Raw genomic sequence first — 57,671 nt, 5'->3', positions numbered from 1 at the left:
CGACCATCCCGCAGCCCATCACTTCTAGCCAACGCCCTTGCCACTGCACATCCACTTCCGCAGAAGGCTCAGTGAAGGGGAAATAACTCGTCCGGAAGCGAATTGGCAACTCTGCGCCGAACATCTCCTCCAAAAACACTTTAATCGTGCCCTTGAGGTCAGTGAAAGTCAGTCCTTCATCTACTGCCAAAATTTCGATCTGATGGAAGACTGCCGAATGGGTCGCATCGACGGTATCCCGACGGTAACAGCGTCCAGGTGCAACAATCCGAATCGGCGGCTCATTTTCTTCCATGTAGCGAATCTGCACCGAAGAAGTATGAGTCCGCAGCAGATTACCATCCGGCAGGTAAAAAGTATCCTGCATATCGCGGGCGGGGTGGTCGGCGGGAGTGTTCAGCGCCTCGAAGTTGTAGTAGTCTGTCTCCATTTCCGGGCCGTTGGCGACCGTGTAGCCGAGTCCGACGAAGATATCTACAACCCGGTCGATCGTGCTGTTGAGGGGGTGCTTACGACCGAGGGGACGGTAAACTCCTGGCATCGTGACATCCAGAGTTTCTGATTCTAGCTTTGCCTGGATTTGTGCTTCCTGTAAGTTTGTCCGCTTGCGATCCAAGTCTTGTTGTAGCGCTTCTTTGACTTCATTTGCTAAAGCACCAATGCGGGGGCGATCGCTTGCGTCTAATTTGCCTAAACCCCCTAGTACCTTCGAGAGCTGCCCTTTCTTGCCCAGATAGCCAACTCTGAGTTCCTCTAGGCGTTCCAGGGTATCGGCGGCAGCGATCGCTTGAGTTGCTTCCTGTTTGAGCGCGGCTAATTGAGCCTCAAGCTCGTTGAGCATCGTGGTCATTTTAGAGAGGGTCATTTTTAGTGGCAGTAAGCTTGAGTTTAGCGCGATTTTGACTCATCCATCTGCCACAAGCTGCTACAGACTGCGATGCAAATTCATCCACAATAGAGTGAACTCCTCGATAGCACCCCTTGATTGAATTGATGAAATTGCTAATCAGCAACGATGATGGCATCTTCGCTCTGGGCATTCGCACCCTCGCCAATGCTCTCGCAGAAGCCGGTCACGATGTCACCGTAGTTTGTCCCGACCGAGAACGGTCAGCCACTGGTCACGGTCTTACCCTCCACGACCCCATTCGCGCCGAAGTCGTTGACTCGATTTTTCATCCCACAGTTAAAGCTTGGTCTTGTTCGGGAACCCCCTCCGACTGCGTGAAACTGGCGCTAGGTGCTTTGCTCGATGCCCCTCCGGATTTTGTCCTTTCTGGCATTAACCACGGTTCTAATCTCGGCACCGATATTCTCTACTCCGGCACAGTTTCGGCGGCGATGGAAGGCGTGATTGAAGGAATTCCCAGCATTGCTTTTAGCCTGACCAGTTACACTTTAAGAGAATTTCAACCCGCTGCCCGGTTTGCCACAATTCTGCTTTCTCAGTTATCGAAGCAGCCGCTACCAGAGGCAATGTTGCTCAACGTCAATGTGCCGCCTGTGAAGTGGGAAGAGATTGCTGGTGTTGCTCTGACTCGCCAAGGAATTCGTCGCTATTTTGATATCTTTCAAAAGCGAGTAGATCCTCGTGGCAAAACTTATTATTGGTTAGCAGGTGAGGCTTTGGAGGAGGTAGAACAACCAGAAAATCCCCTGTTACCCAGTCATATAGAAACGGATGTTCAGGCGATTCGCAAAAATTACATCACCGTGACACCTTTGCAATACAACCTGACCTATGCCGCGGGGATTAATAGCTTGCAGGAGTGGGGATTAAATTTCCATTTATAGCCATTCTCTATTGAATAGAGTACGGTTTAACCCTATCCCTGCCCTCCCGTAAACACCACTAGGTTCAATATTCTCCCCTCTCCGTGAACGGAGAGGGGTTGGGGTGAGGTTCCGAGTGTATATATGAAGATTAAGGAATCCTCAATCTTCAACAAAAACCGAATTATGGCTGCACTACATTTTTCCGCTTTAACGCTCTAGCAGCGCCAGCAGCAACCAATCCTAAAGCTACTGCTGTACCAGGCTCAGGCACAGGCTTTGGTGGCTTAGGCTTGGGCTTGCCAGCTAGCTCGTAACTTCCATTCTGAGTTTGAAACTTGATGGGAAAAGAATCTAAAGTAGCAGCGTAATTTACGCCGAAATTTCCGGTAATGTTGACCTTAATCGTATCAGACTTACCGCCTGATTGCAGACCATCTTTAACATCGCCACCATTGCAACCATTTGCTGCGTAGATGCAAACATCAATGTCTTTAAAGCCCCCAGGAAACTGCTGATTACTAGAATTATCAGGCGGCTTACCAGACTTACCAGATTTATTGGCCTTAACAGTTTGAACCTCAGCCTTTTGAACCTCAGCATTGTCAAAAATGCTTCCTGGTTTAATCAATGACACAGAAGTTGCATCAGGAGTTACGCTAAACCCAGTACTGAGTATCGCTGCCTGGAAATTAGCAGAGGTTGTATTAGTGATTTTGACTTCCAAAGATAGCAAATTTTGAGTAAAATCAAGCACCTTAAAGATACCTGTGGCGCTTAAATCTACCGGAGTGCTTTTACCATCCGTGTTTTTAGTACCGCTGGCGAGGAACCAGTCAACTAAAAAGGAATTACCAATGTCATCTTTAGTAATACCCACATCGTATAGCTGTTGACCGGCTGGATTTCCCGCTGTACTATCGGCTCCCGTCTTTGTAGTGATTGTGAAGGCGCTAGCAGGGGAGAAGGTAGAAGATGCGGTGGCAATTCCTGCGGCAACTACAACCGAAGCGAAAATCGAAACAGAACGGCTACCAACAGCAGATAAAACAGGTAATCCGATATTTAGTTTTGAGAGGATTTTTGCCATTATATTGACTTCCTGTATTTTTGCCTGATTTATCTAACTAGCCGTAGACATTTTTATGGTGTGTAAATATATGTGTAAGTGATTTCGGTAGATAGTGTCTAGAGTACGGTAGTGGTTTTTACTGACTCTTTAAGAATATAGGGGCTTGCTTTATCAAAACTTCAAAAAGAAAATATGTAATTCTCCGCTAGAAAACAGAGCTAACGGAGAATTACGTAAGTTTTCACTTTTCGGAGAAGTTATTTTTAAGTGATTTACTCCTGTGCAACTGCATACTGAACCAGTTGACTCATGCGCTGACGCAAGGTTTCTAAGCCAAGGCGCTGACTCGCTGAAATAAACACCGCTTGCGGAAATTCTTCCTGTGCCAGAACCAACGTATCGCCATCAACTTCGTCGATTTTATTAAACACAACCAGCACTGGGCCGGGTGTTATAGGCATTTCCGACAAGATAGTCATCACAGAACGAATCTGACTTTGCCACGCCGGATGAGATAAATCCACGACATGAAGCAGCGCGTCAGCTTCCGTCACTTCTTCTAAAGTGGCGCGAAAGGCATCTACCAAAGAAGGCGGCAACTCGTGAATAAATCCCACCGTATCTGTCAGCACAATCTGCTGAGGTTCAGCCGTCACAGCGTCAGGAATCGTTAAGCGTCGCGTGGTGGGGTCGAGAGTCGCAAATAGTTGGTCAGCCGTGTAAACTTCGGCATTCGTCAGTACATTCAATAGGGTTGACTTCCCAGCATTCGTATACCCAACTAAAGCCAGAGAAGGAACTTCCTGATGTTGCCGCGAAAGTCGCAGCCGCGAACGGTGTGCTTGCAGCTGGTTCACTTCCTGTTGCAGTCGGGCAATGCGGCGCGCGATCGCACGGCGTTCGGTTTCCAATTTTGTTTCCCCTGGCCCTCTAGTGCCGATACCGCCGCCTAGTCGGGACATCGCTTGACCTCGACCTGTCAGGCGGGGCAGCATATATTCCAGCTGCGCCAGCTCTACTTGCAACTTACCAGCACCGGATTGGGCGCGTTGGGCAAAGATATCCAAAATCACCTCAGTGCGGTCTACCACTCGAATGCCTGTTTGGACTTCCAAGTTGCGAACCTGAGCGGGTGAAAGGTCGCGGTCAAAGACGATTAGGTTCACTCCGAGAGTCTGGGCGGTGAGGGCAATTTCCTGTACTTTTCCTTCACCCACGACTGTCTGAGGATGGGGACGGGGGCGCTTCTGCTGCATTGTCTCCAATACTTGTCCGCCAGCCGTATCCACTAACCGCGCTAATTCTTGCAACCCATCTTGGAATTGCTGGGGTGTCCTGTCACCCGTCATCAACCCAACCAGCAGCACCCGGTCGTGGTCGATGTCTACTTGCCGAGCAACAAATTCCCGTTGGAACTCGGCTTCTAGTCCATCGACCAGTTCCAGAAAATCCTGGTTCGCCAGCACATCTAGGCTCATCGGCGGCGACAGACTCCAGGGAGTTTCGGGGTGAGGAACTAGGTGAGCAATATAAGTTTCTTTAATATAACCTGTGGCTCCGCCGCCACGACGCTCAAAACCTGTCCCAGTAAGGGATATCACCACTAGCGCATCCAGACGTTGCATTGCCATTGCAGTTAAGGCAGCTTCATTGGGTGCTTCTGGTTTCAACTGGGTGGCGATGCAGCGAATGCCGCTAAGTCGTTCTGCACCGTAGCGAGGCAATTCTAGAGGGGGAATCTGCGTTTGCCTGGGGGTTCCCACTCCTACCCGAATCACCTGTCCCCGGCGATTGATGTAGGCGCACATTGGCTGATTAATTTCCGTGCTGATTGCTGCCAGCCTCTGGGCAAATTCTGGCGTAGTCAGACAATCGCCCGGTAGCCGCTGATGATACAGTCGCTGTAGCTGCTTCAGATGGCTGGACTTAAGACCTTGAAGATTGCCGTAGATAGTCTCGATAGGGGTTTTATGCCAGTAAACTGGCTCCTGAATTCGATAACTCTATTTTACCGACTTCATCCCTGATGAAAAGGAGCGGGCAAAGGGACTCTGGAAAGCGGCAATTACGAATGAACAATGACCCATTACCGATGACCCATTACCCATTTCTGAATGAGTTTTCGCCATCGTGGTGTTTTTGGGTTTCCCAAAGCTTTGTCGTAACTAGCGTAAGTTTCTTTATACCGTCCCAACCCATGCAATGCTGCACCTCGGAACGTCCAAGCTTCTTTATCTTCTGGTGCAATTTCTAGCGCCTTGTCGCAGCTAGAGAGAGCTTCTTCATAGCGGTTTAAGTGAATTAGCACAACGCCTCGAAATACCCAAGCAGCGTGGTCTGATGGTGCAAGTTCTACAGTTCGCTCGAAGCAGACCAGTGCTTCTTGATAGCGACCTAAGTTCGCTAGCGCTTCGCCTCGGTTGTACCAGATTTTGTGGTCGCTGGAGTCAACTCCCAGTGCTTGATCGATACTAGCGATCGCTTGCTCGTAGCGCCCTAATCTACGCATAGGTATTTTTACTCTAGAAACTTAGCTTCTGAATGAGTGAATCTATTGTACAAAAATGCGGTTAGTCGTCGAGGGGATGAATGGGAGCGATCGCTAGATCATTCTCTTAGCAACTTGCACAACTTCTCAGCAATTTGAGCCTGTATCTCTAATGACAATATACCTATCTCACGCTGAATCACTGATTTGCGAACAGTCATCAGATGAGCCAACCTAATAGTTGAGGCTTTACGCAACCCACTAGCGGCAAAGTCTGGATGACTTGTATCCAAGAGAATATCAGTTTCTAGCAAATCAGTTGGAATCTGACTGGTGATGAAAGCCAGGATAATGTGATAATATAGCCCGACAGGGTTAGTGAGGCAGACAGCAGGACGCACTTTGGTAGCCGATAAATCATCAAAAGGAAAAGGCACCAAAACTACTTTACCCTTAGTCATTGAATGGCTTGCCATCGGCTAATGTATAAATATCTTCTTCGGCATCTTTTAGGAAATCAAACGCTGGATTAATTGTTGCGGCTCTAAGCCATTCACGCTCGTCTATCTCTCCTTCTTCCCAATCACTTTCTTCCTGAATCAAAGTTTGAAACCGAGCATCTTCTCGAATGCTGCCAAAATCTGAATCACTTTTTGACATTTCCCGGTATTTGTCAGGACTCAGATTAAGGGCTTGTTGCAAGTTTTCGACTGCCTGCTCAACATTTCCCTGTAAAGCATAACAACAAGCCTTGTTATAATAAGCGTCGGCATAGTCAGGTTTGAATTCTAGAGCTTTATCAAAGTTAGCGATCGCTTCGTCTAAGCGTCGCAATTTTAACAGTATAATACCTCGGTATTGCCAAGCCAGGTAAAGGTTGGATTGAATATTCAAGGCTTGGTCATAGCTGGCAAGTGCTTCGTCTAAGTGTTCTAATTGCAGTAATGCATTGCCCCGGTTGTACCAGACTTCTTGAGCGTTAGATTTGATTTGTATAGCTTTGTCGTAACTAACAATTACCTCTTCATATCGACCTAAGCAATATAAAACACTACCCAAGTTATACCAAGCCTCAAACCTATCAGGCTGGATTTCTAGAGCTTTGTTGAAGCTGGCAATTGCTTCTTCATAGTTGTCTATTTTACTCAACGCCACACCTAGGCTATACCAAATCCAGTCATTGTCAGGTTGAATCTCTAGGGCTTTGTTGAAGCTGGCAATTGCTTCCTCATAGCTACCTAGGTTAGTCAAAGTAACGCCCAGGTTATACCAGCTCCAGTAATCCTTAGGGTTGAACTGGATGGCTTTGTTGAAACTGACAAAAGCATCTTCCAAACGTCCTAAGTCAAATAGGGCAATACCTCTGTGATACCAGGCTTCGCTAAAGTCTGGCTGAATTTCCAGAGCTTTGTCCCAACTGACAATCGCTTCGTCAATCCGTCCTAACTCACTTAGCGCAATTCCCCGGTTAAACCAGGCTTCATAGAAGTCTGGTTTAATTGCCAGAGCTTTGTCCCAACTGACAATTGCTTCATCAATGCGTCCTAACTTTACCAGCACAACACCCCGGTTGTACCAGGCGTCGTAGGCATCACGTTTAATTTCTAGAGATTTGTGGTAACTAGCAATCGCTTCTTCAAAACGCTCTTGTTTAAACAGCGCATTGCCCTGGTTATACTGAGTTTCGTCTTTGTCGGGCTTGATGTCTAGAAGTTTTTCAAGTTTAGTGACCACTTCTAAAGGGCGTTCTAAGAGGTTTGTTCTCATTTGGGTATATTTTCTATTCAATTTTTTATAAATTGGTCATATGAGAGTTGATGCACTCGCTCCTAGTTTACCCTCTCTTCTAATAACGTAGCACTCCGCCATTGATTGACGGCACTTTGCAACCTATCTGATAACCAATCATCATACTGAGGATAAACTGGCAAACGCGGCACTAATTCCCAACCCGCAGGTTCTAAAATTTCTTTTAATTGCTGATACTGAGGATGAGGATAATCAGGATTCACTTCATCTTTTGGGCCAATTCCGCCTAAATCTCTGGCACCAGCTTCTACACAGGCGAGTAACCAACTGGAATCTGTAACTAAATTGGGGGGGATTTGGATAGTAATATCTGGGGGGAGAATTTGACGGGCTTTGGCGATGACTTCGGGTAATTGATGGGGGTCAAACGGTGGGGCGTCGAAGGTTTGTTGAGTGCCGGGACTGTGGGGTTGGAGAATGACTTCTTGAATGTGATTATAGCGTTGGTGGAGAAGCGCGATCGCTTCCAGTGTTTCCCACCAATCTTGCTCGGTTTCTCCAATTCCTAAGAGCAATCCGGTTGTAAAGGGAATCCGCAATTCTCCTGCCCACTCTAACTGTTGCAAACGTAATTCTGGTACTTTACTCGGAGCGTGTTTATGAACAGTTTGTAAGAGCTGCGGTGTTAGCTGTTCTAACATTAGCCCCATCGAAACATTAACATCCTTCAGCTTTTGCATTTCCTCAAAACTCAATGGCCCTGCATTGGTATGGGGGAGAAATCCCATTGATAGCGCTAGTTCGCAAAGGTCATAAATCCGCTGGAACCATGCCTGACGGCGCGAGGAATGGGGATGCACTTCACCGCTAAGGATGAGGATTTCACAGACGTTTTGAGAGGCAAGCGATCGCAAGATTCTCTCAGCCTCTGATAGGGTGAGCCAAGGACTTTTACCAGGATCGGTGCGAAAGTTGCAGTAACTACAGCGATTAAAACACTCGTAGGTGGGCACAACTGTGTAAGCGGGGCTGTAAGTGACAATTCGGGAAGATGACATAAATTTAGATTTTTAACGCAAAGGTACGCAAAGGTAAGCGCAAAGGTACGCAAAGGAGAGACGCGATAAATGGGCATTTCGACAACTTTGTGAACTTCTATTGCTCTTTGCGTTGAGAAACATTACTACAATTCATGTGTTGGTACTGCTACTCCCAGCCATGACTCTGACTCAAGTTTGGGGCGCTCTCCTCATTTTTATTGTCTGTCCTCTCTTGGGCGGATTGCCTCTTATTGCTTGGATTGTTCGCGCCCTGACTGGGCGGCGACTGGCAAGACTCGGCACGGGCAATGTCTCCGTCTCTGCTGCTTTTTACCACGGGGGACGCCTTGCAGGTATTTTGGCGGTGCTGTCGGAAGCTTCTAAGGGGATTGCTGCCGTTTTATTAGCGCGGAGTTTCTTTCCGACGAACCCCGAATGGGAGTTAATCGCGCTGATTGCGCTGGTGCTGGGACGTTATTGGATGGGGCGGGGTGCTGGCACAACGAATGTTGTGTGGGGGATTGCGGTTCATGCTCCGCTGGTGGCAGTCTTAGTATTTGTAATTGGGGGAGTTAGTTTTACACTGGTGCGGGAGAGGAAACAGGGGCGCATTTTGGTTTTAATTTTGTTGCCCGTGTTTATGGCGCTATTGCCCCATCACTCAACAGCGCAAGTTGTCGCCGCGATCGCTCTCAGTGGGATCATCGCCTGGATTTATCAGAAAATCCCCGATGATTTAGACCTTCCATCCGAACAAGCTCAAACTGGGAATAAAGCTGTGTTTCGTTTTTTCCGAGGTGATAAAGCGATTGTTTCTCTCGATCAAGCGCTAGAAGTCAGCAAGGTCGGACAAAAAGCCGCAACGCTATCTCAGCTCAAACGCTGGGGTTATCCGGTGCCGATGGGCTGGGTGCTGACGCCTGGAGACGATCCAGGGGTGATGATTGAGTTTCTCCAAGTTTCCGAACAACAACCCCTCGCGGTGCGTTCTTCTGCGGTTGGGGAAGATTCGGAACAGTCTTCGGCGGCAGGACAATACGCAACGATTTTGAATGTTACAAGTGCAGAAGCGTTGGAGGAGGCGATTACTCGCGTTCTTGCTTCTTACGATAACCCGGCGGCAAAAACTTATCGGCGCGATCGCAACCTGCCAGAAGCTTCGATGTCAGTGTTGATTCAAACACAAGTCCGAGGCGTCTTTTCGGGTGTTGCTTTTAGCCGAGATCCGATTGCCCAACAAGGTAATGCAGTCGTGATTGAGGCATTGCCGGGAGACGCGGTGCGGATTGTATCTGGGCAAGTGACACCAGAGCAATATCGGGTGTTTGTGGACGATCTCCAGGCGCAGGATGTCGCATCTTTACCCGTGGAAGGCAGCGGCGATGTCCCTCCGGCGTTGATTCAGCAAGTCGCTTACTTAGCGCGGCAGTTGGAAAGTCAGTATCACGGCATTCCCCAAGATGTTGAATGGAGCTACGATGGGCAAACCCTGTGGTTGTTGCAATCGCGGACAATCACTACTCTGCAACCTATCTGGACGCGCAAGATTGCCGCTGAGGTGATTCCGGGGTTAATTCGTCCGCTGACGTGGTCGATTAATCGTCCTCTGACTTGCGGTGTTTGGGGAGAGATTTTTACTTTAGTTTTAGGCAAAGAAGCCGCTGGGTTAGATTTTAATGAAACGGCGACGCTACACGCTTCTCGCGCCTACTTTAATGCAACCTTGTTGGGACAAATTTTCCGTCGTATGGGTTTACCGCCGGAAAGTTTGGAGTTTTTAACTAGAGGTGCTAAGTTCTCAAAACCCCCTCTAGCTTCTACGCTGCAAAATGTGCCGGGGTTACTGCGATTATTGGGGCGTGAATTAAGTTTAGAAAAGGATTTTGCGCGGGATGATCGGCGTTTATTTACCCCAATTTTGGAACGGCGATCTGCTTATTTAGATGCGGGACTGGATGCTTCCACTCAAAAGTCAGACGCGATCGCCCTTGTCTCTACAAGTCAACCTGCGGCGCTGCTGGAACGGATAGATACTTTGCTAGAAGTGCTGAAACGGGCGACGTACTACAGTATTCTCGCTCCCTTGAGTTTTGCGTTGCGACAAGCGCTGTTGAAAGCCAAGGATTCACAATTAGATAACAGCCAAACTCCGGAAGTGGCTTCCTTGCGATCGCTCGAAGATATCGCACTGGATGCTCGTAATTTACTTCCTCATTCGCCATCATCACCTGAAAATTCATCCTCTTTCTTCACCCTGCTGGCTGAAATGCCAGATGGGCAAAGTATTCTAGAACAGTTCGAGCGATGGCTTGACCGTTATGGATACTTGAGCGATGTAGCAACAGATATTGCGGTTCCCACTTGGAAGGAAGATCCTCATGCGGTTCGAGAATTGCTGACGCAGTTTTTTGGGGAAATAGAACACTCCAAGCGCAGAGAACACAAAGAAAATCGGGGATGGAAAGTTGAGTTGGTGCAGCGACGGCTCAATTTGAAGGGTAAGGTTACAGATATCTATAGTCGCTTATTGGCGGAAGTGCGTTGGAATTTTGTAGCCTTAGAAAACATCTGGTTGCAGTCAGGTTTGCTATCTCAATCAGGAGATATTTTCTTCTTAGAATTTCATGAAATTAGGCAAATCATTCAACAATCTGACCAACAATTAATCGACCGAGTACCGCAGTTGGTGAAACAAAGGCGATCTCAACTGGAACAAGATAGTCAGATGGCGAGTGCGTCGCCTTTAGTCTACGGTAATGCGCCACCTTCTACATATTTCAACACCGCCAACCGGCAAATCAGTCAAAAGCAATTGCAAGGCATTGGTGCCAGTCCAGGGCAAGTAGAAGGGAAAGTCAAAGTTCTCCGCAGTTTACAAGCAATTCCAGATATTGACCGCGACACGATTTTAGTCGTGCCTTACACGGATTCTGGTTGGGCGGCGCTGCTGTCTCGCGTGGGTGGGTTAATTGCAGAAGTGGGAGGGCGTCTTTCTCACGGTGCGATTGTTGCCCGCGAGTATGGCATCCCAGCGGTGATGGACATCCACAATGCCACTCAGTTATTACAAGATGGTCAGCGAGTACGAATTGATGGTCAGCAGGGAACGGTGGAAATTTTGTAGATTATAAAAACAATAGTCATGAAAATTTATTGATGACAAAAATATAGCAATTCTAAATCATTTCTAAACTCTCTCTTTTTTTCTTTCCTTCGCGATCTTTGCGTCTTCGCGGTTCGTTAGAAAAGTTTTAATCGCCAATCAAATAGGACTACTATGGTTAACTTCGGTATCAACTCAGCCAGCATTCTTGGGATTGTACTGACACTGTTTGGCCTATTCCTTATATCTTTAGGAATATTGCTTCGCAGACCTTTTCGAGTTGAAAATCTAATTCAAGATAGTGTTCTGGCTTCAGTTTATTTACTGTGCGGGTTAATTCTGTTTTTTCAGGGATGGCGACTCGATCCAATTTTACAGTTTGGTCAAATTCTACTAACCGTTTCCAGTATGTATTTGATTGCCAAAGATATATTCCGCCGTTCTTTAACTTCTAGAGGGTAAATTCATCTTTTATGAACAATCGCGCCAAATTCACTCTAGCCATCGTCCTGGGTTTTTCGTTTTCTGGCATCCAAACATTGTGCTTAGACCAACACCGCTTTGCTAGCGCTCAAGCAAATGCAACAAACTGTCCTTCTTTTGCCGGAAAATGGTTAGTTAGGGTTAAAAATTCTAATCGAACTGTTCTGCAACGAATAACTAGAGAATACCCAAGTATCCAAGTTCGCTCTTGTTACTGGAGAGACACGAATAATCGAGTCGATGGCATCCAAGTTGGCCCATTTCCGACTCCGCAATCAGCAGGGTTATTTTACCAGAAGCTCACTGCTTCTAGAGTTCGTTCGACAGATGTAACCATTGTTCCTCCTAAACAAGTTCCAATCGTTAGACCGAGGAATCGGTAGATATAATTCTTTCAAAACAACACTTTCAAAAGAGACTTAGCTGGGTAGGTGGCAACTCAATCGCATTCCAGGGAAGGGGTGGAACGGGTGCGTTATGTTGTTCCAGCAACTGCTGAAAGTGACGGGCATTTCCGGGCGATCGCTCTTCTAAAGGACAATGCACAAAGAAGTAAATCTTTGTCCCCTGACGCAACCACCCATCTAGCAAACTCACCCACTCTTCCATAAAAGGCTGATTCACCGACTGCTCTGGATGGCTGATAAACCGGATTAAGCTAAAGGAAGCCGTGACAATCGGTTGCACAGGCACGTTGGGTTTTCGCGATTCTGGACACTCTTGAGGATTCGCCGATCCCGTGTAAACAGGGCGAGTATCCAGCAGTACCCGTCCCACACCCAACTGCTGCAAAAGCGCCGTCAGATGGCTGCTGTGGGGTTCTTTGAACCAGTCGGAATGACGAACTTCTAGCGCTAAAGGCGCTTCATTGCGAGGCCATGCTTCCAAAAAAGCGGTTAAGTCATCCAAATATGCCGGGGGATAGTTAGGCGGTAATTGGGCAAAAATGGGGCCAAGGCGACTCTCCTCAGGAGACGCTGCATTAACGCCTAAACCTTGCATCTGTTCTAAAAACTTTAATGCCTCTGGAATCGACGGTTGTAGCAAGCCATTGTGTGTCACATTCCGAGGTAGCTTCAGGCAAAATTTAAACCCTGCGGGTGTTTCTTGTGCCCAACGCGCTACGGTATCAGCGTCGGGAACCGCATAGAAAGTCGTATTTCCTTCAACGGTCGTGAAACGCTGACTGTATAAGCGCAGAAAATCTTTAGAACGACTTCCAGCCGGAAAAAGGTCGCCTATCCAGCCTTTATAACCCCAAACTGCACATCCCAGAAGAAAGCTCATATCTTTAAGTTTCTTTACAATACTAAGGTGTGCTTGTTTCTCCTCATGTGACGAATCCGTTAATTGAGAACAACCTATGTCATCTTCTAAGACTCAGTTCCCCGAATCGCTTGAAGTTTCTACTCCACCTCAGTCTTCTTCACCATCATGGCAAATAGAGTTGCTGTATGACGGTGAATGTCCCTTGTGCGTACGAGAAGTCAATTTTTTGAGGAGACGGGATGCCGGTCGAGGTTTGGTGGCGTTTGTGGACATCGCAGGCGATCGCTATACCCCGGAAGCGCATGGTGGTGTTGACTTTGAAACGGCAATGGGGCGAATTCATGCCGTGCTTCCTGATGGCACAGTCGTCAAGAATGTGGAAGTCTTCCGCCGCGTCTATGAAATCTTAGGGATGGGGTGGATCTATGCGGTGACTAAGTTGCCGATTATCGGTTCCATCGTGGATTTGCTGTATGAAATTTGGGCTGACTGGCGACTCGCCGTTACTGGACGACCCGATTTGGCGACAATTGTAAGCAATCGCCAGAAGCGCATTGAGTGCGAAACGCAGGGGCGCTGTCGGCTAAATGACAATAATCAACCTTAGTTAATCAGAATAACCCAACTAAAGGAAGTTAACTGCACAAAGAGGTCAAGCTAACCTAAAACTAGACTACTTTCGCTAGTAGGGAAAAAAATGCAAGACTCAGCATATACTCTCTTCATTATCTTTGGTTGTATTTGGATACTCATGGGAGTCGCAGCAGTGATTGCACTCCTAAAATCCGAGAATCAAGAGCTTCGATTTGGCAAATGGGGACTAATCGTGGCTCTCCCAATCGTTATCCCGTTTATCCTGGCTCTGCTCTATCAGGTAGCAAGGCCATTTATTCTGAAATACCTTTTTTGAAAATTTGGGCTAAATCCTAACATCAATACTTTTGTTAACTGGAAAAGTTGGGTGGAAATGAATAAGCGATCGCTTCTTCTTATGCCCAGTCGTCCTGTCATCGGATGGAGTGACACGTTAAGTCAATCGCACGGTGTGACAAGCATCAGTTGAGGTTGTTGCCGAAGTTTCCCAAATGTACGACAAGGTTTAGGGTTCGGCATTGTGGGAGTATTAAGTGTAACTTAATGGTTGCTTTGTTGTAACCACAGTTCAGATGTTTTTAAGATACTACAATCAAACTTCACACCTATTTCACCACTGGAAACACTCTCAACGGTCTTACCATCTATTTGGATTTCCAGTATTTCCGCTCTAGAGTATATTCCATCGTTACAAACGATAACCTTTGTGCCTTTACATAGAGAAACCTTATCAATTTTGATTATAGCAATTTTCCCTTTGTGATGAATTTCGAGAGGAGAACCAATTAAAAAAGCGTTTGATGGGCTAAACGTTACAAGTCCATATTGCAATAAAGCTCTTCTTGCATCCTCCGGTGTTACAAAACCTTCTTCAATAGCAAAGTAAAGCTTAAACAGCTCATATGTAGTCAACAAAGCTCTTTCATCCGATTGAGCATCAGCGATCTGGTGTTTGGTAAAAGGAGGATTTCTTCTATCTTTGGGTGGTAAATATCTTTGATGATTCACCAGATAGAGAGCAGAAACATCGAAACTTCCTCGCTCCTTCGACCTTCTGTATTTAATCTTGCTTATTTGTGAACACTCACTATCTTTAGAAGTACCACCAATGCCTTTAACCTCAACAATAAGCAAGCCCTTCTCTAGAGAAACTTGGATATCTTCCTCTTTAATGTCTGGAGCAGTCTCATCCATATTGACAACATTTGAAAAACCAAGCCAGTTGAGAAAGTATTCAACTGCTTTAACTAAGGCATCACCAGTTTCAGTTAACAAGTTATGTAAAAATTTATATTTGGCTTGATTATTATGAATTTCTTTATCTATCCCGGCTAAAGCTTTAATATAATCAGCCTCTAATTTTTCCTTCTTTCTCGAAAGAGTAACTTGGTTGGGAAGGAAATAATCATTTGATTTTAACCAGGAAAATTGTTCTGAATAAGGAAATATTACAGGAAGCATTTCCGGCAAAACATCATCAATTAGCTCAAGTAAAAATTCTTTCTTATTGCAGATCACTTGAGGAAATACTAATGTAATTGATGGGCTGTGTAAAAAATCAATAAATGACACTATTTCGCCATCTAAATTCAACAGTACAGGAATGAAATCATCCCTTTTAATACTTTTGTTATTAAGCCATTTGGTGGGATGATTAAATATGACTTCATAAATAAAATTTTTACTATATTTCTGAAGTAAATTTCCAATATTTCTTCCTGCCCCAGGTGCAATACTTATATTTTGACCTATTTTATTGTAAACTCCATTTAAACCAGGAAGCAAGTCATATAAATTATGCTCAAAGGATTCTCGTTCCTGATATCCATAACGAGTTATTGAGGCGCAATGATATTCAATTACTTCTCTGGGAGAAGAAAATACAATAATTAACGATTCTTTTTTATAGATACTCTGTAGCTGTTTCCCAAGAAAATTCGCCGAAAAAGGGCGTGGATCAAAAATTGTTTCAGGATAGCGGCTTACTAAAACAATTTGGTTGCTTCCCTTAAGTGATGAGGGCTGATGATTTGAAAGATTATATTCAATTGTATCTCCCTGTTGCATATCTACAAGCACAATGTCATACTCGTGAAGATTAGGAGGGAATAGACAATCTGGAATGCATTGATGTACTGCATGGATACTAGAATTTGGAACTTTAACCTGGGAACCTAATCGACCAGGGAAACAATGTAAACCTCTATTTCCTAGAGCATCGATGATTTCCCTATCGAGGTCAATCGCACAGATTTTTGGGGTTTCCTTTATCTGAATCTGTGAAGATTTATCAGTCATTTCTATGCCTTTAACCTTAATCCACACTCAAATTTTAGCCAATCCACATTTTTTGAGATACTAAACTTCTCATTCGCTGCCAAAATCTCTGAGCTTCTCTTGCAAGCGTTGATGAATAGGTTTATGAACTGTTCACGGATCGCGATCGCACCTTTAGCAAGCTTCGACACATTCACATAGAGTAGTTGGTTCGGGAATGGGTAAACCCTCTTCTCGCAAACCATCCAAGTGAAAGGTGATCGCTTCTTTTATCTGCTGTTCCATCTCTTCAAGAGTTGCACCTGTCGCCACACATCCTGGTAAATCTGGAACATAAGCTGAATAGTTCCTCTCTAGCTTTTCAATCACAATCGCATAGCGCATTACTCTTCTTCTCCTGTTTCCTTGTCTTCCTTAAGTTGAGCTTGCGTCATTATGCTGTTTAACGTGCCAGGTGCTAGATCGTCAGACGGTTTCCCTGCAATTGTGACTAACCCAGACTTGGTAGATGCTTGAACTGATGATGACTGCTTCTAGTTCTTGCCAGATACCAACCATCTTCTTCTATTAGCTTAATCACTGCCTGAACTTTCATGCTAAGCCTCTAGCACCATTGCACCCTGTCATACTGCCAAAATGCGATCGCGCCAATACCCTTGACGAAAGCAACAATCTGTGATTTGAAAATGGGGCGAAGGCGATTGCATCTTCCCAGTTAGACTCCACGAGAAAAGAGCGATCGCGTTGAATCTGCTGCCATCCTATACCATAGGCTCAAGTCGCTCAGCCTGTACCTAGAGATCCGTCTATAGTGATCTGCAAGAAAGATTTATGACTAAGTGTTTACAAAGTTTAATAAGATAATCACATACAGAAATAAGTATTTTTTCCTACTGCCATGATTGAGGATCAATTTCCTTGGCTTAGCGCGATTGTCCTGTTCCCACTCGTTGCTGCACTGCTGATCCCTTTTCTGCCGGATAAAGACGGCACGCGAGTGCGCTGGTATGCACTCGGCGTGGGGATCGCAGACTTTATATTGATGTGCTACGTCTTTTGGAAGCATTACGATCCAAGCAGCGCGACTTTTCAGCTTGTAGAGAAATATTCCTGGGTGCCTCATTTAGGCTTGAACTGGGCAGTTTCCATCGATGGAGTTTCAGCCCCGCTGGTGCTTCTGGCAGGATTAGTGACAACACTCTCCATGTTTGCGGCGTGGCAAGTCAATCTCAAACCCCACCTCTTCTATTTCCTGATGCTGGTGCTGTATTCCGCACAGGTAGGGGTATTCGTCGCTCAAGACGTGCTGCTGCTGTTCATTATGTGGGAAGTTGAACTAATTCCCGTCTACCTACTCGTCTCGATTTGGGGTGGGCAGAAGCGTCAGTACGCCGCGATGAAGTTCTTACTATATACCGCCGCCGCTTCCATCTTTATTCTGGTTGCTGGTTTGGCAATGGCATTTTACGGCGATAATCTGACCTTCGATATGGTCGAACTCGGCTTAAAAGATTACCCGCTTGCTTTAGAACTGCTGCTTTATGCAGGATTGCTTGTTGCCTTTGGTGTCAAATTAGCTGTTTTCCCCCTGCACACCTGGCTACCAGATGCACATGGCGAGGCATCTTCTCCCGTATCAATGGTACTCGCAGGCGTACTGCTGAAGATGGGTGGATACGGTTTGATTCGCCTCAACTTAGGACTTCTTCCTGATGCACACGTATACTTTGCACCTGTCTTAGCGATTCTGGGCGTTGTCAATATTATCTACGGTGCCTTTAACTCCTTTGCCCAGACGAATATGAAGCGTCGCCTCGCCTATTCGTCGGTTTCTCACATGGGATTTGTCCTATTGGGGATTGCGTCCTTCACCGACTTGGGAATCAACGGCGCAATGCTGCAAATGATTTCTCACGGTTTGATTGCATCATTACTATTCTTTTTAGCCGGGGTGACTTACGATCGCACTCACACGATGTCGATGAAAGAAATGGGCGGGATTGCTCAGGCAATGCCCACTGTGTTTGCCCTGTTTACAATGGGTGTGATGGCATCAGTGGCTCTACCGGGAATGAGCGGCTTTGCTAGCGAACTGTCGGTTTTCGTCGGTGTGACAACGAGCGATATCTACAGCTCAACTTTCCGCACCGTGACCGTCTTCCTAGCTGCCGTGGGTGTTATCCTGACGCCGATTTATCTGCTATCGATGCTGCGACAGGTGTTTTACAATTCTGGTGAAGTACCGACCTGCGACATTGCACCGACCTGCGACATTATGGATGCAGATTTGCAGAATCAGGGAAATCAGGAGCCGGTTTGCTTTGGTACAAACTGTAGCTTACCTATCGATGCAGCATTTATCGATGCCAGACCTCGTGAAGTGTTTATTGCTGCTTGCTTTCTGGTGCTGATTATCGGTCTTGGCGTATACCCGAATATGGGTATGCAAATGTACGATGTCAAAACTGTTGCAGTGAATGCTCAGGTTCGCCAATCTTATACCCAAATTGCAGCCATGAATCCCCAGATTTATGCGGGAGGATTTTTAGTTCCGAAGGTTGCAGAGTCGGAAGTAAAGCCTGTTTTGGGAATCGTGGAGCGCTATCCAAGGTAAGCGCCGCATGAATAATCCTTTGGTAGCCGATTGTAGGGGCGTTTTGCCTAACCGAGAGGGTTATCAGCTACCAAGGTGTTTTTTTTGGGTGCGCTTGTCGGCTCAAATGCGATCGCCTTTACCTCTGTAGTTCGTTAAAAGTGACACTAATTTGTTATTAGTGTCAAATAATGTGGCAATCGACAGCCACTGTCATTTAAAGTTTGATTTTGCCGTAATTTAAAGCCAGGTTTTGCCGCTCCATTCTCTCAAACCCTCTTAAACCCGTTGTATGAATATTCTAGCAAGATAGCCTTTTAAAGTCTGATATTGCCGAACTAGTATTTTTAAAGTTTGATATTGCCGAAATAGACGGGGCTTGTTACGATATTTTTATCGTAAACTTGAAGCGATTTTAGGGAGGATAGCCATGCTCTCCGATGGTGAATTTCAAGCATGGTGCGATCACCTGCAACTCTCACAACAACAAAGAGATTGGGTTAACCAAATTCGCACATCTCCTCCCGTCCGTAAGGTCAAAGGGAGTTCAAGAAATGTTCATGGCCCTTACGCTAGTAAAAAAATGGGCAGAACGATTCAATTTGAATCCCACACCGTTGAATTACCTGCGATCATTCAATTTTATGAAAATGATGACTCAGTTTTAGAATACTGGGATCAACCGATTAAATTCACTATCAAATGCTCACCTCAAGGAAAACAAGCTACTACTATTTCTCATTACCCTGATTTCTTTGTAATGAGAAAGAATCGATGTGGGTTTGAAGAATGGAAAACAGAGAAAAAGCTTGGCAAACTAAGCAAGGAACAGGCTTATCGTTACCAAAACTTGGAAGGAAAATGGGTAGATATCATTGTTCAAGAATATGTAGAAAACTTAGGATATTATTACAGTCTTCGCTCAGATAGTGAAATTGATTGGGTCAAATATCGGAATCAGAAGTATTTACAACCCTACAAGCAAGGATATTTAGATCAACAATACATCCTTGATGAACAGGTAGAATTTCATATTAAAGATATTATCATTAATAATCCGGGTATTAACCTGACAAATCTGCTTAAAAAAGCGCAAAATGCCACCATTGACGATATTAATACCTTAATTGCGCTTGAAAAAGTTTATGTCGATTTAAGTGCAGTCGCCTTAGTCGAACAAGATAGAGTACATCTATTCCGTGACCAAGCGACTGTCGAAGCATACATTACTGCTACTCATGATTATAGTGAACCTGTATCTAGCAGTGTGCAGATAGTCGATCTCAAAGTGGGTTCATCATTTCTTTTAGATGGAAAAAGCCTGACTATTGACCATATTGGAGAGAGTAAAATTATTCTCAAAGGAGAACAAGGAATTATTCGTTGGACTCATGCAGAATTTCAACAATTAGTTGAGTTAGGGGAAATTAGTCATCTTCAAACAAAAGAACAGAAAACCTTAGATGAGGAGGGATGGCAACAATACTTTAGAGAAGCCAGCCCTAAAGCTTTAGAAATTGCTAATCAGCGATATCAAGCAATTAAACCGCTTTTAGATGGGGAGTCTTATGATTCTCTGGGTTGTAATGTACCAGAACGAACCTTACGCCAGTGGAAAGCCAAATATCGCAAAGCGAAGCAAGAATATGGAGTTGGTTTGGTAGGTTTAATTCCCCAATATAAAGGTAATCCCACTCCTCGCTATTCTGATGAAGATTTAGAATTCATTGATAAGGTGATAGAAGAACACTATGAAAGCTTTAAACAAAAGAATGCTTGGCAAACTTATCTAATGCTAAGAGATAAATGGGAGGAATCAGGACTCATCTCTCCAATTCCTAGCCATACGTTTTACTATGAAAGGCTAAAGAAACGAAATTCTTATCAACAAACTAAAAGAAGAATGGGACCTCGTGCCGCTAATAGTCTTTTGGGGCCTTGGTTAATTAAACCCACTACCCCCCGTCATGGAGATCGTCCTCTTGAAATTGTTCATATTGACCATACCCAGCTTGATATTCAATGTGTATGTCCATACAGTAAGAAGAACTTAGGCAGACCTTGGGTAACAGGCATGATTGATGCTTACAGTCGCCGGATTTTAGCCTTATATCTAACTTTCGATCATCCGAGCTATCGGTCTTGTATGATGGCTATCCGCATCTGCGTGCAACGGTTTGGGCGATTCCCTGAATGGATTGTTGTAGATAACGGAAAAGAGTTTCAATCTACTTATTTTGAAACTTTATTAGCTCGATTTGAAGCTAGTAAAAAACATCGTCCCAAAGATGTTCCGAAATTTAGTTCGATTATTGAACGTTGGTTTGGGTCACAAAATACGGAATTTATCAATAATTTAAGGGGTAATACCCAAATTATGAAGCACGTCCGGCTCGTTAAGAAAGAAAATAATCCAAAAAATCTAGCAATTTGGAATTTAGAAGAATTATACGATTATTTGGCTTTTGGCTATGCTTATGGAGCTTACGATCGGGCAGAACATCCGGCTTTAGAAGGAATGTCTCCTCAACAAGCCTTTGAATTGGGATTAGCTAAAACGGGACATCGCCCTCATCAATATATCAAGTATGATGAGCAATTCAAAATTTTAACCTTGCCTACAAACAATAAGGGTACCGCCAAAGTTATTCCTGGTAAGGGAGTAAGGATTAACTATCAAGATTATTGGTCGGATGAATTTTACAGTGTGGAAAACCAATCGGTTCCCGTCCGCTATGATCCCCTTGATTATGGTGTTGCTTATGCCTATGTTAATAATCATTGGGTAAAGTGCTTATCTAATTATTATATTAAGTTTCAAGGTTATTCAGAAAAAGCGGTAGAGATAGCATCAACCGTTTGCAGAAGAAAACAACAAAAATATAACCAGAGCCAATATATAGGGTTTAAAGAGATTGTTGACTTGCTGAATAATGCAGAAGAACATGAAGAAATAATGCTACAAATCCGTCGAGATCAATCGGCTAAATTAGTTTATAATTTAATCGAAGGAACTCTTAGTAGCGCTGTTTTAAATCCAGTAGATATTAAACAGCCTTCCGAACCCAAGACTAAAGAGATTGAAGAGACTATTTTCGATAGGGAAGAAGCTGTTTTACAGCCTAGCCTGTCTAGAGAAATTAACCTTGAGAATATTGAAATTTTTCCTAATGAGGAATTATGGTGATGGCTAATAATCGTCAGTTTCCTTTAGAAATTCTTCAACAATCGACGGATAATAAACTTAAATACTTTAAAAATGTGATTATTCCTCATCGCAATATCAGGTTGCTTTTAGAACAGCTACTCAAAAATGCGATCGAACCGGATGATGCTTTAGTATATCTGGTGTTTGGAGTAACAGGCGTAGGTAAATCTCTCTTGAAAGCAGAATTTGAGAAACGATTACTTAAACATTTTGAAGATGAACTTATTTCCAATCCTGGCAGTTTAATTGTAGGGGGAATCGAGGTAGATAGCGCTGAAGGAGGGAAGTTTAACTATTCTGATTACTATATTCAAGTGTTGGAGTCTTTAAAGGAAGTTTTGATTGATTATAAGGAAAATTATGGGATTGATTTAGAAAATGATAACGAAGATAATTTAACAGGAGATCATGAAGGAAAGAACGCTAAGGCTTTGCGCCGAACAATGCAAAAAGTTTTTTTACACCGTCAGTTAAAAGCTTATACCCTCGATGAAGCACAGCACTTATTTGATGTGGCAGGGGGAAGACAAATTAATGTTCAAATGAACTGGCTTAAATCAATTGCTAATAAAACTCAAACAGTTCATATTTTATTTGGAACGTATGAGCTATTAAAATGTCAACAAGTGAACGGTCAGGTAGGAAGAAGAAGTGAAGATTATTATTTACCTCCCTATTATCTAAATAAAGTAGAAGACCAACAACATTTTACTAAGATTATTGGGACGCTACAGCAGCATTTTCCTGTGGAAAATGCGCCCCAATTAGGAGAACATTGGGAATACTTTATGGAATTCTCGATAGGATGTGTGGGAATTCTCAAAAGTTGGTGTTATCGCGCCCTCAAAAATGCGTTAGATGATAAAGCCAAAACAGTGAGAATGAAAGATTTTAAAGCGAGGGAGTTATCCGCAGGAAGACGAAATAAGATTAAAGAAGAGTTAGAAGCAGGAGAAAGACTTTTCGCCAGTTTATATAATGATGGAAACCTCAAGAAGACTGAATCTACTGACAGTTCATCACCCAAGAAAGGTGGAAGGGTTGGGGAGCGTAAGGTAGGTAGGGACTTAATAGGAATCAATCAAGAAGGATGAGTATTTACTCAGAGCTTTGGAGTCCAAAACCTCTAGAAATCCCCCAACGGAGTCGGTTATTTTCTCTTGAACCTGTGGCGGTGGGAACTCCCTACACAGAAAGTCTGAGTAGCTATCTGAATCGTTTAGCGCAAGAGCATTGTTTAACCTCTCAGAAGCTGATTATGGGAGAAATTGCTCCACTTATCCTTAAAGATGAGGATAAATCTGAGCTATTGACAAAAAATTTGAGTCACCTATTGGGAAATAGCGATGCTAAACCAGCCATCAACGGAATGCGGGAAATGACGGGAAAGTTGGTAGCTGTATTAGAAGAGTTAACCATGCGTCAGGATTTACGCTTTTTGACTCTTTTAAGTTGGAAAGGAATGATTTATGACAAGGGGTTATTTCGGAACCATCGTGCTTGGTGTCCTTGTTGTTGGGAAGAGTGGAAGCAAGAGAACAAAACTGTCTATGAACCATTATTATGGTCATTTAAGGATGTAGAATTTTGTTTGATACACAAACAGCGATTAATCCAAGAATGCCCTCATTGTGGTTCGCGTTTACCTGTGATGGCTAGGTTTTCACCTGCGGGATTTTGTTCTCGTTGTTACGGGTGGTTAGGACAGGAAATTAAAGGCGAAGAAGAAATAGATAAATATCGAGTTAATATTCAAGGAATTGGCGAATTAATTGCACTTACTCCCCAATTAGGATATAAACCCATCCCGATTGAGTTAACCCGAAAATTACAATTAATTTTGTTAGTGTTTGAACAAGCAATTGGAAAGGATTTGAAGTTATTGGGAGATTTAGGGGGAATCATGGAATCGTTGACGATAGCCTCAACAATAAATCAAAGTCAACCTTATCATTTGGTGAAGTTGATTATTCCTGTGTGCGAGAAGGCGAAGATTAGTGTACCCCAGTTGTTTTGGTCAGATTTTAAGGAATTGGGCAAGATATTGTTCGGAAATTTTAGTCTAGAATTAAAGTTGTAGAAGTTTAGTATAAATAAGGATTTATGGTTAAAGGAGTTTGGAAGGGAAGAGATAATTGCTTTCCTAGATCCGGTTCCTACTGATTATGCTTTATTTGTGCAAGGGCAACTTCTCGATATTATTAAAACGAAAAAAATCTCTATTGGCGCACAAAATGTTTTAGAACAAGCGAAACAATACTCAAAGAATGTTTTAAACAAAAAGGTGCGAACACAGTGGCAGAGCGCTTTTCCAGGCTTGGTCAGCTATGGACGCTTCGCCCTTGTGGATGCCTAGCACCCTGTTGCCCCTGAGTGCTTACTTGCGCGCTTGTTTTGGCAACTGTAGCGGCATCAGTTTCCTTTATGGCGACCAGTCTCAAGGTCTGCCACAACCGCCGCATCCAGCAGCATAAGGTGTTTAAGCACTTGGCAGCACGAGGCAAAACCTCAGTCGATTGGTTCTTTGGCTTCAAGCTGCATCTGGTGGTCAACGACAAAGGCGAGTTGCAAGGGCTTCACCTTGACTCCAGGAAACATCGACGATCGGACACCTGTACCCAAACTGTTGCAACAGCTATTTGGTAAGGTGTTTGCGGACAAGGGCTATGTTTCTCAAAAGTTGGCGAAGCAACTGTTGGCAATGACAGGGGTGCAACTGATTACCAAGCTACGGCGCAACCTGAAGAACCGCTTGATAGCGTTGAGCGACCGCCTCATGCTCCGTAAACGGGCGATCATCGAGACGGTGATTGACCAGCTCAAGAACATATCTCAGATTGAGCATTCTCGTCACCGTTCTCCAGTCAACTGTTTGGTGAACGTGGTGTGTGGCTTAATCGCTTACTGTCACCAGCCGAAGAAGCCCTCGATTGCGATTGACCACAATTTGCTCCCCTCCGCTTAACCCGAACTCACGTTACCTTAATCCTCACTCTCGATACAGCTCTTTCAGGAGGCAGCTAACATTCTGGAATTTAACCCTTCAGTTTCATCATCATTGCTGCTTCATCCCAGTAGGACGACACCTTTTGAATCTTGCCGATGTCATTAATCTCAAAGACACTGATTCCTTCAGATGTGGCATGGCGACCGCTTTTTGCAACTACCTGCATCGTCCATTTGACGGCTGCCCCATTCTTCACAAAGAAAATGTTGTCTTTTGACAGTTCCATTTTTTCAAAGAAGTTAGACAATATTTTCAAAAACTTCTGAGAATCCTTGTGTACAAGTCTAGGGGGGTTTCCAACTGGGTCATGGATGACAGCATCCTCAGAAAAAATCTCTAGCCAGCCCTCTGCATTCATAGCTGCCATGTTGTCGAAGTAAATGGTTAGCAACGCTGCAATTTGTTCTGTAGACACTTTGTTTTTCTCCACGTTTGTGTTTCAGTAGGTTACCAATTTGAGCTGGGATATTTGAGACTAGCTATTCTTCACTCGACAAGGTAGCAATAGGGCTTGAGGAAATCTTTGTGGCACAAATCATGCGATAGGATATGGGGTTGATCGTTCGTACCTGCCTTTAAAGTTTTACAAATCTTGATACGACAACTCTGTATTTGTCCAATCGGTTTCTTTTCTAAAATCGATATTACTCTTTATCCTTCAAACATTTCGTTCACAATGCTTTGTGGCTGATTGACTTGAGAATACTCTGGCAGTGGATGTCCTTGGGCTTGTAAAAACAGCCCTAGTAACGCTTGCAAACTATCGCGTTTTCCGTTCCCGATAAACTGAAGGATTTCTAGTAAGGAAAAGTCTGTTAAAGAGCCTTGAGTACTTATGGTTTTTAGTTGAATGCTAGGAGTATTTCGCAGGCAGCAGGGGCTGAATGACCCATTGCACCTCGACCAAAGGTTTTTTCAAACAGTTGTTTCGTGCGAGCGAACACCTCAAGCCATTCTGCGCGATCGCCTCGCGTTCCCAGTCCCGCAGCGTGATGTACAAAGCCACCAAATAGAGTTTGACAATCGTCCTGATATTGTCGATCAGTGGCAATATGAGCGTGCAGGACCGCATCAATTTCTTCGGTGGGTACCAGTCACATACCCGGATATTGCTGTGCTAGGAGCAGAAACAAACTGTACTGCTAGATAGCACGCGCTGCTTGCGCTGGAGTGAAGTCTCGACCCTTGTCAGAGTTGAGCAGATGATAACGGATGGTTTGCCAATTGAGGGATTGAAGCTTCTTCAGGAAACTATAGTCCAAAGCTAATTGCTTGTAATTCATCATCGGTCATATCCTCTTGAACGGTGATTCGGTAATCTTGCGGTGTCCAGTTACATCTGCTCAGCTAGTCTGCATTTAACTTGTATACGAGCAACAGCTCAAATACTGAGCCATCCTGAGGTTTCTTTTTTGACTTTTGACTTATTTAGGAGTTCTCTATTCTGGCGAGCGCAGCCAATAAGCTCTCAATGTTCCAGGCATCGTTGTAACGAATACCGTTGATAAATAACGTTGGAGTAGTGGTGACACCACTGCGTAAGCCACTTTCAATGTCTTCGTTGACGCGATTGGCATAAACGTGTCTCCACATAGCTTGAAGGAACTGGGGCATATCGAGTCCTAGTTCATTGGCGGCAGCACAGATAGTCCAAAAGAGCTTCGACCAAGCAAGTTCGCTGCGGCTTGCAGGCTGCACTATTCTGGGTGCTGGCATGGTGTTCTTGACAAACAGTTTGTAATGTTTAGATTTTAGGAAAAGCATGGTTTCTCAGTTTGGTGGTTGTTCAAAGGAACCTAACCCTGATTGCAAGTACAGAAATGGAAGGCTATTACTCAATCGATTCTCATACTCACGTAACAGGCGACCAACCAACTTACCTGTTTCATCGGTAAACACAACCATCCACACAATCTGACAAGCAGGAATTTGCTCCTCTCAGAATGACAACCACTCAAGCGAACTTGATATTATTAGTTGCTCCTTTCTTACATATTGGGGCAGGTTGGCATATCATCTCCAACGAGTAGCCTTGCGAGGCTGGGCAATGCCTCACCGTAAGTTGGGTGAATGTGAACTGATTGTTCGAGTACCTGCCACGTTGCTTTAGCTTCCATGAGTGACAAAAAGACATGCACGAGTTCAGCCGTTTCGTACCCAACTAGCGTTGCTCCTAAAATCAAATTTGTGTGGGTGTCGATGACCATGCGGTAGAAACCCAGATCGTGCCCCCATTCAATGCTACGGGCGATGTGAGCCATTGGCAGGGTGACTTCGCGGGCGGCAATGCCCTGTTTCTGAGCCTGCTCTAATGTCATCCCCACTCGACCCACTTGCGGCTCTGTGTAGACGGCATAGCCTAACACCCGATCGTTGCGTGTCCGGTGTTCTCCACATAGAATGGCTTTCAAGCGACGATAGTCCTCCCAAGACACATGGGTAAAAGCAGGCTGTTTGGCAACGTCTCCGATCGCATAAATGCCAGGGCAAGTCGTCTGAAACTGATCGTCGATTTTGATAAACCCCTGTTCATCTAATTCAACGTCTGTCACCGCAGAATTTAATGCCTGAGTATTCGGTTTGCGCCCAGGCGCAAGCAGCAATGCCTCTCCATCCAGTACTTCACCATTGTTCAGCGTTAGGGTAAACACACCGTTGGTATAAGCAACCTGCTGAACAGTCACATTGAGATGCAGTCCAATTCCGTCTTGCTTAAATGCATCCAAAAGCACAGCACTGACATCGGGTTCTTCTTGAGCCAGCAAGCGATCGCCCCGCACGATTAATTCGGTCTGGCTCCCTAAACGCGCCATTCCCTGCCCTAACTCCAGGGCAATATAGCCACCGCCAACTACGAGGAACCGGGGCGGAATCTGCTGTAAATCAAAGAAATTTCGGTTGGTGAGATAAGGCGTTCCTGCTAAACCGGGAAAGTCAAGAATGGTGGAGGATGTGCCTGTGTTAATAACAATGATCGGAGCCTGCACCGTCACACCGCCTCCGCTGACCGTTCGCTCTCCGGTGAATGAGGCTTCAGCGCAGACGACTCTAACCCCTGCACTCTCTAATCGCCGCTTGGTACCCTGGTTAAACTGGCTGCGAATGCTACGTACCCGCTCCATCACTGTAGAAAAATCGACTTCAACTTGTGCGTGTATGCCTAGCTTTGCGGCTTGTCGAGCGCGACCTGCGGCATGGGCAGCGGCTAGAAAGGCTTTAGAAGGAGTACAGCCATAGTTGATGCAGCTGCCGCCCAGTGCATCGCGCTCAAATAGAACGATGTTTCGACCTGCTTTAGCAAAGTCAGCCGCAAGTGGAATTCCGCCCTGACCACTTCCAATCACAATTACATCTGCTGTTTCCATGGTTACCTCTGTTGATAGTTAGTCATTACAGTTTGTCGAGTCCGACTGGCTTTAATTAAATCGGCTGCCTTCTCGCCAATCATCAGAGTCGGTGCGTTCGTATTGCCTGTCGTCAGCGTTGGCATGATGGAGGCATCGATGACCCGCAAGCCCTCAATTCCATGTACCCGCAGTTCAGGATCTACCACTGCCATTGGGTCAGTGCCCATTTTGCAAGTGCCCACCGGATGGTACATGCTATCGCAAGCTTCTCGAACGTAAGCGGCGAGTGCCTCATCGCTAGTCACGTCAATACCGGGAGCTAGTTCCTCTCGTCGAAACTCATCAAAGGCATTCGCTGTAAATATTTGGCGGAGTACTTTAATCCCTTCCAGTAGCTTTTGCACATCGATTTCACTTTGAAGATAGTTCAGGCGAATCAGCGGTCGATCTTGAGGATCGGACGAACGCAAACTGACACTCCCAATGTTGTGAGGATGGGTCAAAGAGACTACTCCAAAGAATCCTGGACCAGAGCGGTTAGAGCCAGGCGGTGCCCACAGAATCGGACCTGAGAAACACTGTAAATCTGGCGCAACATCCAAGTTGCTCTCACTATGCAAAAACAATCCAGCTTCAGGAATTCCGCTACTGGTGCTTATAGGGTGGACATCCTCAGTTGCCCGGTAAGTGATGGGAGCTTGAACGTGGTCACGGAGATTTTGGCCCACCCCAGGCAGATCAGCAATGACAGGAATGCCCAATGCTTGCAAGTGTTCGGCATCCCCAATGCCGGAAAGCATGAGCAGCTTGGGCGAATCGAACGCACCAGCACTAACAATCACTTCGGAGTTGACCTTGACTTGGTGCAGCGTGCCCTCGTGCAAATATTCCACCCCAACGGCACGAGTTCCCTCAAACAATAATCGAGTGACAAACGCCCCAGTTGTTACAGTCAGATTGGAACGATGGAGGATGGGCAAAAGGAAGGCAGCAGCAGCACTGTGTCGTTTGCCATCCTTGACTGTCAACTGATAGAGTCCTGCACCTTCTTGTTGAGAGCCATTGAAATCAGGATTGTAGTCATAACCCAGTGCCACCGCTGCATCGACAAAGCGTTGAGACGTTACAGCAGGAGAAGCAATATTGGTGATGCTCAACTCCCCCTCATATTCAGAGGTACTGTGTTGCCGATGTTCCAATTTTTTGAAATAAGGCAACACATCCTGGTAACTCCAACCGGGATTGCCCAATGCCTGCCAATGGTCATAATCATGAGGATTGCCCCGGACATAAATCATGAAATTAATCGCACTGCTGCCCCCCAAGACTTTGCCACGGGGAAGAAAGATTTTGCGATTATTCAGGTAGGGTTCCGGTTCAGAGAAGTAGCTCCAATCCACCTCAGAACCTAGTAAGCTCAGGTGTTCTGACGGAATTTGAATTTCTGGTTTCGTATCTGAATTACCCGCTTCGAGGAGTAACACGGTTGTTTCACGGTCTTCTGTAAGACGATTGGCGACCACGCAGCCCGCTGACCCTGCACCAATTACGATGTAATCATATTGAGTCATACTATTCTCCTTGTCTGCTGTCCGTAGTAGATTAATTGCGTCGCGAACGAACGAGAATCGATTGGTTTCAAGACCGCTCGCTGAAACCTTTTGGAAGTGAGGTATGTAGGATACAAAAACTCAAATTGGCACCCTAGCCCAAGTCAGAAGCAAGGGTTTAATTCTTTGTTTTGGGCTGCCAGGATTGCTATGTTCTCACAGCCTGTGCTAAAGGTAGGCTCCGGGTAGACCCAAAATTTCGTCACCAATCTCGGCAGAAATGCGTTCAAATAGTGCTATATCCGGTGCTGCTGTTTCATCCAGTGTGCCGACTGCTGCAATCAGCCGAGCAAAGCTACTAGGCGCAGCAACAACTAATGCACGAGCCGGTTGATCGTTGAATACGCCGATCGAATGCGGTGTGCAAGGAGAGATCAAAAAGCTTTCACCAGCACTGAGTACAAACTTGTTTTCACCTGCCCAGACCGTGAACTCTCCTCCTAGCACATAGAGTTGTTCCGAATAGCGCGTGTGACGATGGAGAGGTGTTTGTGTACCAGGTGGGAAGTAGCCTTCGATCAGATCGTACTGACCTCTAGTTGTTGTGTGATCGGCAATGATATTGAGGCGAGAACCAAAAAGCCAGAAAGATTGTGTCATGAGATTGCTACCGATTAATGCGTAAGTTATTTATTACAGTTGCTAGATCAGCCTCAATGTTTGAGTGAGAGTACTTAAGCTTTGAATTCGCCGTTGGTCGTTAGCGTGCAGTGATTTTTTATTTCGTCTCTTTCCAACTAACGCAGTGACCTGAATGCTGCGCGGATCTCCTCAGAGAAGAGCTGCGGCTGTTCCCAGGCCGCGAAGTGGCCGCCCTTGTCGGTCTCGTGGAAGTAGATCAGGTTGCGATAGGCGCGCCGAGCCCACGTCTCTGGAGCTCGATATATCTCCTCCGGAAATACCGTGATGGCCACTGGGAGCGAGATCTCGGCGGTCTTCTGCGCGGCCGCGTTCAAGAGGCTGTTCTTGTTCTCCCAGTACAACCGAGCTGACGAGACTGCGCTGTTCGTCAGCCAGTACAGTGTGATGTCGTCCAGCACCTCGTCTTTCGTTGGGGACTTTTCGGAATCGCTGCTGCTGCTTGTCCACTGCGTGAAACCTGGATGCCCGAGCAGCCACGCCGCGAGTCCGGTCGGCGAGTCCGTCAGGCCGTACCCGAGCGTCTGCGGTCGCGTACCCATCATCACGGCGTAGGCCCGTTCCTTCTTATTGAACGTGTCGAGTGAATCGAACGCCGCATGTTCCTTCTCGGAGAGTCCTGCTGGCGCGGGACCGCCACCAGCGAGCACCGCAGCCACGTCGGGCGGTATCGTCGCCGGCAAGTTGATGTGGATGCCGAGTAATCCTGTCGGTGCCTGGCGCGCCATCGCGCTGGAGATGGGAGACCCCCAGTCGCCGCCCTGGGCGACGTAGCGGCTGTACCCGAGGCGCTTCATCAGCTCCGCCCAGGCTCGCGCGATGTGGTCGGGGTCCCAACCGATGCCCGTCGGCTTGCCGGAGAAGCCGTAGCCGGGAATCGATGGGATGACCAAGTCGAAGGCGTCTTCCGGACGACCCCCGTAGGTCGTCGGGTTGGTTAGCGGACCGATGATCTTTAGCTGTTCAATGACCGATCCGGGCCATCCGTGCGTGATGAGCAACGGCAACGCGTTCTGATGTTTGGAGCGGACGTGGATAAAGTGAATGTCCAATCCGTCGATATTCGTTACGAACTGCGGTAAGGCATTCAGCTTCGCCTCGGCTTTCCGCCAGTCGTACTCCGTTCCCCAGTAACGGACGAGCTCCTTCATTGTCGCCAGTTGCACGCCCTGCGACTGGTCGGCGACAGTCTCCTTGTCAGACCAGCGCGTCGCCGCGATGCGCCTGCGGAGATCGACGAGTGCCTCTTGTGGGACGTGGACGCGGAAGGGGTGGATGGTGTTGTCTTCAGTCCCGATCGCCTCGGACACGACCTGGGTTTGTGCGCGAGTCTGGGCGGATTGCTGCGCCAGCACATGAACGGGCAGTGCCAGCAGTACCGTTGCTGCAAAGAGCGCAATGAGGAGTCGCGAGAGCAGGACGAAGGTACCTGCGGTGCGGGCTTTAGTTTTGTAGCGTACTTTTTTCAGTTTGGTCATGTGTTTTCTCTTTGCTGCAAATTGTCCGTTCCACGACTCAGGCTAAACACGATCAATAACCGTCAACTTCGACGACGGCATTGGCAAACTCCCGTGGCGCTTCCTGCGGCGGGTTGTGCCCAACACCACCATTGATGACCCGGTGTGCGTATCTGCCCGAGAATTTCCTGGCATAGGAACTAGCCTTCGGGTGTGGCGCGCCGTTGGCATCACCTTCAAGCGTGATGGTGGGCACGGTGATTACTGGAGCTTCGGCAAGACGCTTCTCAAGATCGTCGTATTGTGTCTCGCCCTCGGACAGCCTGAGCCGCCAGCGGTAGTTGTGGATGACGATGTCAACGTGATCCGGATTATTGAAGGACGTGGCGCTGCGAGCGAACGTCGCGTCATCGAAGTGCCATTGCGGCGAAGCAAGCTGCCAGATGAGTTTGTTAAAGTCATGCCGATATTGTTCGTAGCCAGCCCGGCCCCGCTCCGTCGCGAAATAAAATTGATACCACCATTGGAGTTCGGCTTGCGGCAGCAGTGGTGTCTGGTTGGCTTCAGGGTTACCGATCAAATAACCACTCACGGAGACGAGCGCCTTGCAGCGTTCGGGCCAGAGTGCTGCGATAATGTTGGCGGTGCGCGCGCCCCAATCATAACCAGCAAGGATCGCCTTCTCGATCTTGAGCGCATCCATCAAAGCGATAATATCGACAGCGATCGCTGACTGCTGCCCATTGCGGAACGTCTCGCTTGAAAGAAAGCGTGTCGTGCCATAGCCGCGCAGATATGGGATTATCACCCGGTATCCCGCCGACGCTAACAAAGGGGCGACATCGACATAGCTGTAAATGTCGTAGGGCCATCCATGCAGGAGGATTACCGGACGACCATTCGCGGGACCCGCTTCAGCGTATCCGACATTCAAGACACCGGCATCGATCTGCTTCAGTGAGCCGAACGACGTGTTTGTCCCCGACTTCATCATGGACAGAACTGCTGGTTTTGTTTTGCTCGACTGTGCGATCGCAGAACCGAATAGACCTAGCTGTGTAGTTGCAATGGTCATAGCCGCAGTGGCTAAGAAGCGGCGGCGCTGACGGTTGATTTTTTCGGACATTTATCTTCTTCCAATTGGATTCAGCTCAACTTGCTTTAGTCGGCGACAAAACTCTATGCAGGATATTCCAGAGAGAGTCCAGCCCACAGAAACAGCAGATTGCCCGTCTGCATGGCTTCCACATCGGCACCGAACGACTCAGGCAGCGCCGGAAGCTTGATGCCAAGTGCTGCTTACAACCGCTGCTCGGCGCTGACCGTCCTAGAGCTTTCGCAGGTTGCCATCTGCTCTTTCAAATCCATTTCTAATCCTGTTCGCCGAGCGTTTGGGCGTAGGTTTTGCCATACGGGTAGAAGAGTTCTTTGCGTCCTTCCTGCCACGCCGCTTTCAGTTCAGGTGTTGTAACGTCCCAGTCCGGTCGGCATTTCCTGAGAACAGCGCGCAGATCCTGGCGGAGATCTTCGAGAGTGGGTCGCCCGAAGAACCAATAGCCCATGTAGATCTTATAAATGACCAGACCCGGTTCGAGGACAATCGTGTAGGGGATTATGGGATTGTGGAGAGGGTCCGTGTATTCGGCGATATCGAGGTCTTTTTGGATTCTGCGTCCCGCGTCGGAGAGGAAGGGCCAGTGGGCACCGACGCCGCTGCGATATTCATTCGTCTCGGTGATGTTGTCGGTGCTGATCGTGACCAGCCGGCAATAGCCGACCTCAAGCTCACGATGGAGTTGGACAAGTCCTTCAGCCTGCCGGCGGTCTTTGGGGCAGTACCCTCCACGGCTGAGGACGAGAATCATCGGATGTTGGCCTTGCAGCTCGGAGAGCTTCCGGCGTTTCGTGGTGTGGTCGGGCAGTTCGTAGTCGGGGAAGACAGCCCCTGGAACAATGTCAGAGCGCATATGAAATCCTCCTTAATATTTTCATGCACGTTGTCGGGCATTCTAGAGATCGATTACCGTGTCTTCCTGCGGGCGCGAGCAGCAAATCAATAGGTTCCCGATCGCCGGAGCATCGAGCGGCTCGGGATCGTAGTTCACCGATCCGGAAATTAGCCCAGACTCGCAGGTGTGGCAAACTCTGGTCTGGCAGGACCAGGGCACCGGGACATCACAGGCTTCGGCGAGTTCCAACAGGTTCTGGAACCTGGAGTTCCAGGAAACCGTGAACCCGACGCGTGCAAATGAAATTCTTGAACCTTCGTCGGCGAGATCAGTCGCCAGCTCGGTGGCCGGCGGCCGCGTAGCCTCCGTCCCACCAGCCCGTGGCGAGCGCCGCGTACTCGTCGGCGGCGTCCTCCCACGTGAAGTGCCCCGCGTCGAGGACGGCGAGTTTGCTTGCGGGCAGCCGTTCGAGGAGAAACTCCGCGTTGACCAGGGGCACGACGTGATCCCGTCGGCCGGCAACGATCAGCACTGGCGTCCGGATTCTCGGTAGCAGGCCGGCGAGGTTGGGGAGTTCCGTCGGATACGCGCGCACGTAGCGCATCGACTCGGCGAAGCGCTCGCCCTCGTAGGATGAGAGGTAGTCCTCGCGCGCAACGTCGGTCGGCATGTATCGCTCAAACTTCCCGATTGCCGCAGTGACGATCTGTCGCCCGTCGAGGCGGCGATACGGCTCAAGGTCGGGGGCCTCGACCCACTCCTTCAGCAGGCCGCCCAGCTGTAGCGGAACTGCCGCGCCCCCGCTCCCGACCACGAGGCTGCGCAGCCGCCCCGGACGGAGGGCTGCGGCGAAGAGCGCGGCACTGGTACCGATGTCGGGGCCGACGACGTGTGGCTGCTCCAGCCCGAACGCGTCGGCAAGGCGCACAACGAACTCGCCCATCGTGCGCGGAGACATGAGCGCGTCGCGGTGTTCGGAGTGTCCGAAGCCCGGGAGGTCCACCGCCACGAGGTGCGCGTGTTCGGTGAGCCGCGACCACGCTGGCTCGAACGCATACAGGCTCTCCGGCCACGGACTGAGGAGGAGGGTATGCACACCTCGCCCTGGGTCCTCGCTCTCGGCGTAGCGGATGGATAGCCCGTCAACGGTGCGGAATTGCGGCTGGATAGATGTGTGCAACGAGACGGTTATGGGTTCGTTCCTCCTGATCGCACTGCTATCAGATGCCTGTCCGCTGTTTCGTTGCGTAACTTCTGATTGAGTCACGGTGTCCTCCTTTTGAGTAGTTTTGGAATTTTTGGGTTTGTGCGTGGCCGAGCCAACTAGCGTAGCGATCGAAACGCGGCACGGATCTCCTCAGAGAAGAGCTACGGCTGTTCCCACGCCGCGAAGTGTCCGCTTTTGTCCACTCGGTAATATACGAGCGACCTGCCCATCAAGCCGCGACTTCACTGGGCGTGAATTCAGCGGCGTGCAATTTCACGAAGTCGTACATACTCGTCGGCGTCTTGCCGGTGAGCTTGAACAGGTCATCCGTCATGCGGTCATACCGCCCCTGCGCGTGAAGTTCGGCCATCACCGCGACGTGGTTGACGAGGTGCGTCGGCACCCCAAACTTACGAAGCGTATCAACCCACCCGGAGAGCGGCACGTCACGATAGCGGATTGTTCGACCGAGTGCCTCGGAAAACGCGCGCGCATAGTGATCCAGATCGGCCGACTCAAATCCGGTCAGATTGTAAACATGACCGATGTGCGAGGCAGGGTTCTCGAGGATCACAGAAACGGCACGCGCCACATCAACAGCCGAGATCGGCGAGGTCTTGCTGTTACCCAGCGGCAGCGCCAGTTCGTCGCTGTCCCGGACTCCAGCAGCAGCGAGACGCAGGAAGAAGCTCTCAAGGAAAACCGTCGGCCGCACCGTCACGATCGGCAGCCCCGACCATGCCAATGCCTGTTCCGCCAGCCAGTGCAGCTTGTGCTGTGGACTGTCAGTGGTCTCGGTAATGCTCATCTGCGTCACTGTCATCTGCGACATGTTCACGAAAGCCTCGACCCCGTGGTGGCGCGCCACCGCAGCAGTGTTGACCGTGGCTTCGAGATAAGCCGCCGAGACCGACATTCCGAAGTAGATGCGCGCAACCCCTTCGATCGCCCAGTGCATTGAGTCAAGATCGGTCAGATCGCCCTGCACAACCTCGGCTCCAAGCTGGCGCAGACTCTCAGCGCGTTCATCCTCCCGCCGAACCAAGGCGCGCACCTTGTGCCCCTTTTCGAGCAGCATTGCGGTGAGGTTGCGACCAATCGCACCGATATCGCCTGCCGCTCCGGTCACGAGGATTGGGCTGTCATGTGAAGATTTCATCGTCATATCATTTACCTTGCTTTCACTTTCTTGTCGCTCGTTGCCAAGGCTTATCTGTTTGCGTGATTAACCGAACGTGAACGCAAAAGCCTCCATCCCGGAATCCAGAAACTCAATCTCGAACTGTCGATCGCTGATGGGCTTCGGCTGTCGGACCAGTTGGTACAACCGCTGTTCGGTAGCCGTGCCTTCGCCTCGCACATCGACGTCAAGTCCGCGAGCTGCGACTGCCGACTGCCCGTCTACGAGTACGCGAAACCGCACGGACGTTCCTCGCTCGGCCGGCCCCATGACGAGATGAAGGTCGCGGGCGTGGAAGCGGCACGCGATTCGCCCGCCGGACTTGTTCAGTACAATGGCTTGTCTTCCGATAGTCCAATCGCCCGAAAGTGCCCATTGATTACGGTTCAATTGCGCGGGGGCGGTATATAAATGACCCTTGTTTAACACTGCGCCACCGGGAGACGCAAAATTCTCCGTTCTTTGGTAGCCGAGGTAGTTTTCAGGCGATTTCAGGCTGTCCCAATCGGCGGCAGCCTCAAAACCGCGAGCATCGACTTCGACCATTTCCTGACCGACACGGTCAGTTCCGAACTCAGACAGTAGCTGTTGAATTACCCGTTCCGATCGCTCGTACTCGCCTTCGCCGAATTGATGATGACGAATGCGTCCTTGCGTGTCTATAAAATAAAGGGCTGGCCAATAATAGTTCCCGAAAGCGCGCCACACCGCATAATCGTTATCCACGGCGATCGGATAGTCAATTTTCATTTCTGTTGAGGCTCGGCGGACATTATCGATATTCTTCTCGAATTCAAACTCCGGCGTATGTATACCAATTACTACTAGTCCCCGATCCTTATACTTCTCGGCCCACGCGCGAACATAAGGGAGTTGGCGCAGCCAATTGATGCAGGTATAAGTCCAGAAGTTGATCAGCACGACTTTTCCACGCAGTTCGTCAACTGTTAATGGCTGTGAATTGAGCCACGCGATCGCGCCGACAAGAGAAGGCAGTTCGCCTTCAATCGGTAACTCAGCCGTTGTCGGTGTAGCGTGCTGTTTGGTGCGGTCGAGCCTGCCGAGCTGGGTGGCAGCAATGGTTAGAACTGTGGTTGTTAAAAAGGAGCGGCGATTACGGTTAATTTCTTCGGACATGTGCTGACCTCCCTGTAGTTGGTTCAGATAGGTACAGTGGAATTAGACAACCTCGACGCTCCTCTCCTGTGCGACAGCCATACGCAAGCCATCAGCATTGGGGTATACGGTGCGCTCATGGACGTGCGATGCAGGCATCCGATCAATCAGCAAACTGAGCAGTTCGGGGCGGCTGTAGTGACCGCGTGCGTCCATCAGCCGCTTGCGGGCATCGATCTGGGCAAAGTCAAGATCGGCAATCACTTCCCCTTCGCCCGCTTTGAGAGGCTTGCCGATGATCTGGCCGTCCGGATTCACAATGGCGGTGAAGCAGCCACCGGAAATCGGACCGATCGCGCAACCCGTATCCTTCATGATCTGGGCCTGCTGATCGGCATCGAGCCACGCCGTCGCGCTGACGACAAAGCAAGCGGATTCGAGGGCGTGCTGGCGGATGTTGATTTCCGTCTGCTCCGCGAACAGTGGGCCGGCGAACGATCCTGGATACATCGCCGAATGGATCTGCTCACCATCGGCGATCAGTGCGTAACGGGCGAGCGGCAGGTAATGCTCCCAGCAGGCGAGCTGCCCAATGCGCCCAACGGCGCTATCGACGGCACGCAGCCCCGATCCGTCCCCCTGACCCCAGATCATCCGCTCATGGTAGGTTGGCGTAATCTTGCGGCGGCGCTGGATCAGCGTCCCGTCTGCATCGAACAGAAGCTGCGTATTGTAGATTGAGCTGCCGTCGCGCTCATTGACACCGATCGAAACGACCATGTTTGCTTCCTTCGCGGCTTCGGCAATCGCCTGGGTCTGGTCAGACGGAACCGTGACCGACTCTTCGAGCAGCCGCTGATGTTCCTTTCCCATCGCGAACGGGGGCTGCACGAAGGAGAAATAGGGGTAATAGGGAATGACGGTCTCGGGGAAAGTTGCGAACTGAACGCCTTGTTGGCCCAGCTCACGAATCTTCTTAACGACCTTCTCAACGGTACCCTGTCGGCTGTACAGCACGGGGCTAATCTGCACGGCGGCAGCTTTAATAATCTTGCTCATGGTGTTTTCCTTTCAAAAGGATGTCATTTTCTTTCTTACAAATAACCTTGTCCGTCTCAACGGCTTCCGTTCCGAAATTGAGTAACGAACGGCTGGCTGGTCACGATGGGGGATTTGCTGTCCCACGGACGAAGTTATTGCCAGGCTGTCATTTGGACAACCGCAGGGACTTGAAGGCCGCCCGCAGTTCCTGAGCAAAAATCGTTGGCTGCTCCCACGCCGCGAAGTGGCCGCCCTTTTCCGCTCGGTTATAGTAGATGAGCTTAGGATAGGCCCGCTCAGTCCAGCTCCGCGGAGCCTGATATTGCTCGCCGGGAAAGACGGTCACCGCCACCGGAATGGAGACGCCCTTGGTGTTGAAAAAGCCACCCTTGTATTCCCAATAGAGACGGGACGCAGAGACCCCCGTGTTTGTCAGCCAATAAAGCGTGATGTTGTCGAGGATCTCGTCTCGGGTTAGTTCGCCCGTGGCGCTCGTGGTTCGGTTCAGAGCCGAGGCGACCGCCGCCGCTGGCTGGCCGTCAGCATCATTATGATCCAGGAGCCAAGCGGCCAGTCCGACGGGTGAATCCGCAATGCCGTACAAGGTTTGCGGGCGCGACGCCATCAACTTGGCGTAGTCAACTTGCTTGAACGTTCTGACTAGCTGCTCATAGGCGCGCTGTTCGTCAGCTGAGAGACCCGATGGCGCTGGACTGCCTGCTTGGAGTGTCTTGTCAACGTCAGCTGGAACGGTGGCAGGCATGTTGGTGTGGATGGCGAGCAATCCCGCAGGTGCCTGCAAGCCCATCTGGTCAACGACAAACGCACCCCAATCGCCGCCTTGGGCGACGTAGCGGGTGTAGCCCAGACGCTTCATCAACACGTCCCAGGCTCGGCCCATGCGTTCGGGACCCCAGCCAGTAGTAGTCGGCTTGCCGGAAAAGCCATAGCCCGGCATCGACGGAATCACCACATGGAAAGCGTCCGATGCACTTCCGCCATGTGCCGTGGGATTGGTCAGTGGATCGATAATCTTCAGCTGCTCGATGATCGAGCCGGGCCATCCGTGCGTGACGATGAGCGGTAACGCGTTTTCGTGCCTCGAACGAACATGAATGAAATGAATGTCTAGTCCATCGATCTCGGTGATGAAGTGCGGTAAGGTGTTCAATTTTGCCTCGACCTTGCGCCAGTCGTAATCTGTCGCCCAATAGCGCGCGAGTTCTTGCATCGTCGCGAGCGGTAGACCTTGCGACTGGTCGGTGACAGTCTCCTTTTCGGGCCATTGCGTTGCTGTGATGCGGCGGCGAAGGTTGACGAGTGCTTCTTCCGACATGTTGATGCGGAAGGGGCGGATTGCGTTTTTGTCAGTGGACTGCATGGTTCCGGGTTGAGTCATGGCAGTCTCTATTCGTTTTGTTTGGCTCGATTGTGCGATCGCAGAACCGAATCGACCGAGCTGTGTAGTCGCAATGGTCATGGCTGCAATGCCCAAAAAGCGGCGGCGTTGATAGTTAATTTTTTCAGACATTGCTCTTTCTCCAATTGAATTGAACTAAGGTTACGTATTGTCTGCCCACATTACTTAGCTCTGATAGTGGGGCGAGTTTTGGGTTTGAGTTCCGTTGCTTGCCCGATCCTTCAATGCAGCGAGGAAAAGGCGATCGGTGCCAGCAACGTATTACTGATGTTCTGCATGAGTAGACTGTTCTACCTGCTGCGCCAAAGCTCGAAGCGGGCTTTCGTGCTCTTCTACTCCGAAGAGGCGGACCGGGCATGGAGGTTCCGTTAGTGCAAATGTGCGCTCTTACGGTCAGGCACGGTGAACGTCTGCGTTACTACCTGTCCGGGGAAGACGTTGTGGTTAGGGTCAACCAACTCGATCTTCACCTTGTGCTGACCGGGCGGCAGCCCAGCTATGTCGATTGTGTTGTTATCACTCGCATCCGCCCACCACCAGGGCAGGTCGTCAACGGTTATGTGCAGATGCCCGACACGTGGAGATACATGGCGGGCACCCGTCCCGAACACGGGTACGATGCGTAAGTTCTCCACTCGGTACTGGGCCCAGAAGATGCCCAGAGCCAACCCTTCGGGAAGCGGGGGGTCCACGATCAGCTTGGGTGCGGGTTCGTTCTCGATCGCGACGTATGGTGAAGCACCGCGGATATCCCTCGCGCTCGCCTTGGTCATAACCTGGGTTTGTGCGCTAGGCTGGGCGGATTGCTGCGCCAGCACGCGCGCGGGCGGTGCCAGCAACACTGCTGCAAAGAGCGTGACGAGGAGTCCCGAAAGCAGGACGAAGGCACCTACGGTGCGGGCTTTAGTTTTGTAGCGTACTTTTTTCAGTTTGGTCATGGTGTTTTCTCTTTGCTGCAAATTGTCCGTTTCATGAATCAGGCTAAACACGATCAGTAACCGTCAACTTCGACGAACACCGGACATTGATCTTTCTCCGATTGGATTGAACAGAGGTTACGTATTGTCTGCCCACATTACTCAGCTGTGATGGTAAGATGAGCGATGGGTGCGAGTTTCGTAGCACGCCTCATCGCTCACTCAGCAAGGAAAAGGCGGTTGGTGCCAATAACGTGTTAGTGATGTTCTGCACAGGTGAACCGCCCTTCTCAGTCTGTAGATTGCACTCCACTCGGAGTCAGTGAGGAATGCGCTCCAACGCTTCTCTCGATCAGCCATGCTGTCTCAAGCGAGTATGTAGTGAACTGATTACTCTCGCCGATCAGCATCGTCCAGAACCTGACCTGGCGGATGCCATTCTGACTGCATCATTTAGAAAGAACAGGCAAAATCTTCTCCATGTAACGGTCAGCGGCGGCGGCGGACTCTTCTGGACTGCTGCCATTCTGACGCGCACTCAGATAGGGCGCGTACCAGTCCCACCAGTCATGCTTGGCGTGAGTCTTCTCGTAAGGGTCATGGTGCTCTGCCGTCTCGCGGAGAAGGTTTGCAAGGATTGCAACGTCTAGCTCTCCTGCTCGTGTCGAGTCCCACAGACGCCCAGGAAGCCGCGTTGTGATTTCCTGGAGCAGCCAGACGTTCCCGTCCGGGTCTTCAAACGAGGCAAATGAGAAGTAGGAACGACCTTGCGGGTCGCGTCCGCTGACGTGCGGGTTCTCCACGGCGTAGTTAAAGGGTCCCCCGGCGTAGTGGAAGATCTCGCTTACGTTGACACCACGGGCGATTAAGTCTTCGCGGGCGGCGTCGAGGTCGTCCACGGCGAGGACCAAGCCGTGTGCTGAGCTAGAATTCTTTGGAGTGAGTCCCTTGCCGAAGAGGATCGAGGCATCTGAGTTGGGCGGAGTCAAGTGCACGCCACGGAAGTCGCCCTCCACCACGTCGATGTCGAGCCGCCAGCCGAGATTCTCGTAGAATGCCTTTGCGCGGTCAGCGTCGGAAACGTTGAACGCCACAACTTCGAGTTTCATGTTTGGACTGTTTACATGATTGCTACTCATCTTGTTCTCCTTTTGGTTAGTAAGTTTGATGTTCAGATTGGTTACTTTTCATTCTTCTGCGATCGCGATTGGGCAAACCATTCAAGTTATTTGAGTTAAGACGCAACTTAGATGGATGTCTCTCTTCCTGGACTTTCAGCATTCAAGTGAATTTCACTTCGGTGTACCAAGAGGTGGGATGAATCGAACTGTTACCTCTCATCCATCTGATTCCAATTCATTCCTGGAATCAGTTGGCGAGCAGGTAGTAATTCACTGATGCCATCCTCCGTTAAACAGTTTCATTCCAGGAACCAAACCTATTTCACTGAGCTTTTGATAGGTTTTGCCGGGTTTCTTGACAAACGCATTCTGTTTGAGGCGTAGGGCAAAGCATACTTTTTTGTTGTCTATAAGAAGCTGAATTGCCTTCTACAAACGTCGCATGAAGCCAAGCAAAAAAAACAAAAAGTTGAGTTATCCTAAACGTAGAAGAATTTATCTATTACCGTGCTTGAGCCAAGACAGGCTTCCCTATGGATACAGCCTGTTCGATAATATCAGCGGCTCGACTAACCCCACCTGCTTTGCGAATGGCTTCTTGTAGCCTAGTTGCATTCTTTTTGTAAGACTCTTGGGTCAGCACCCGTTGTATAGCGCCTCGCAACCTAGGGACACTCAATCGCGATAGGGGAACGAACTCTCCTGCCCCTGTCCAAGCGATACGCGCTGCATTTCCAAGCTGGTCAAAGGCAATGGGAATCGCCACCATCGGCACCCCATCGGTGAGGCATTCTAGAGTGGTATTCAAGCCTGCATGAGTGATGGTGAGCGTTGCTTTTTTGAGCAGTTCTAGTTGAGGTGCATAGCCGACAACCAAGGGGTTTCCGGGCAGCCCTTGCAAGGATTCTGGGCTACCGGAATCCCCCAGAGAAATCACCAACTGGGCATCTAACCCAACACATGCCTCTGCGATACATTGGAAAACTTTTTGCTGACGATTTTGTAGGGTTCCCATAGAAGCGTAAATCAGCGGTTGCCCAGTCAACTTTTCATAGGGGAAATCGACAGGTACCCGCCCGCTTGAGTCATGGTACGGTCCTGTGAAATGGAAGTAATCGGGCAAGGTTTGGCGCGGGAATTCAAACTCAGCAGGCTGTTGACTCACAGTCGCCAGTGGGGAAAATCGCTCGTTGCTACTAGAGTGCAGAGGTAACTTCCACTGTCGGCGATACTGTTGATTTACCTGCTCGATTGAGCCTACGATGCGACTAAACAGAAGGTTAGCCGCTAGATTGCGTAGACGCGCCCACCAGGCTGGGTTATAGCTCCAGGTTGTAAAAAAAGGCGGGATGGTGTCGTCTGGATTCTCGATCAAAGCATTGCATACCTCAATCAACGGTATGTCCAGAAATTCTGCAAGAGTCCCTCTCACTGGTATGACTTGATCCACCAGTAATGCTTCTACACCAGCCTCCTCGATCGCTCCTGGGGCATCCCGAAGTAACGCAGCATTCAACTGTTGTTGGAAATTACGAAAGGCGTAACGCAATGCAGCAAGTCCGCTCAGTTCCCCCAGTTGTGCACTCAATTTTGGAATCGCCCCCAAAGGATACTCAGATTCTGCGATCGCCCGAAATTCCAATCCTGCTGCTAGTGTCGTAGCTTGGGCATCGAGAACTCCGATAAAGGTAACGCGATGACCGCGCCGTTGCAATTCACGACCTAATGCAAACATTGGGTTGAGGTGGCCCGTTACCGCTGGACAGATAATAGCAAAATGAGTCATATAGCTTTAAACCAGTTATCTTCATTTGCAAGCAGTTGTTCAGAGATAGAGTTTGGTCTGGCCTGTTAACTTATTACTTGAGTTGTAAAGAAGCCGTTACAGCAAGAAATTCTTGTCTGATTTTTTCGATTAGCTCACCTGCCGGGAGAGCTTCGGCTAATGCTGCTCCCTGTCCTGCCCACATACTGACAAAATCTGGACTTGATTGTTGAGCAGAAGTCTGATACAAAACCCGCCCTATAGACATCTGAGCTGGGAATGGCAGCACCTTATCCCTGTTATTTTCCATTTCACGTATAAATCGATTTCGTATTGCTCTGGCGGGTTTGCCGGAAAATACTTCAGTAATAACCGTGTCTTCGTCCTTAGACTTGAGTACCGCCTGCCTATAGACTTCTGGGATATTGTTCTCAGGGCAGGCGAGAAAGGCGGTTCCCATCTGTACCCCGCTTGCCCCAAGTGCAAATGCAGCAACGATGCCACGAGCATCCATGATTCCGCCCGCCGCAACGACCGGAACCGATACTGCATCAGCTATCTGTGGTACCAACGCTGCTGTTCCAATCAATCCGTGTTCATAAGGTCCCGCAAAGGTCCCGCGATGACCTCCGGCTTCAAAGCCCTGGGCTATGACGACATCGACTCCTGCTTCGACGAGAGCTTTTGCTTCACGGACGGTCGTCGCGGTTGCTAATACAATTGAGCCTATAGCGTGTATCTCACGAATTGCCTCAATTGGCGCAGGACCAAAGTGGAAACTAAAGACAGGTATTTTCTCCTCAAGCAGGACAGCAAATTGATCTACAAATGGTCCTAGTAGCGGTATTGGTTCGGGCACAGGTCCGGCGTCTAGTTCGTTGTGCCACTTTGTTAATAGCTCAGACATCGGTGTTTGCTGCTCAGGCGTAAGTTGATACGCTTCAACAGATGGGGCAAACAAATTAACTGAAAAGGGTTGGTCTGTCAGCTCTCGAATTTGCCTGATAAAGGAGCGAAGTTTGGCTGGTGGGGTGGCAGCCCCACCATACGAGCCAAGACCTCCTGCATTAGAAACAGCCGCAACCAACTCAGGTGTGGAAGCGCCAACCATCGGAGCCTGAATTATTGGATGCGTGATCTTAAGCAAATCTATCAGTTCTGTCTTAGGCCACATAAGTATTTCCCACGCTTGCTAACAAGAGCAAGATATACGTCTTTAAGTGATTGTCTGTCCGTATTGTTTAGTTGTGACGGTAAGGAGTCTGCATTGCCGGATGGTATAGGTTGGAGTTCCGTCACTCGCTCCACCGCTCACCTCACCGAGGAAAAAGCGGTCGGTGCCAGCAACTCGTTGCGAATGTTCTGCACGAGTGGACCGTCCTTTTCGGTTTCAGTCTTAGTCGCGATCCATTCGGGGTCAGCGAGGAATGCACTCCAACGCTCCTCACGCTCAGCCATGCTGTCCCAGGCAAGCATGTAGGTGAGCTGGTTACTCTCGCTCTCGCCAATCAGCGTTGTCCAGAATCCAGCCTGACGGATGCCATGCTTTTCCCAAATCTGTAACGTGTGGTTCTGGAAGCGCGCAAGCAGCGCTGGTAGTCGTCCTGGCATGGCGTGATAAATGCGTAATTCGTAGATCATGCCTTTTTCGAGTGAGGTCATGATGTGTATTCCTTTGTCAGCAGGTTGGACGAGCGCGTAATTTTGTTTGAAGGCGTCAGAGTCATTCCTCTGGTTGTAAGACGGTGTTAGTGCCCCGCACTCTGTCCACCATCGACGTGAAGAATTTCACCCGTCACAAAGTTGGCTGATTCGAGGTAAAGGATTGCATCGATGGCGTCGGAGATCTCACCTATATGACCGATCGGGTGCAGGGCATCGAGCTGTGCATGGGTCTCGACAGGATGCATTGGCGTCTTGATGGTACCCAGCGCAACGGCGTTCACCCGGATACCGCGCTTTGCATACTCGATCGCCAGCGATTTGGTCGCGGCATTCAGTCCGCCCTTCGTTAGTGATGCGAGAACGGATGGTATACCAGCGATCGGATTGTCAACTAGGCTCGTCGAGATCTGCACGATATGTCCACTGCCCTGCTTCTCCATCTCGGCGATGGCGAGTTGCGTCATGTGAAAGAAGCCAGTGACGTTGGTGCCCAAGTACGCCACGTAGTCTGCCTCAGTGTATTGGGTAAATGGCTTAGCGATGAAGATGCCAGCGTTATTGATGAGTGTGTCAATGCGCCCAAATCGGGTTACGCCTTCGATGATCGCACGCTCGGCAGTTTTTCGATCCGCGATGTCCCCTGACACTGAGAGAATCTCATCATCGTCCGATGGCTCAATGGAGCGTGAGATTGCAATCACCCGATAGTTGCAATCACGGTATGCCTTGACAAGAGCTGCGCCGATGCCCTGCGACGCACCTGTAATCACAGCAACTTTCTGTTCAGTACTCATAGTAAAACTCCTTTGGAAATAATGTGTGAAGGTTCCTGGTCAGACTACGGTCGAAGCCATTACATGGTGGTCATGGTGGTCGGTGCTGGTAGCGACTGGTAGCCAGGCTTCGATTTCCTGGGCCAATTTTGCGGCGTTGCTCTGGCACATCGCGATCGCATCCTTCCCGACGGGCAGATGCAGCGGCGGACGCTCTGTAGCGGCCAGTTGAATAATCACCTGAGCAAACTTTTTCGGATCACCGGGTTGGTTGCCGTGTAGCGTCTCGGCTCCGCTCCGGATCGGTCCTACTGTTGCTTGGTAATCGTCAATAATGGTTTTAGCGGCGACATAGGATTCAGTGCTCAGGAAGTCGGTCGTAAAAAGACCGGGAGCCACTGCTGTAACGTGGATGCCAAGTGGTGCCAGTTCCACTGCTAGTCCTTTTGAGAGACCTTCGACCGCAAATTTAGTAGATCCGTACAATCCCCAGCCCGGAACCACATCGTGGCCAAACAAAGACGAGATATTGATCACCCGCCCGGATTTCTGTTGGCGCAGATAGGGCAACACCGCACGAGTCACATTCAGTAAACCAAACACATTGGTGTCATACTGTTTGCGAACTTCGGCATCCGTGGCTTCTTCGATCGCGGCCACCATGCCATATCCAGCATTGTTGACTAAGATATCAACCCGCTCGAAACGGGCAATACCTTGCTCGACCGCCGCTTGTACTTGGTCTTCTTGGGTGACATCCATCTGGACAACGTACAGATCCGGGTGGTTGTGCAGGGCAGTGGCGAGTTGTGCGGGCTGACTGCGAACCGTCGCTACCACGCGATCGCCTGCTGCCAGGGCTGCTCTGGCAATTTCTAACCCAAAGCCCCTGGAGGCTCCGGTAATCAACCATACTTTCTGCGTTTTCATCGTGCGTCCTCGTTTTAGGGGTTGTCTAATTGGTTGGCTTTAGCTCTTTCGGTGAGTGCATGACTGCTGCACTGATGGGGAGTATCAGAAGGAGCGAAAAGCCTGTTATTTTTAGCTCCTTGTCACTCTTAGTCATGTCAACCCCGGAATCGGCACCTTCACCTTCTGGAGCATCCAACCTTTATGGTCTGGATCGCTGAACGTTGAAATGCTCTACTTGGTTTAGCTAGGGAGATTGAGTTTGGCAGTCACCGTTGCAAGTTTGTTGCCAAGTTGCAGAATACTTGTCTGCTGGGCTTCATCCTTCAAATTGCCATTCTCATCAAACGCTTGATAAGCATTTCCAATCGCCTGCTGATCTGGCAACACCAAAACTCCAATGTTGCCAAGAATGGAACGGACATGAACTAATCCTCGTAAGCCTCCCAAAGTTCCAGGGGAAGCACTCATTAACACCGCAACCTTGTCTTTGAAACACTCCAGTGAAAGTCCGCCCAGTTCAGAACGTGATCCCCAATCGATCGCATTTTTCAGCAGTGGGGTGATCGAACTGTTGTATTCTGGGCTGGCAAGGAGGAATCCCTGATGTGCTTTCATCAGAGCCTTGAGCTGGAGGACATTCTCTGGCAGTCCCTCAGCCTCCTCCAAATCCTCATCATAGAGCGGTAAGGGCAGATCGCGAAAATCCAAGTAGGTCACTTCTGCGCCTGCGGCTTTAGCTCCTTCAAGGGCAATTTTCACCAGTTTTTTGTTGAAAGAATCTTGGCGAGTACTCCCGGCAAAAGCGAGAATTTTAGCAGTAATCATGAATTTCTCCTTCGTTTATCTATTCAAATCTGTGCATAACCACCATCGACAAACAGCTTGATGCCATTCACATACCTACCGTCGTCTGAAGCGAGAAAAACACGATAGGTAGCGTTTTTCACTCATGCATTTCCATAGGAGTACGCGAACCAGAACAGCAGAAAACGATGGTGGTTAAAATCATTGAGAGAAACTCATATCGCCTTCTCTGGTGGCTGAATCGTTCTCAACGCCAATACACTAATCCAACATCCCAATCCATCGACAATTAACATAAGGTAAGCGGTGACTTGGAAAAGTAAACCCCATCCTTCAAAGGACACTTGAGAAACATGATCGGGGCTAATGACCAAGTGATGATTGTAGATTGCAGAAAGGAGTGAGCCTGCAATTGAACCCAGAAAGAGCCAGCTACCGGTGTGGTAAAACGGCGTCCAGAGTAAAACGGCTGCAATAATGGGAGCCAATATCACCACAACACCCACAAACAAACCCTGAAGCAGAGAAAGGGAAACTGGGATTTCGTTATGCGCGAAGCCGTGCAGTCCATAAACGATCACATGCATAACGACGATCGCTGTTTCATACTGAGCAATCTTCATCTTGCTTCTCCTTTAACTTGTTAACTGGCATGAACCGCAACGGTGTTAACCATCCATTCCAATGGTCGAGGCTGAAAATTCAGTTCGCGTTTTGCTTTGGCATTCGATGCGCCTCGCATCTGAGTTCCGTAGTAAACAATGTCCGCACCACCATCCCTGTTCAGAGCATCTTCAACGGATATCTGTGGCGGGAGTGGAGCATTCAGCCATCGAGCAAACTCAGGGAGCCATTCGCGCACCGCTAAAGGCTGATCGTCGGCAATCAGATAAACACCCCTGTTGCCCTGCTCTGCGGCGGCAACAGTGGTGATCGCTGCATCCCCAATGTGTAACCACGACCAGACGCCATCACCATTCCCGACGACCGGAAACTGTTGCTGCCACACCTGTTGTGCTACATCGCCATCGGGGTTGAACCAGGTGCCGGGTCCGTAGAAGAAACCATAGCGTAAAGCAATTCCTCCGAGATTGGATGTTTCCAATAAACGGTGTTCAATCTCAGTTACGAGGCGAGCATCTGCGGCAACGGCGGGGGACGCATCAAGGGATAACGGTGTTTCCTCATCTGCCAATCCAGCACCGGGAATTCCCCAGAAGGCGACCGACTGTCTCAGGTAACGGCGCACCCCTACTGCCTGTGCTGCCGCCAGCACATTGGCTCCGCCTTCTAACCGAATGCGCGTGTTCAGAGGCGCTGCTGCACTCATTGATTCGCGGCTGTAAGTCCTGGGTAGGGCGGTGAGTTGTTCAATCACTACCTCTGGTTGAGCGCGCATGATAGCCGCTTTAATTGAATCTGGGTCGAATACATCGGCGATCGCAGGTTCGATTCCCTGTGTTGCTAATGACTGTACTCTTTCTTGGGAGCGGGTCATCGCTACAACGTTGTGTCCTTTGGCAAGTAATTGGTCGAGTAGCGGACGACCGATCGCTCCTGTTCCCCGGCAACAAAAATCTTCATTTGTGACTCCTCCAAAACTTAGTACAGCAAGCACTACATTGCGCTGATAGCGGAAGGGGTAGAGGGGTAAGGGGATAGAGGAGATAATAAGTAACTTTTCTACTTCTCCACCCATTTCCTTGCCATAATCTCTGTTGTGAACTTCACTTCTGTCCGATGTCTTGTTACCGTCCTGGAAGTCGCACCCTGACCTCTTGAAGTATCCAACCATTGCCGTCTGGGTCACTGAACGAGGCATACGAGGCATAGTCGCGACGTTCCGGATCGGGACCCGGTACCCGTCCTTCGGTTCCCGCGTGGTGGAAGATCCCTCCGATGTCGTGAAATATCTCACTCACCTCGACACCCCGCTCAACCAGTTCGGCGCGGGCTGCCTCAATGTCGTAAACGATGAGGTACAGACCCTGAACTGAACCTGGCTCGGCTAACGACACTCCTTTACCAAAGATGATTGAGCACTCCGATCCAGGAGGAGTCAGTTGCACCACCCGGAAGCCATTCTCGCCAGGAAAGTCGGCATCCAATCGCCAACCCAACGTTTTATAGAAGTCTATGGAGCGATCGACATCGGCAACAGGTATTACCACAATCTCGAGTTTCATGTTTTGGCTGTTTACAGGATTGCTGGTCATCTTGTTCTCCTTTAGGTTGGTGGATTTGATGTTCAGATTAGTTGCTTTTTATTCTTGGGAGATCGCGATTGGGCAACCCACTCAAGTTCTTTGAGTTAAAACGCGACTTAATCATTCGGCATGGAGGAAAGCAGCAGGAAATGAACCGGAAGTAGTTAGACCTGAGAAATGGCTACTGTTAATTGCTCAATAGTCCAACGCTCGCGATAACGAATCTCATTAACAAACAAAGCTGGTGCAGCTTCTACCCCACTTTGATATCCACCTTGAATGTCTGCAATGATGCGATCGACATAAACTCCTTTGGATAAGTCTTGCAAAAATCGAGGAATATCAAGTCCCAGACGATTCGCATATTCCACGAGGTACCCGTTCTCTAACGCTTGTTGATGGATAAAGAGCATCTCATGCATCTGCCAAAACTGACCTTGCATTGCTGCTGCTTCCGCTGCTTCCGCTGCCCGTTGAGCATGAGGATGAATTTGTATCTGGGGAAAATGACGAAAGATAAAACACACATCATTCTCCTGGAAAGAAGGACTTAACTGCTGTTGAGCGGCTTTAATCAACCGATAGGCGTTTGCACTTTGAAAACATTCATAATCTCCATACATGATGAGTACAACACTGGCACTTAGCACACCTTGAATGTGATCCTGAATTAAATGCGGGGCAAACAAGGAATGATGCTCGCGATGGTCAGCCATCTTTCAGACCTGTCAAGCAAACTTAAACCCTGCAACTAAATTGCTGTTAGCGTTTGCATAAATCAATATAGGTAATTGACTCCTACATGTCGTCCACTGAAAGTCCATAATTTGGCACAACATAAGGATGGACGAAGTCATCCGTCAAAAGCAGTAGCTTGTCTCCGACTAAAGTCGGAATCCAAGTCTCAACTAAAGTGAAACCTATAAACTAACAAGCCCACGTTTAACAGCAGCAATGACGGCTTGCGTCCGATCCTTAACTCCCAGCTTGCTCAAAATACGAGTCACATGCGATTTAACAGTGCTTTCACCAATATTTAGAGCAGTCCCAATGTCTTGATTACTCAATCCCTGCGCCATTAAACGGAGCACTTCTAGCTCTCGTTCACTGAGTACTGGGTTGTTCATCCGTTCCACCAGTTTTCTTGCCACGGTCGGAGAAACATACTGCTGACCATTATGAATGATGCGGATCGCATTCAAAAGTTCATTTGGTTTTGCATCTTTAAGCAGATAGCCCTGAGCACCTGCTTGCAATCCTCGATAAATATCTTCATCGCCATCATAGGTTGTTAGCACAATAATTCGAGCTGACTTAAATTCAGCACAAATCGCAGTAATGGCTTCAACCCCTGCCATTCTCGGCATTCGTAAATCCATGAGGGTGATATCAGGCTGGTGTTCACGATACCGGTCGATCGCCTGCTGCCCGTCCTCTGCTTGAGCAACCACTATCATTTCTGGATCATAGTTAATGATGTTTGCCAATCCTTCTGTAACGAGGGAGTGATCATCAACAATCAGAACCCGAATTTTAGTGGATTGACTCATGGTGATTTTCACTCCTGATTGACAGTGACAATAATTTCTGTTCCTTGCCCAGGTTGGCTTTGAATCGCCAGGTGTGCACCAATCTGTTCTGCTCGCTCGCTCATTCCCAACAAACCAAAGCCACCAAGTGATGAAATACTCCCAACCCCAAAGCCCTGTCCATCATCTTGAATACGCAGAAGACATTGAGCATCGTCGTACACTAGCTCAACCAGAATTTTACTAGCATTGGCGTATTTGATGGCGTTTGTTAAAGCTTCCTGCCCAATGCGAAGTAAGTGATTTTCCACTTCGGTTGGAAGAGAGTAAACTACACCTTTGCTTTCGTAGATTAAAGTGGTCTTGGTAGTTGACCGCATTTGAGTCACGAGCCGATGTAGAGCACTCTGTAAAGTACTCTCTTCCAACAACTGGGGACGGAGCGCTACCACTGAACGACGAGCTTCAGCAAGTCCGGTTCGAGCTAGTTCATCAATCTTTTCCAGCCTTTCCAGATATATCTGAGTAGAGCCGGAATCATCTGCCAGCATTTGTGTTACAGATCCTGCATGGAGCAAAACGCCTGTAAAAGCCTGCGCTAATGTATCGTGAATTTCTCGTGCCATGCGGTTGCGTTCTTCCAGAATCGAGGCTTGTTCGGCTCGTTTGCGATCGCTAATGTCTGTGATGAGACTATAGAACCCTCTCACCTGAGCATTGGCATCAAAATCAGGGATCAAAGTTGCACTGATGTACCGTTTACCAATCGGAAAGGAAATTTCTGTTTCCAGGGATCCAGTTTGCCCCTCAAACACCTGGTAAATATACGGTTCAATCCGTTGATAAACCGCCTCACCTAAAAGTTGGCGAACAGGGGTGCCTAGAATTTCATCACGGCTACGGTTGAACCAGACTTCATAGGTACGGTTGATGAATTGATAGCATCGATTGGCATTTACATAGCCGATTAGGGCTGGCAGAGCGTCGGCAATTAACCGTATTTCTTGTTCTCGATGGCGTAGTTCTGCTTCACTTTGCTGTAAAGCGGCTGTCCGTTCTGCAACCTGTTGTTCTAGCGTACGGTTGTAGTCAGCGAGTAGATTCTCTGCTTGCTTGCGCTCAGTAATGTCTTGAAAGGTTACGATTGCATAAGCTACATTCCCCTGCTCATCAAATACTGGAGTGCCCCATCCCTCCACTGGAATTCTTCTATGTTGGTGGAGAATTTCCATATCATCAATTCTGGTATATTCGCCACTCAATGCTCGAACGATTGGTAAGTTCTCGTTTGGATAGATTTGGTTCGTTCCCGACACATACAGTTGATAAACTTCTGCGATTTGATCGGGTGGGGCAGAAGGATCAACGCCTTTTCCCATTAATTGAATGCCCCGTTGATTGACGTAGTATGGGCGACCCGTTGCATCCAATACTGCAACACCTACTGGGATCGCTTCTAAGAACTGCGCTAACTGACTTTTGCTTGCGCGTTGCTCTGAGTACAGTTTGGCATTCTCGATCGCAATTGCTGCCTGAGTAGATAATAGACTCAGAAGTTGCGATCGCTCCAGTGAAAATACTCCAGATGCTAACTGATTTTCTAGATACAACACGCCCACAAGCTTGGTTTGGTTCAGCAGTGGCAAACACAGGATCGATCGCGTTTGATCGCGTTCAATGTAGGGATCGTGAATGAAATTACCTTCACGACTAGCATCATTGAGAATGATCGATTCATGAGTCCGAATCACATATTGAATAATCGTTTCAGGTAAGCGATTTGCTATTGGATCTGATTGCAGCACCCGCGTTGCACAGACCTGTGCGCCCTCACTGAGTTCACAAGTCGCTTCGATCTTCCATTCTCCTGCATTTTCTAAAAGCAGACATCCGGTTTGTGCACCAGCATTTTCAATTAGGCTGTGCATCAAAGAATGAAGTAATCGTTCTAGCTCAATCTCACTTGAAATCGCTTGCGATGCTTTCATTACTGCTGCTAAATCGATAGCAATATGTGAAGTATTAGAAGTAGTTTCAGAAGTGGTGCGAATTGGTATGGAAGCTATGTCTTCCGATCGATGAAAGAGCTGACAATAGCGGTTCTCTAAATCTTTGACCTTTGCGATTGCTCCCCATCGTTCATAGCAGTAATGGGCTTCCTTCATATAGAGTTGAGCAAACTTTTCTCGTCCACGAGCTAAGTAATGTTTGGCAGCTAACTCATAGCCTAATGCTTCTTCTTGAAGATACTCGTTTTCTTTAGCACCTTGAATGGCTTGTTCGTAAAATTCCTCTGCCTCAAATAACTGACCCAAAACTCGCGCTTTCTCTGCCTCAACTAACTGAAATTTATGCAAAAAATTCATGGGAGCGTGGTGTGCCCATTTCTGCATCTTCTCCTGGTTGGCGTTAACGCGATTTAACCAAGCCTCTTTTTCAAAGTTTGAAGCATTCGCCCACAAGCTCAGAACTATTAGAGAGTCATAGAAATGAAATATCGCTACAGAGATTATTGCTGTGGCTGCGCCTAAATACGGTTTTGCTAAAGTAGCCGTTTCTGCGGCTTGCTCATACTCCCCGAATAGATAGCATAAAATCAGCTTATTTAAATAAAAGTAGTGAAGGCTAGTTCCTTCCTTAACCGCGATCGCCCGTGATATTGCTTGCTCTTCGTCATAGAGACAACCCACTAAGCGACTTGGGTTTTCAGATTGACCTTGCAGATTCAAGCTCGTTTGTTGCAACATGGCTAGCCAAGTGGTAGCAGTCTCTCGTCTAATTTGATGGGTGGCTTTACGATAAATTGCTGCTTGTCGTTCTAGTTCTGTCAGTTCTTGTCCTGCAAAAAAGGGGTAATAACAGAGGCTAAATGCACAATAACTCGCAAATTCAAACTCTCCACTTTCTATACCGCTTTGATAAGCTTCAGCTAAACTAGGGAATGTTTCTTTAAGGTGATCTTTCCAGTGAATGATATGGAAATTCACCATCAGCAATGCTTTGCAATGGCTTCTTTTGTTATTTAATCGTTTCGCTAAATTTAAGGATAGTTTGCCAAATCGATAGCCCAGTTCAAGGTCTTGGACAACGCCACACAGCATCATGCCATAGGCGGCATAACCAAGCAACGACCAGACCGCGTTTCCATGAGAGATCGACAAATTCACCATTTTGCACACAATCAACACCATCAGAGCGGGTGTCACATTAAAAGCCGCACCCACTGTGCTGACTAACGTGTAGATTGCTGCCAGTGGCACAGGTTCAGTCATCTCTGGCAGATCAATCAAATCTTCGATTTCCCGCCCAGCGAGTTGTGAAGCGGTTTCCTCTAATCCGGCTTGAACGTCTAACTGACTGGGAGTCTCCACTAAATTAATTCCCAAGAGTTGCAGCACTTCTAAGCCAGTTTTAAGTGCTTCTTTCGTATCGCCCCGCGACAGCCATGCTTGAATCCTGTTATCGTAAGCTTTCACTTTATCAAGCGCTGTCTTCGCACGATTGAGCACTGCTTCTACAAGCCGTTCCATTTCGTCAAAGTGACCGCTGAGGTATGCTGCCTCTGCTGCCTCTGAATGCAACGCCAAGGTTAAGTCATACTCACGCTGCCAACTCTCCATATCAAGGAGTTTAAGTCCTGTATTGAAATACTTGAAAGCTGCTTCATAAGCCGTCGCTGCCAATGCTTTCTGACCTGCTTGCAAATTCAGTTTGACAATCTCATTCCGTTCAGATTGCTCAGTGATTAACTCGCTTCCATAATTCAGATGGTCAACAATTTTAAACAATCGCTCTGCTCGCTGCTCTGGCGAAGTCCTTTCGAGTAAATTGCGACCGATTTGCAGATGTACCCCTTGTTTCTGCGAGTCATCAATTAGAGCATAGGCAGCTTGCTGTACGTGATCGTGCAGGAACTTATACTCTTGAACTAACAAGTTCTCATCTAATTCAGATAGCGGTTGAATTAATCCAGCTTGAATCGCTGCCAATAAATCTAAGGAAATTGCTTTGGAGGCTTCTTCACCAGCGATCGATAACGTTTCCAAATCAAATTCAGCACCAACACACGCTGCTAACTGAAGAACGTGCTGTGTATTCTCAGGCAACTTCCTTAACTGGTTCAGCAACAATTCCACGACATTATCGGTAATGTTTTGGATCTGAATTTGAGCGATATCCCACTGCCAGCATAGGTGTTCCGCATCAAAGTTCAGCAGTTTTTCGTTATACAGCACTCCCAAAAACTTGCTAACGAAGAAGGGATTGCCTTCCGTTTTACGCAGCACCAACTCAGCTAAAGAATGAACGGTGTTTTGATTATGCTGCAACGTCTCGGCAATCAACTGACTCAATGGCTCTAGTGTTAAAGGTTTTAGAACAATTTCCTGGAATACTACTCCTTGTTTCCGCAATTGCTCCATCATTAATGCAAGTGGATGTGTTGAGTCCACTTCGTTGTCTCGATAAGCTCCAATCAAAAAAAGATGCTGGGTTTGATCATCCAACGTCATTAATTCAATCAGCTTAAGCGTTGCAGAGTCTATCCACTGCAAATCATCCAGAAAAATGACTAGAGGATGTTTCTCTGAACAAAATACTCGGATGAATTGTTGGAAAACCCGATTAAAACGATTTTGAGCTTCTGCTGCGCCAACTTCCGGTACAGGTGGCTGCTTGCCAATAATTAGTTCTACTTCGGGAATTACATCAATAATCAATTGTCCGTTGCTGCCTAATGCGTTGAGAAGACGCGATCGCCACTGTTGTAATTGTGCATCAGGTTCACCTAGCAGTTGTTGCACCAACTTTCGCAGTGCATCTACAATCGCGCTATAGGGAATGTTGCGCTGAAATTGGTCAAACTTACCAGAGACGAAATAACCGCGCTTCCCCGTGATGGGTTTGTAGAGTTCCTGCACTAAGGCTGATTTGCCCACTCCGGAATAGCCAGAAATTAACATTATTGTGCTGTGCCAGGGCGTAGGGTGTAGGGCGTGAGGTGTAGGGTATGTTTCCTCACTTGCCATTCCCGCTTCCCGCTTCCCGGCTACCTTCTCAAATGCTGCAAGTAATGCTGCAATCTCCGCTTCACGTCCGTAGAGCTTCTGGGGGATATGAAAGCGATCAGAAACATCTTGCAGACCCAGTTGAGAGAAATTAATTTGACCACTTGCTTTTAGTTGATAAGCACAATCCTCTAAATCCGCTTTGATACCCCAAGCACTTTGATAGCGATCCTCCGCATTCTTCGCCATCAGTTTTAAGATAATGTCTGCAACGGGTTTGGGAATCTTAGGATTCAATTCACACGGTGGTATAGGGAGTTTGGCAAGATGACAATGGACGAGTTCAAGCACATCCGTTGTCGGAAACGGCACTTGTCCGGTGAGTAATTCGTAGAACGTCACTCCTAGCGAGTAAAAATCGGTGCGGTAATCGATCGAACGATTCATCCGCCCAGTTTGCTCTGGGGAGAGATAAGCGAGGGTGCCTTCCAATATATGCGGGCTTTTGAACGTAGGATTGGTGCGGCTGAATTGAGTTGCAATCCCAAAGTCGATGATTTTGATAACGCCAGTATTTGAATTGAGGACAATGTTGCCAGGATTAATATCTTTGTGGATGATATTAGCAGTATGGATTCCGCCTAAGATTTCGCTGAGATTAATGGCAAGAGGAAGAAAATTAGATACAGGCATGGGGCAGAAAGTCTCTGGACACTGCTGTATCCAATACTCTAGGGACTCCCCCCCAAAATCTTCTAGAAGAATGACCAGTGTGCGCTGATAGTCCTGTTGGCTGTATGCTCTGATTACGCCTTCTACATCCAGAGACCGGGTAATGGCATATTCCTGCCTGTAGCGCGTTAATTCCTGGGGAGAAGGATAATCCTGCTTGAGTAGTTTGATGACGATCGCTCGACCATCTACCTCTCTAATCCCCCGATACACTAAAGAGGCTGAGCTTTCATAGATTTTGCGTTGGATAGCGACTCCAGGTAGGGCATTCATTTGAATTCTCTCCCGATGACGTCATGCTTGTATCCTGCTACCCACTGCATTCATTCTGCGGTAGCAATTGCCTGGTGTATTTTCTCAACATATACAATACTCTTATCCGGTTTCTAAGTCAGGTAAAGTAGGCGTCATACCCTCAAAGGGATCGTCAACATAAACGGAGGAAGGAAATAGGGTTCTGTGACAAGAACTATCAAAGAACAAGCGACTGATCTAAACTAAACTCGGCGTTGCTGAAAGAGTAATGCTAGATTTGGTATAATAGAAGGATGAAATGCCCTGAATGTAACTCCACTCAAACCGCTAAGAACGGACATCGTCGAGGCAGACAGTGCTATA

General features: G+C 48.2%; 47 protein-coding genes and 4 pseudogenes (1 of these 51 running past the window's edge). 10 read left to right on the top strand and 41 right to left on the bottom strand.

The window, feature by feature from the left end; all coding sequences use genetic code 11:
- Nucleotides 1-841 carry the 5' portion of a phenylalanine--tRNA ligase subunit alpha gene (pheS, locus tag NC996_RS10630; RefSeq protein ID WP_190415893.1) on the bottom strand. It extends 155 nt beyond the left edge of the window, so only the first 841 of its 996 coding nucleotides appear in the window; the start codon lies at nt 839-841; its stop codon lies beyond the left edge, outside the window.
- Nucleotides 842-993: 152 nt separating this feature from the next.
- Between pheS and surE the strand changes: the two genes are divergently transcribed.
- Nucleotides 994-1,794 carry a 5'/3'-nucleotidase SurE gene (gene surE, locus NC996_RS10625; protein ID WP_190415809.1) on the top strand — a complete coding sequence of 267 codons (801 nt, stop codon included), beginning with the start codon at nt 994-996 and terminating at the stop codon, nt 1,792-1,794.
- A 163-nt stretch (nt 1,795-1,957) separates the two neighbouring features.
- Here surE and NC996_RS10620 read toward each other — a convergent pair whose 3' ends face one another.
- The 6 genes from NC996_RS10620 to cofG all read right to left on the bottom strand — a co-directional run bounded on the left by NC996_RS10620 (nt 1,958) and on the right by cofG (nt 8,140).
- Nucleotides 1,958-2,863, bottom strand: a complete 906-nt coding sequence (locus tag NC996_RS10620; protein WP_190535812.1) for a cistern family PEP-CTERM protein — start codon at nt 2,861-2,863, stop codon at nt 1,958-1,960.
- A gap of 254 nt (nt 2,864-3,117) precedes the next feature.
- Nucleotides 3,118-4,806, bottom strand: a complete 1,689-nt coding sequence (hflX, locus tag NC996_RS10615; protein ID WP_190430163.1) for a GTPase HflX — start codon at nt 4,804-4,806, stop codon at nt 3,118-3,120.
- A 125-nt stretch (nt 4,807-4,931) separates the two neighbouring features.
- Complete coding sequence (locus tag NC996_RS10610) at nt 4,932-5,354, bottom strand: tetratricopeptide repeat protein (RefSeq protein ID WP_190434405.1); 423 nt, start codon at nt 5,352-5,354, stop codon at nt 4,932-4,934.
- A gap of 98 nt (nt 5,355-5,452) precedes the next feature.
- Entirely contained in the window at nt 5,453-5,794 is a 342-nt protein-coding gene (locus tag NC996_RS10605; RefSeq protein WP_190434407.1) for a type II toxin-antitoxin system PemK/MazF family toxin, read from the bottom strand.
- Nucleotides 5,787-7,100, bottom strand: coding sequence for a tetratricopeptide repeat protein (locus NC996_RS10600; protein ID WP_190434408.1), 1,314 nt, complete (start codon nt 7,098-7,100; stop codon nt 5,787-5,789). The genes NC996_RS10605 and NC996_RS10600 overlap by 8 nt, the downstream gene beginning before the upstream one ends.
- Nucleotides 7,101-7,162: 62 nt before the next feature.
- Nucleotides 7,163-8,140 (bottom strand): 7,8-didemethyl-8-hydroxy-5-deazariboflavin synthase subunit CofG, encoded by a 978-nt coding sequence (cofG, locus tag NC996_RS10595; RefSeq protein ID WP_190685028.1) that lies wholly within the window; start codon nt 8,138-8,140, stop codon nt 7,163-7,165.
- Between the two features lie 160 nt (nt 8,141-8,300).
- Between cofG and NC996_RS10590 the strand changes: the two genes are divergently transcribed.
- Nucleotides 8,301-11,246 (top strand): glycerol-3-phosphate acyltransferase, encoded by a 2,946-nt coding sequence (locus NC996_RS10590; RefSeq protein ID WP_190685163.1) that lies wholly within the window; start codon nt 8,301-8,303, stop codon nt 11,244-11,246.
- Between the two features lie 153 nt (nt 11,247-11,399).
- A complete protein-coding gene (locus NC996_RS10585) occupies nt 11,400-11,687 on the top strand; it encodes a Ycf66 family protein (RefSeq protein ID WP_190415816.1) in 288 nt (95 codons plus the stop codon).
- A gap of 429 nt (nt 11,688-12,116) precedes the next feature.
- Here the strand turns inward: NC996_RS10585 and NC996_RS10580 are convergent, their stop codons facing one another.
- Nucleotides 12,117-12,995, bottom strand: a complete 879-nt coding sequence (locus NC996_RS10580) for a DUF72 domain-containing protein (protein ID WP_190685025.1) — start codon at nt 12,993-12,995, stop codon at nt 12,117-12,119.
- 76 nt (nt 12,996-13,071) lie between these two features.
- On the opposite strand from NC996_RS10580, the gene NC996_RS10575 reads away from it, so the two are divergent.
- Nucleotides 13,072-13,584, top strand: a complete 513-nt coding sequence (locus NC996_RS10575) for a DUF393 domain-containing protein (RefSeq protein WP_190685022.1) — start codon at nt 13,072-13,074, stop codon at nt 13,582-13,584.
- Between the two features lie 527 nt (nt 13,585-14,111).
- Here the strand turns inward: NC996_RS10575 and NC996_RS10570 are convergent.
- The 3 genes and pseudogenes from NC996_RS10570 to NC996_RS10560 form a co-directional block, all read right to left on the bottom strand.
- Nucleotides 14,112-15,869 carry a hypothetical protein gene (locus tag NC996_RS10570; protein ID WP_190685020.1) on the bottom strand — a complete coding sequence of 586 codons (1,758 nt, stop codon included), beginning with the start codon at nt 15,867-15,869 and terminating at the stop codon, nt 14,112-14,114.
- Nucleotides 15,870-16,022: 153 nt separating this feature from the next.
- Entirely contained in the window at nt 16,023-16,232 is a 210-nt protein-coding gene (locus tag NC996_RS10565) for a type II toxin-antitoxin system HicB family antitoxin (protein ID WP_190434419.1), read from the bottom strand.
- A pseudogene (locus tag NC996_RS10560) lies at nt 16,232-16,443 on the bottom strand (type II toxin-antitoxin system HicA family toxin). The gene NC996_RS10565 and the pseudogene NC996_RS10560 overlap by 1 nt, the downstream one beginning before the upstream one ends.
- Nucleotides 16,444-16,746: 303 nt before the next feature.
- On the opposite strand from NC996_RS10560, the gene NC996_RS10555 reads away from it, so the two are divergent.
- From NC996_RS10555 to NC996_RS10535, 5 genes and pseudogenes are all read left to right on the top strand, one after another.
- Complete coding sequence (locus NC996_RS10555) at nt 16,747-18,462, top strand: NAD(P)H-quinone oxidoreductase subunit 4 (protein WP_190434421.1); 1,716 nt, start codon at nt 16,747-16,749, stop codon at nt 18,460-18,462.
- A gap of 409 nt (nt 18,463-18,871) precedes the next feature.
- Complete coding sequence (locus NC996_RS10550) at nt 18,872-21,628, top strand: DDE-type integrase/transposase/recombinase (RefSeq protein ID WP_190685017.1); 2,757 nt, start codon at nt 18,872-18,874, stop codon at nt 21,626-21,628.
- Nucleotides 21,628-22,743 carry an ATP-binding protein gene (locus tag NC996_RS10545; RefSeq protein WP_199299556.1) on the top strand — a complete coding sequence of 372 codons (1,116 nt, stop codon included), beginning with the start codon at nt 21,628-21,630 and terminating at the stop codon, nt 22,741-22,743. Before NC996_RS10550 ends, NC996_RS10545 begins: the two co-directional genes overlap by 1 nt.
- Nucleotides 22,740-23,729: a TniQ family protein gene (locus NC996_RS10540; RefSeq protein ID WP_190685013.1), complete on the top strand. Its 990-nt coding sequence runs from the start codon at nt 22,740-22,742 to the stop codon at nt 23,727-23,729. Before NC996_RS10545 ends, NC996_RS10540 begins: the two co-directional genes overlap by 4 nt.
- A 141-nt stretch (nt 23,730-23,870) precedes the next feature.
- A pseudogene (locus NC996_RS10535) lies at nt 23,871-24,614 on the top strand (IS982 family transposase).
- Between the two features lie 70 nt (nt 24,615-24,684).
- Here NC996_RS10535 and NC996_RS10530 read toward each other — a convergent pair.
- Nucleotides 24,685-25,071, bottom strand: coding sequence for a nuclear transport factor 2 family protein (locus NC996_RS10530; RefSeq protein ID WP_190685010.1), 387 nt, complete (start codon nt 25,069-25,071; stop codon nt 24,685-24,687).
- Nucleotides 25,072-25,540: 469 nt separating this feature from the next.
- Between NC996_RS10530 and NC996_RS10525 the strand changes: the two genes are divergently transcribed.
- Complete coding sequence (locus NC996_RS10525; RefSeq protein ID WP_277879738.1) at nt 25,541-25,669, top strand: hypothetical protein; 129 nt, start codon at nt 25,541-25,543, stop codon at nt 25,667-25,669.
- 129 nt (nt 25,670-25,798) lie between these two features.
- Here NC996_RS10525 and NC996_RS10520 read toward each other — a convergent pair whose 3' ends face one another.
- From NC996_RS10520 to NC996_RS10380, 29 genes and pseudogenes are all read right to left on the bottom strand, one after another.
- A complete protein-coding gene (locus NC996_RS10520) occupies nt 25,799-25,942 on the bottom strand; it encodes a hypothetical protein (protein WP_190685007.1) in 144 nt (47 codons plus the stop codon).
- A gap of 142 nt (nt 25,943-26,084) precedes the next feature.
- Entirely contained in the window at nt 26,085-26,420 is a 336-nt protein-coding gene (locus NC996_RS10515) for a thioredoxin domain-containing protein (RefSeq protein ID WP_190411084.1), read from the bottom strand.
- A gap of 224 nt (nt 26,421-26,644) precedes the next feature.
- Complete coding sequence (locus tag NC996_RS10510) at nt 26,645-28,021, bottom strand: FAD-dependent oxidoreductase (RefSeq protein WP_190685004.1); 1,377 nt, start codon at nt 28,019-28,021, stop codon at nt 26,645-26,647.
- 2 nt (nt 28,022-28,023) lie between these two features.
- Nucleotides 28,024-29,574, bottom strand: coding sequence for a GMC family oxidoreductase N-terminal domain-containing protein (locus tag NC996_RS10505; protein ID WP_190685001.1), 1,551 nt, complete (start codon nt 29,572-29,574; stop codon nt 28,024-28,026).
- A gap of 207 nt (nt 29,575-29,781) precedes the next feature.
- Nucleotides 29,782-30,213: a cupin domain-containing protein gene (locus NC996_RS10500; protein ID WP_190684998.1), complete on the bottom strand. Its 432-nt coding sequence runs from the start codon at nt 30,211-30,213 to the stop codon at nt 29,782-29,784.
- Between the two features lie 137 nt (nt 30,214-30,350).
- The gene (locus NC996_RS10495; RefSeq protein WP_190684995.1) at nt 30,351-31,730 is read right to left on the bottom strand and encodes an epoxide hydrolase family protein; all 1,380 of its coding nucleotides are present in this window, start codon (nt 31,728-31,730) and stop codon (nt 30,351-30,353) included.
- Between the two features lie 52 nt (nt 31,731-31,782).
- Entirely contained in the window at nt 31,783-32,835 is a 1,053-nt protein-coding gene (locus NC996_RS10490) for an alpha/beta hydrolase (RefSeq protein WP_190684992.1), read from the bottom strand.
- 244 nt (nt 32,836-33,079) lie between these two features.
- Nucleotides 33,080-33,676, bottom strand: coding sequence for a redoxin domain-containing protein (locus NC996_RS10485; RefSeq protein WP_190684990.1), 597 nt, complete (start codon nt 33,674-33,676; stop codon nt 33,080-33,082).
- 42 nt (nt 33,677-33,718) lie between these two features.
- A pseudogene (locus NC996_RS10480) lies at nt 33,719-33,964 on the bottom strand (2Fe-2S iron-sulfur cluster-binding protein); the annotation flags it as partial.
- A gap of 22 nt (nt 33,965-33,986) precedes the next feature.
- Nucleotides 33,987-34,754 (bottom strand): alpha/beta hydrolase, encoded by a 768-nt coding sequence (locus NC996_RS10475; RefSeq protein WP_199303042.1) that lies wholly within the window; start codon nt 34,752-34,754, stop codon nt 33,987-33,989.
- 340 nt (nt 34,755-35,094) lie between these two features.
- Nucleotides 35,095-36,024, bottom strand: a complete 930-nt coding sequence (locus NC996_RS10470) for an NmrA family NAD(P)-binding protein (protein WP_190685156.1) — start codon at nt 36,022-36,024, stop codon at nt 35,095-35,097.
- Between the two features lie 66 nt (nt 36,025-36,090).
- Entirely contained in the window at nt 36,091-37,182 is a 1,092-nt protein-coding gene (locus tag NC996_RS10465; protein WP_190684986.1) for a thioredoxin family protein, read from the bottom strand.
- Nucleotides 37,183-37,224: 42 nt separating this feature from the next.
- On the bottom strand, nt 37,225-38,220 hold the full coding sequence (locus NC996_RS10460) for a nitrilase-related carbon-nitrogen hydrolase (RefSeq protein WP_190684983.1): 996 nt from the start codon (nt 38,218-38,220) through the stop codon (nt 37,225-37,227).
- Nucleotides 38,221-38,368: 148 nt separating this feature from the next.
- Complete coding sequence (locus NC996_RS10455; protein ID WP_190684980.1) at nt 38,369-39,733, bottom strand: epoxide hydrolase family protein; 1,365 nt, start codon at nt 39,731-39,733, stop codon at nt 38,369-38,371.
- A 257-nt stretch (nt 39,734-39,990) separates the two neighbouring features.
- On the bottom strand, nt 39,991-40,560 hold the full coding sequence (locus tag NC996_RS10450; RefSeq protein ID WP_347277785.1) for a DUF6130 family protein: 570 nt from the start codon (nt 40,558-40,560) through the stop codon (nt 39,991-39,993).
- Between the two features lie 428 nt (nt 40,561-40,988).
- The gene (locus NC996_RS10445) at nt 40,989-41,678 is read right to left on the bottom strand and encodes a VOC family protein (RefSeq protein ID WP_190684977.1); all 690 of its coding nucleotides are present in this window, start codon (nt 41,676-41,678) and stop codon (nt 40,989-40,991) included.
- A gap of 484 nt (nt 41,679-42,162) precedes the next feature.
- Entirely contained in the window at nt 42,163-43,446 is a 1,284-nt protein-coding gene (locus NC996_RS10440; RefSeq protein ID WP_190684975.1) for a glycosyltransferase, read from the bottom strand.
- 73 nt (nt 43,447-43,519) lie between these two features.
- The gene (locus NC996_RS10435) at nt 43,520-44,599 is read right to left on the bottom strand and encodes a nitronate monooxygenase family protein (protein ID WP_190684972.1); all 1,080 of its coding nucleotides are present in this window, start codon (nt 44,597-44,599) and stop codon (nt 43,520-43,522) included.
- A gap of 137 nt (nt 44,600-44,736) precedes the next feature.
- Nucleotides 44,737-45,066, bottom strand: a complete 330-nt coding sequence (locus NC996_RS10430) for an NIPSNAP family protein (protein WP_190685150.1) — start codon at nt 45,064-45,066, stop codon at nt 44,737-44,739.
- Between the two features lie 107 nt (nt 45,067-45,173).
- A complete protein-coding gene (locus NC996_RS10425; protein ID WP_190684969.1) occupies nt 45,174-45,884 on the bottom strand; it encodes an SDR family oxidoreductase in 711 nt (236 codons plus the stop codon).
- A gap of 39 nt (nt 45,885-45,923) precedes the next feature.
- The gene (locus NC996_RS10420) at nt 45,924-46,793 is read right to left on the bottom strand and encodes an oxidoreductase (protein ID WP_190684966.1); all 870 of its coding nucleotides are present in this window, start codon (nt 46,791-46,793) and stop codon (nt 45,924-45,926) included.
- A 222-nt stretch (nt 46,794-47,015) separates the two neighbouring features.
- Nucleotides 47,016-47,600, bottom strand: a complete 585-nt coding sequence (locus tag NC996_RS10415) for an NAD(P)H-dependent oxidoreductase (RefSeq protein ID WP_190684964.1) — start codon at nt 47,598-47,600, stop codon at nt 47,016-47,018.
- A 23-nt stretch (nt 47,601-47,623) separates the two neighbouring features.
- Nucleotides 47,624-47,701: pseudogene (locus tag NC996_RS10410) on the bottom strand (oxidoreductase); the annotation flags it as partial.
- A 93-nt stretch (nt 47,702-47,794) separates the two neighbouring features.
- Nucleotides 47,795-48,202 carry a hypothetical protein gene (locus NC996_RS10405; protein WP_190684961.1) on the bottom strand — a complete coding sequence of 136 codons (408 nt, stop codon included), beginning with the start codon at nt 48,200-48,202 and terminating at the stop codon, nt 47,795-47,797.
- A gap of 20 nt (nt 48,203-48,222) precedes the next feature.
- Nucleotides 48,223-49,401, bottom strand: a complete 1,179-nt coding sequence (locus NC996_RS10400) for an NAD(P)-dependent oxidoreductase (RefSeq protein ID WP_199303037.1) — start codon at nt 49,399-49,401, stop codon at nt 48,223-48,225.
- Nucleotides 49,328-49,765: a VOC family protein gene (locus NC996_RS10395; RefSeq protein WP_199303034.1), complete on the bottom strand. Its 438-nt coding sequence runs from the start codon at nt 49,763-49,765 to the stop codon at nt 49,328-49,330. Before NC996_RS10395 ends, NC996_RS10400 begins: the two co-directional genes overlap by 74 nt.
- 185 nt (nt 49,766-49,950) lie before the next feature.
- A complete protein-coding gene (locus tag NC996_RS10390; RefSeq protein WP_190684956.1) occupies nt 49,951-50,502 on the bottom strand; it encodes a thioredoxin domain-containing protein in 552 nt (183 codons plus the stop codon).
- 204 nt (nt 50,503-50,706) lie between these two features.
- Entirely contained in the window at nt 50,707-51,336 is a 630-nt protein-coding gene (locus tag NC996_RS10385; RefSeq protein WP_190684955.1) for a response regulator transcription factor, read from the bottom strand.
- An 8-nt stretch (nt 51,337-51,344) separates the two neighbouring features.
- Nucleotides 51,345-57,326 carry an AAA family ATPase gene (locus tag NC996_RS10380; RefSeq protein ID WP_190684951.1) on the bottom strand — a complete coding sequence of 1,994 codons (5,982 nt, stop codon included), beginning with the start codon at nt 57,324-57,326 and terminating at the stop codon, nt 51,345-51,347.
- Nucleotides 57,327-57,671: the final 345 nt, after the last annotated feature.

It is taken from the genome of Trichocoleus sp. ST-U2, from assembly GCF_039961875.1.
Classification (GTDB): domain Bacteria; phylum Cyanobacteriota; class Cyanobacteriia; order Cyanobacteriales; family FACHB-T130; genus FACHB-T130.
Note: the sequence above shows the minus strand (reverse complement) of the source record. Positions and strands in the feature narration are given on the sequence as shown.

What these genes read in the sequence shown, in the direction of transcription:
- NC996_RS10570 (WP_190685020.1), bottom strand. Translation starts at nt 15,869, where the DNA reads ATGACTGATAAATCTTCACAGATTCAGATAAAGGAAACCCCAAAAATC.
- NC996_RS10600 (WP_190434408.1), bottom strand. Translation starts at nt 7,100, where the DNA reads ATGAGAACAAACCTCTTAGAACGCCCTTTAGAAGTGGTCACTAAACTT.
- NC996_RS10505 (WP_190685001.1), bottom strand. Translation starts at nt 29,574, where the DNA reads ATGACTCAATATGATTACATCGTAATTGGTGCAGGGTCAGCGGGCTGC.
- NC996_RS10405 (WP_190684961.1), bottom strand. Translation starts at nt 48,202, where the DNA reads ATGAAGATTGCTCAGTATGAAACAGCGATCGTCGTTATGCATGTGATC.
- NC996_RS10590 (WP_190685163.1), top strand. Translation starts at nt 8,301, where the DNA reads ATGACTCTGACTCAAGTTTGGGGCGCTCTCCTCATTTTTATTGTCTGT.
- NC996_RS10470 (WP_190685156.1), bottom strand. Translation starts at nt 36,024, where the DNA reads ATGAAATCTTCACATGACAGCCCAATCCTCGTGACCGGAGCGGCAGGC.
- NC996_RS10580 (WP_190685025.1), bottom strand. Translation starts at nt 12,995, where the DNA reads ATGAGCTTTCTTCTGGGATGTGCAGTTTGGGGTTATAAAGGCTGGATA.
- NC996_RS10455 (WP_190684980.1), bottom strand. Translation starts at nt 39,733, where the DNA reads ATGTCTGAAAAAATTAACTATCAACGCCGCCGCTTTTTGGGCATTGCA.
- NC996_RS10420 (WP_190684966.1), bottom strand. Translation starts at nt 46,793, where the DNA reads ATGAAAACGCAGAAAGTATGGTTGATTACCGGAGCCTCCAGGGGCTTT.
- NC996_RS10495 (WP_190684995.1), bottom strand. Translation starts at nt 31,730, where the DNA reads ATGACCAAACTGAAAAAAGTACGCTACAAAACTAAAGCCCGCACCGCA.
- NC996_RS10450 (WP_347277785.1), bottom strand. Translation starts at nt 40,560, where the DNA reads ATGACCAAACTGAAAAAAGTACGCTACAAAACTAAAGCCCGCACCGTA.
- NC996_RS10605 (WP_190434407.1), bottom strand. Translation starts at nt 5,794, where the DNA reads ATGACTAAGGGTAAAGTAGTTTTGGTGCCTTTTCCTTTTGATGATTTA.
- NC996_RS10520 (WP_190685007.1), bottom strand. Translation starts at nt 25,942, where the DNA reads ATGATGAATTACAAGCAATTAGCTTTGGACTATAGTTTCCTGAAGAAG.
- NC996_RS10510 (WP_190685004.1), bottom strand. Translation starts at nt 28,021, where the DNA reads ATGGAAACAGCAGATGTAATTGTGATTGGAAGTGGTCAGGGCGGAATT.
- NC996_RS10550 (WP_190685017.1), top strand. Translation starts at nt 18,872, where the DNA reads ATGCTCTCCGATGGTGAATTTCAAGCATGGTGCGATCACCTGCAACTC.
- surE (WP_190415809.1), top strand. Translation starts at nt 994, where the DNA reads ATGAAATTGCTAATCAGCAACGATGATGGCATCTTCGCTCTGGGCATT.
- NC996_RS10485 (WP_190684990.1), bottom strand. Translation starts at nt 33,676, where the DNA reads ATGCGCTCTGACATTGTTCCAGGGGCTGTCTTCCCCGACTACGAACTG.
- NC996_RS10525 (WP_277879738.1), top strand. Translation starts at nt 25,541, where the DNA reads ATGACCCATTGCACCTCGACCAAAGGTTTTTTCAAACAGTTGTTTCGT.
- NC996_RS10415 (WP_190684964.1), bottom strand. Translation starts at nt 47,600, where the DNA reads ATGATTACTGCTAAAATTCTCGCTTTTGCCGGGAGTACTCGCCAAGAT.
- NC996_RS10385 (WP_190684955.1), bottom strand. Translation starts at nt 51,336, where the DNA reads ATGAGTCAATCCACTAAAATTCGGGTTCTGATTGTTGATGATCACTCC.
- NC996_RS10545 (WP_199299556.1), top strand. Translation starts at nt 21,628, where the DNA reads ATGGCTAATAATCGTCAGTTTCCTTTAGAAATTCTTCAACAATCGACG.
- NC996_RS10610 (WP_190434405.1), bottom strand. Translation starts at nt 5,354, where the DNA reads ATGCGTAGATTAGGGCGCTACGAGCAAGCGATCGCTAGTATCGATCAA.
- NC996_RS10490 (WP_190684992.1), bottom strand. Translation starts at nt 32,835, where the DNA reads ATGTCCGAAAAAATCAACCGTCAGCGCCGCCGCTTCTTAGCCACTGCG.
- NC996_RS10430 (WP_190685150.1), bottom strand. Translation starts at nt 45,066, where the DNA reads ATGATCTACGAATTACGCATTTATCACGCCATGCCAGGACGACTACCA.
- NC996_RS10380 (WP_190684951.1), bottom strand. Translation starts at nt 57,326, where the DNA reads ATGAATGCCCTACCTGGAGTCGCTATCCAACGCAAAATCTATGAAAGC.
- NC996_RS10620 (WP_190535812.1), bottom strand. Translation starts at nt 2,863, where the DNA reads ATGGCAAAAATCCTCTCAAAACTAAATATCGGATTACCTGTTTTATCT.
- NC996_RS10515 (WP_190411084.1), bottom strand. Translation starts at nt 26,420, where the DNA reads ATGCTTTTCCTAAAATCTAAACATTACAAACTGTTTGTCAAGAACACC.
- cofG (WP_190685028.1), bottom strand. Translation starts at nt 8,140, where the DNA reads ATGTCATCTTCCCGAATTGTCACTTACAGCCCCGCTTACACAGTTGTG.
- NC996_RS10575 (WP_190685022.1), top strand. Translation starts at nt 13,072, where the DNA reads ATGTCATCTTCTAAGACTCAGTTCCCCGAATCGCTTGAAGTTTCTACT.
- NC996_RS10390 (WP_190684956.1), bottom strand. Translation starts at nt 50,502, where the DNA reads ATGGCTGACCATCGCGAGCATCATTCCTTGTTTGCCCCGCATTTAATT.
- NC996_RS10460 (WP_190684983.1), bottom strand. Translation starts at nt 38,220, where the DNA reads ATGAGCAAGATTATTAAAGCTGCCGCCGTGCAGATTAGCCCCGTGCTG.
- NC996_RS10500 (WP_190684998.1), bottom strand. Translation starts at nt 30,213, where the DNA reads ATGACACAATCTTTCTGGCTTTTTGGTTCTCGCCTCAATATCATTGCC.
- NC996_RS10425 (WP_190684969.1), bottom strand. Translation starts at nt 45,884, where the DNA reads ATGAGTACTGAACAGAAAGTTGCTGTGATTACAGGTGCGTCGCAGGGC.
- NC996_RS10540 (WP_190685013.1), top strand. Translation starts at nt 22,740, where the DNA reads ATGAGTATTTACTCAGAGCTTTGGAGTCCAAAACCTCTAGAAATCCCC.
- NC996_RS10465 (WP_190684986.1), bottom strand. Translation starts at nt 37,182, where the DNA reads ATGTCCGAAGAAATTAACCGTAATCGCCGCTCCTTTTTAACAACCACA.
- NC996_RS10445 (WP_190684977.1), bottom strand. Translation starts at nt 41,678, where the DNA reads ATGAGTAGCAATCATGTAAACAGTCCAAACATGAAACTCGAAGTTGTG.
- NC996_RS10400 (WP_199303037.1), bottom strand. Translation starts at nt 49,401, where the DNA reads ATGCCTCGTTCAGTGACCCAGACGGCAATGGTTGGATACTTCAAGAGG.
- NC996_RS10440 (WP_190684975.1), bottom strand. Translation starts at nt 43,446, where the DNA reads ATGACTCATTTTGCTATTATCTGTCCAGCGGTAACGGGCCACCTCAAC.
- NC996_RS10395 (WP_199303034.1), bottom strand. Translation starts at nt 49,765, where the DNA reads ATGAAACTCGAGATTGTGGTAATACCTGTTGCCGATGTCGATCGCTCC.
- NC996_RS10555 (WP_190434421.1), top strand. Translation starts at nt 16,747, where the DNA reads ATGATTGAGGATCAATTTCCTTGGCTTAGCGCGATTGTCCTGTTCCCA.
- NC996_RS10585 (WP_190415816.1), top strand. Translation starts at nt 11,400, where the DNA reads ATGGTTAACTTCGGTATCAACTCAGCCAGCATTCTTGGGATTGTACTG.
- NC996_RS10435 (WP_190684972.1), bottom strand. Translation starts at nt 44,599, where the DNA reads ATGTGGCCTAAGACAGAACTGATAGATTTGCTTAAGATCACGCATCCA.
- NC996_RS10565 (WP_190434419.1), bottom strand. Translation starts at nt 16,232, where the DNA reads ATGCGCTATGCGATTGTGATTGAAAAGCTAGAGAGGAACTATTCAGCT.